Source organism: Mycobacterium sp. 1164966.3, assembly GCF_001665395.1.
GTDB lineage: Bacteria > Actinomycetota > Actinomycetes > Mycobacteriales > Mycobacteriaceae > Mycobacterium.
This window is the reverse complement of sequence record NZ_LZSG01000041.1, coordinates 1-57671: the sequence shown is the minus strand read 5'-3', so window position 1 is coordinate 57671 and position 57671 is coordinate 1. Positions and strand designations below refer to the sequence as shown.

General features: G+C 65.9%; 55 protein-coding genes. 36 read left to right on the top strand and 19 right to left on the bottom strand.

Features of this window, described 5'->3' with window-relative positions; genetic code table 11:
* Positions 1-33: 33 nt before the first annotated feature.
* The 8 genes from A9W99_RS14790 to A9W99_RS14755 all read left to right on the top strand — a co-directional run bounded on the left by A9W99_RS14790 (position 34) and on the right by A9W99_RS14755 (position 9224).
* Positions 34-1197, top strand: a complete 1164-nt coding sequence (locus A9W99_RS14790) for a cytochrome P450 (protein WP_371514964.1) — start codon at positions 34-36, stop codon at positions 1195-1197.
* Positions 1194-2411 (top strand): bifunctional 2-polyprenyl-6-hydroxyphenol methylase/3-demethylubiquinol 3-O-methyltransferase UbiG, encoded by a 1218-nt coding sequence (locus A9W99_RS14785; protein ID WP_067379014.1) that lies wholly within the window; start codon positions 1194-1196, stop codon positions 2409-2411. Before A9W99_RS14790 ends, A9W99_RS14785 begins: the two co-directional genes overlap by 4 nt.
* Positions 2412-2543: 132 nt before the next feature.
* Positions 2544-3140 (top strand): LemA family protein, encoded by a 597-nt coding sequence (locus A9W99_RS14780; protein ID WP_216639730.1) that lies wholly within the window; start codon positions 2544-2546, stop codon positions 3138-3140.
* 8 nt (positions 3141-3148) lie between these two features.
* Entirely contained in the window at positions 3149-5038 is a 1890-nt protein-coding gene (locus A9W99_RS14775) for a M48 family metallopeptidase (protein ID WP_067379011.1), read from the top strand.
* Between the two features lie 10 nt (positions 5039-5048).
* A complete protein-coding gene (locus A9W99_RS14770) occupies positions 5049-5879 on the top strand; it encodes a mycofactocin-coupled SDR family oxidoreductase (protein ID WP_067379007.1) in 831 nt (276 codons plus the stop codon).
* 77 nt (positions 5880-5956) lie between these two features.
* Positions 5957-6799 carry an alpha/beta hydrolase gene (locus A9W99_RS14765; RefSeq protein ID WP_253869874.1) on the top strand — a complete coding sequence of 281 codons (843 nt, stop codon included), beginning with the start codon at positions 5957-5959 and terminating at the stop codon, positions 6797-6799.
* A 54-nt stretch (positions 6800-6853) separates the two neighbouring features.
* Positions 6854-7615 carry a hypothetical protein gene (locus A9W99_RS14760; RefSeq protein ID WP_067379005.1) on the top strand — a complete coding sequence of 254 codons (762 nt, stop codon included), beginning with the start codon at positions 6854-6856 and terminating at the stop codon, positions 7613-7615.
* Between the two features lie 13 nt (positions 7616-7628).
* Positions 7629-9224 carry an esterase-like activity of phytase family protein gene (locus A9W99_RS14755; protein WP_253869871.1) on the top strand — a complete coding sequence of 532 codons (1596 nt, stop codon included), beginning with the start codon at positions 7629-7631 and terminating at the stop codon, positions 9222-9224.
* A gap of 17 nt (positions 9225-9241) precedes the next feature.
* On the opposite strand, the gene A9W99_RS14750 is transcribed toward A9W99_RS14755, so the two are convergent.
* Positions 9242-9676 (bottom strand): nitroreductase family deazaflavin-dependent oxidoreductase, encoded by a 435-nt coding sequence (locus tag A9W99_RS14750; RefSeq protein WP_067379004.1) that lies wholly within the window; start codon positions 9674-9676, stop codon positions 9242-9244.
* Between the two features lie 113 nt (positions 9677-9789).
* Between A9W99_RS14750 and A9W99_RS14745 the strand changes: the two genes are divergently transcribed.
* From A9W99_RS14745 to A9W99_RS14720, 6 genes are all read left to right on the top strand, one after another.
* Entirely contained in the window at positions 9790-10563 is a 774-nt protein-coding gene (locus A9W99_RS14745) for a DUF427 domain-containing protein (RefSeq protein WP_067379000.1), read from the top strand.
* A 429-nt stretch (positions 10564-10992) separates the two neighbouring features.
* A complete protein-coding gene (locus tag A9W99_RS14740) occupies positions 10993-12147 on the top strand; it encodes a YncE family protein (RefSeq protein WP_067378998.1) in 1155 nt (384 codons plus the stop codon).
* 123 nt (positions 12148-12270) lie between these two features.
* Positions 12271-13902, top strand: coding sequence for a long-chain fatty acid--CoA ligase (locus A9W99_RS14735; RefSeq protein ID WP_067378996.1), 1632 nt, complete (start codon positions 12271-12273; stop codon positions 13900-13902).
* Between the two features lie 28 nt (positions 13903-13930).
* Positions 13931-14404: an SRPBCC family protein gene (locus A9W99_RS14730; RefSeq protein ID WP_067378994.1), complete on the top strand. Its 474-nt coding sequence runs from the start codon at positions 13931-13933 to the stop codon at positions 14402-14404.
* Positions 14405-14409: 5 nt separating this feature from the next.
* A complete protein-coding gene (locus A9W99_RS14725) occupies positions 14410-15267 on the top strand; it encodes a class II glutamine amidotransferase (protein WP_067378992.1) in 858 nt (285 codons plus the stop codon).
* Positions 15268-15285: 18 nt separating this feature from the next.
* Positions 15286-16164: a patatin-like phospholipase family protein gene (locus A9W99_RS14720; protein WP_067378989.1), complete on the top strand. Its 879-nt coding sequence runs from the start codon at positions 15286-15288 to the stop codon at positions 16162-16164.
* On the opposite strand, the gene A9W99_RS14715 is transcribed toward A9W99_RS14720, so the two are convergent.
* Positions 16161-17234: a patatin-like phospholipase family protein gene (locus tag A9W99_RS14715; RefSeq protein ID WP_067378986.1), complete on the bottom strand. Its 1074-nt coding sequence runs from the start codon at positions 17232-17234 to the stop codon at positions 16161-16163. The genes A9W99_RS14720 and A9W99_RS14715 overlap by 4 nt on opposite strands.
* Positions 17235-17330: 96 nt before the next feature.
* Positions 17331-17774, bottom strand: coding sequence for a lipoprotein LpqV (locus A9W99_RS14710; protein ID WP_371514962.1), 444 nt, complete (start codon positions 17772-17774; stop codon positions 17331-17333).
* Positions 17775-17887: 113 nt separating this feature from the next.
* Here A9W99_RS14710 and A9W99_RS14705 point away from each other — a divergent pair, with 113 nt between their 5' ends.
* Positions 17888-18460, top strand: coding sequence for a cysteine dioxygenase family protein (locus A9W99_RS14705; RefSeq protein ID WP_082929998.1), 573 nt, complete (start codon positions 17888-17890; stop codon positions 18458-18460).
* The gene (locus A9W99_RS14700) at positions 18460-18900 is read left to right on the top strand and encodes a rhodanese-like domain-containing protein (RefSeq protein ID WP_067378981.1); all 441 of its coding nucleotides are present in this window, start codon (positions 18460-18462) and stop codon (positions 18898-18900) included. The genes A9W99_RS14705 and A9W99_RS14700 overlap by 1 nt, the downstream gene beginning before the upstream one ends.
* Here the strand turns inward: A9W99_RS14700 and A9W99_RS14695 are convergent.
* From A9W99_RS14695 to A9W99_RS14685, 3 genes are read right to left on the bottom strand one after another with little or no spacing between them, the layout of a single operon-like run.
* On the bottom strand, positions 18897-20627 hold the full coding sequence (locus A9W99_RS14695; protein WP_067378978.1) for an alpha/beta-hydrolase family protein: 1731 nt from the start codon (positions 20625-20627) through the stop codon (positions 18897-18899). The genes A9W99_RS14700 and A9W99_RS14695 overlap by 4 nt on opposite strands.
* A gap of 12 nt (positions 20628-20639) precedes the next feature.
* Complete coding sequence (locus tag A9W99_RS14690; protein ID WP_067378975.1) at positions 20640-21413, bottom strand: enoyl-CoA hydratase; 774 nt, start codon at positions 21411-21413, stop codon at positions 20640-20642.
* Positions 21410-22459, bottom strand: a complete 1050-nt coding sequence (locus A9W99_RS14685) for an enoyl-CoA hydratase/isomerase family protein (RefSeq protein ID WP_067379123.1) — start codon at positions 22457-22459, stop codon at positions 21410-21412. Before A9W99_RS14685 ends, A9W99_RS14690 begins: the two co-directional genes overlap by 4 nt.
* Before the next feature lie 250 nt (positions 22460-22709).
* Here A9W99_RS14685 and A9W99_RS14680 point away from each other — a divergent pair, with 250 nt between their 5' ends.
* Complete coding sequence (locus A9W99_RS14680; protein ID WP_067378972.1) at positions 22710-23552, top strand: Bax inhibitor-1/YccA family protein; 843 nt, start codon at positions 22710-22712, stop codon at positions 23550-23552.
* A gap of 221 nt (positions 23553-23773) precedes the next feature.
* Here the strand turns inward: A9W99_RS14680 and A9W99_RS14675 are convergent, their stop codons facing one another.
* Both A9W99_RS14675 and A9W99_RS14670 read right to left on the bottom strand, forming a co-directional pair.
* Positions 23774-24991 (bottom strand): acetyl-CoA C-acetyltransferase, encoded by a 1218-nt coding sequence (locus tag A9W99_RS14675; protein ID WP_067378969.1) that lies wholly within the window; start codon positions 24989-24991, stop codon positions 23774-23776.
* Between the two features lie 86 nt (positions 24992-25077).
* Positions 25078-26064: an SGNH/GDSL hydrolase family protein gene (locus A9W99_RS14670; protein ID WP_156623110.1), complete on the bottom strand. Its 987-nt coding sequence runs from the start codon at positions 26062-26064 to the stop codon at positions 25078-25080.
* Positions 26065-26309: 245 nt separating this feature from the next.
* Between A9W99_RS14670 and A9W99_RS14665 the strand changes: the two genes are divergently transcribed.
* The 4 genes from A9W99_RS14665 (at position 26310) to A9W99_RS14650 (ending at position 30741) form a co-directional block, all read left to right on the top strand.
* Positions 26310-27377, top strand: coding sequence for an alpha/beta hydrolase (locus tag A9W99_RS14665; protein WP_067378966.1), 1068 nt, complete (start codon positions 26310-26312; stop codon positions 27375-27377).
* 75 nt (positions 27378-27452) lie between these two features.
* Complete coding sequence (locus A9W99_RS14660; RefSeq protein WP_067378963.1) at positions 27453-28847, top strand: cystathionine beta-synthase; 1395 nt, start codon at positions 27453-27455, stop codon at positions 28845-28847.
* A 104-nt stretch (positions 28848-28951) separates the two neighbouring features.
* The gene (locus A9W99_RS14655; RefSeq protein WP_067378959.1) at positions 28952-29563 is read left to right on the top strand and encodes an RDD family protein; all 612 of its coding nucleotides are present in this window, start codon (positions 28952-28954) and stop codon (positions 29561-29563) included.
* Positions 29564-29571: 8 nt separating this feature from the next.
* On the top strand, positions 29572-30741 hold the full coding sequence (locus A9W99_RS14650; RefSeq protein WP_067378950.1) for a cystathionine gamma-synthase: 1170 nt from the start codon (positions 29572-29574) through the stop codon (positions 30739-30741).
* A gap of 332 nt (positions 30742-31073) precedes the next feature.
* On the opposite strand, the gene greA is transcribed toward A9W99_RS14650, so the two are convergent.
* Positions 31074-31568: a transcription elongation factor GreA gene (gene greA / locus A9W99_RS14645; protein ID WP_067378947.1), complete on the bottom strand. Its 495-nt coding sequence runs from the start codon at positions 31566-31568 to the stop codon at positions 31074-31076.
* A gap of 250 nt (positions 31569-31818) precedes the next feature.
* Positions 31819-32268, bottom strand: a complete 450-nt coding sequence (locus tag A9W99_RS14640; RefSeq protein WP_067378943.1) for a DUF4307 domain-containing protein — start codon at positions 32266-32268, stop codon at positions 31819-31821.
* 68 nt (positions 32269-32336) lie between these two features.
* Here A9W99_RS14640 and mca point away from each other — a divergent pair, with 68 nt between their 5' ends.
* The 3 genes from mca to A9W99_RS14625 are packed head-to-tail and all read left to right on the top strand — an operon-like array spanning position 32337 to position 35498.
* Positions 32337-33209, top strand: a complete 873-nt coding sequence (mca, locus tag A9W99_RS14635; RefSeq protein WP_067378940.1) for a mycothiol conjugate amidase Mca — start codon at positions 32337-32339, stop codon at positions 33207-33209.
* Positions 33206-33493: a hypothetical protein gene (locus tag A9W99_RS14630; protein WP_067378937.1), complete on the top strand. Its 288-nt coding sequence runs from the start codon at positions 33206-33208 to the stop codon at positions 33491-33493. The genes mca and A9W99_RS14630 overlap by 4 nt, the downstream gene beginning before the upstream one ends.
* Entirely contained in the window at positions 33480-35498 is a 2019-nt protein-coding gene (locus A9W99_RS14625; RefSeq protein ID WP_067378934.1) for a thioredoxin domain-containing protein, read from the top strand. The genes A9W99_RS14630 and A9W99_RS14625 overlap by 14 nt, the downstream gene beginning before the upstream one ends.
* Before the next feature lie 72 nt (positions 35499-35570).
* On the opposite strand, the gene A9W99_RS14620 is transcribed toward A9W99_RS14625, so the two are convergent.
* Positions 35571-36347 (bottom strand): hemolysin III family protein, encoded by a 777-nt coding sequence (locus tag A9W99_RS14620; RefSeq protein ID WP_067378932.1) that lies wholly within the window; start codon positions 36345-36347, stop codon positions 35571-35573.
* Between the two features lie 123 nt (positions 36348-36470).
* On the opposite strand from A9W99_RS14620, the gene A9W99_RS14615 reads away from it, so the two are divergent.
* The 4 genes from A9W99_RS14615 (at position 36471) to A9W99_RS14600 (ending at position 40427) form a co-directional block, all read left to right on the top strand.
* Complete coding sequence (locus A9W99_RS14615; RefSeq protein WP_067379116.1) at positions 36471-37259, top strand: (2Z,6E)-farnesyl diphosphate synthase; 789 nt, start codon at positions 36471-36473, stop codon at positions 37257-37259.
* Positions 37260-37352: 93 nt separating this feature from the next.
* Positions 37353-38720: a hypothetical protein gene (locus A9W99_RS14610; RefSeq protein ID WP_067378930.1), complete on the top strand. Its 1368-nt coding sequence runs from the start codon at positions 37353-37355 to the stop codon at positions 38718-38720.
* A gap of 12 nt (positions 38721-38732) precedes the next feature.
* Positions 38733-39821 carry a methyltransferase gene (locus tag A9W99_RS14605; protein WP_067378927.1) on the top strand — a complete coding sequence of 363 codons (1089 nt, stop codon included), beginning with the start codon at positions 38733-38735 and terminating at the stop codon, positions 39819-39821.
* Positions 39822-40013: 192 nt separating this feature from the next.
* Positions 40014-40427, top strand: a complete 414-nt coding sequence (locus tag A9W99_RS14600) for a hypothetical protein (RefSeq protein WP_067378925.1) — start codon at positions 40014-40016, stop codon at positions 40425-40427.
* 66 nt (positions 40428-40493) lie between these two features.
* Here the strand turns inward: A9W99_RS14600 and coaA are convergent, their stop codons facing one another.
* Positions 40494-41432: a type I pantothenate kinase gene (gene coaA, locus A9W99_RS14595; RefSeq protein WP_067378922.1), complete on the bottom strand. Its 939-nt coding sequence runs from the start codon at positions 41430-41432 to the stop codon at positions 40494-40496.
* A gap of 204 nt (positions 41433-41636) precedes the next feature.
* Between coaA and glyA the strand changes: the two genes are divergently transcribed.
* From glyA to A9W99_RS14570, 5 genes are all read left to right on the top strand, one after another.
* Positions 41637-42917 (top strand): serine hydroxymethyltransferase, encoded by a 1281-nt coding sequence (glyA, locus tag A9W99_RS14590; RefSeq protein ID WP_067378918.1) that lies wholly within the window; start codon positions 41637-41639, stop codon positions 42915-42917.
* 63 nt (positions 42918-42980) lie between these two features.
* A complete protein-coding gene (locus A9W99_RS14585; protein ID WP_067379107.1) occupies positions 42981-43808 on the top strand; it encodes an acyl-ACP desaturase in 828 nt (275 codons plus the stop codon).
* Between the two features lie 236 nt (positions 43809-44044).
* Positions 44045-45346, top strand: a complete 1302-nt coding sequence (locus tag A9W99_RS14580) for a PhoH family protein (protein WP_067378915.1) — start codon at positions 44045-44047, stop codon at positions 45344-45346.
* A 173-nt stretch (positions 45347-45519) separates the two neighbouring features.
* Complete coding sequence (locus A9W99_RS14575; RefSeq protein WP_067378912.1) at positions 45520-46395, top strand: polysaccharide deacetylase family protein; 876 nt, start codon at positions 45520-45522, stop codon at positions 46393-46395.
* Between the two features lie 187 nt (positions 46396-46582).
* Positions 46583-47980, top strand: coding sequence for an adenylate/guanylate cyclase domain-containing protein (locus tag A9W99_RS14570; RefSeq protein ID WP_082930003.1), 1398 nt, complete (start codon positions 46583-46585; stop codon positions 47978-47980).
* Positions 47981-47987: 7 nt separating this feature from the next.
* On the opposite strand, the gene A9W99_RS14565 is transcribed toward A9W99_RS14570, so the two are convergent.
* The 3 genes from A9W99_RS14565 to glpX form a co-directional block, all read right to left on the bottom strand.
* Positions 47988-48965 carry a hypothetical protein gene (locus A9W99_RS14565; RefSeq protein WP_067378908.1) on the bottom strand — a complete coding sequence of 326 codons (978 nt, stop codon included), beginning with the start codon at positions 48963-48965 and terminating at the stop codon, positions 47988-47990.
* A 114-nt stretch (positions 48966-49079) separates the two neighbouring features.
* The gene (locus A9W99_RS14560) at positions 49080-50480 is read right to left on the bottom strand and encodes a class II fumarate hydratase (RefSeq protein ID WP_067378905.1); all 1401 of its coding nucleotides are present in this window, start codon (positions 50478-50480) and stop codon (positions 49080-49082) included.
* A 17-nt stretch (positions 50481-50497) separates the two neighbouring features.
* Positions 50498-51553 (bottom strand): class II fructose-bisphosphatase, encoded by a 1056-nt coding sequence (glpX, locus tag A9W99_RS14555; protein ID WP_067378902.1) that lies wholly within the window; start codon positions 51551-51553, stop codon positions 50498-50500.
* Between the two features lie 75 nt (positions 51554-51628).
* Between glpX and A9W99_RS14550 the strand changes: the two genes are divergently transcribed.
* Both A9W99_RS14550 and A9W99_RS14545 read left to right on the top strand, forming a co-directional pair.
* Complete coding sequence (locus A9W99_RS14550; protein WP_067379099.1) at positions 51629-52315, top strand: DUF4245 domain-containing protein; 687 nt, start codon at positions 51629-51631, stop codon at positions 52313-52315.
* A 21-nt stretch (positions 52316-52336) separates the two neighbouring features.
* Positions 52337-53134, top strand: coding sequence for a dienelactone hydrolase family protein (locus A9W99_RS14545; RefSeq protein ID WP_067378899.1), 798 nt, complete (start codon positions 52337-52339; stop codon positions 53132-53134).
* Positions 53135-53164: 30 nt separating this feature from the next.
* On the opposite strand, the gene A9W99_RS14540 is transcribed toward A9W99_RS14545, so the two are convergent.
* The 4 genes from A9W99_RS14540 to A9W99_RS14525 form a co-directional block, all read right to left on the bottom strand.
* Positions 53165-54289 (bottom strand): NAD-dependent epimerase/dehydratase family protein, encoded by a 1125-nt coding sequence (locus A9W99_RS14540; protein WP_067378895.1) that lies wholly within the window; start codon positions 54287-54289, stop codon positions 53165-53167.
* Between the two features lie 63 nt (positions 54290-54352).
* Positions 54353-54601, bottom strand: a complete 249-nt coding sequence (locus A9W99_RS14535) for an exodeoxyribonuclease VII small subunit (RefSeq protein ID WP_067379090.1) — start codon at positions 54599-54601, stop codon at positions 54353-54355.
* Positions 54591-55838 (bottom strand): exodeoxyribonuclease VII large subunit, encoded by a 1248-nt coding sequence (gene xseA, locus A9W99_RS14530; protein ID WP_067378890.1) that lies wholly within the window; start codon positions 55836-55838, stop codon positions 54591-54593. The genes A9W99_RS14535 and xseA overlap by 11 nt, the downstream gene beginning before the upstream one ends.
* A complete protein-coding gene (locus tag A9W99_RS14525) occupies positions 55835-56428 on the bottom strand; it encodes a lipid droplet-associated protein (protein WP_067378885.1) in 594 nt (197 codons plus the stop codon). The genes xseA and A9W99_RS14525 overlap by 4 nt, the downstream gene beginning before the upstream one ends.
* An 89-nt stretch (positions 56429-56517) precedes the next feature.
* Between A9W99_RS14525 and A9W99_RS14520 the strand changes: the two genes are divergently transcribed.
* Positions 56518-57516: a 4-hydroxy-3-methylbut-2-enyl diphosphate reductase gene (locus A9W99_RS14520; RefSeq protein ID WP_067378883.1), complete on the top strand. Its 999-nt coding sequence runs from the start codon at positions 56518-56520 to the stop codon at positions 57514-57516.
* Positions 57517-57671 lie beyond the last annotated feature (155 nt).

Genomic DNA, 57671 nt, shown 5'->3' with positions numbered 1-57671 from the left:
GACCTTGCCGATCCGGGCACGTATCAGCGCGGCATGCCTTACGAGGCATTCCGTGAGCTTCGTCGACGAGCCCCCGTTGCCTGGCACCCGTACAAAGACGGGCCCGGTTTCCTGGCTCTGACCGGCTACGACGAGGTGCAGGCTGTCTCGCGGGACATTGCCACGTGGTCGTCGCAGGCAACAGGCGTGATGTTCGAAATCCCGCGCACCGACCTGCCCCCGGTCATGTTGCAGATGGATCCGCCTCGGCACACCGCTTTGCGCAAGTTGGTCAACAAGGGCTTCACCCCCCGGCAGGTGGCGCGGCTGAACGGTCACCTCGCGGACATGGCGCGGCAGATCGTGGATGAAGTGATCGAGCGGGGCGAATGCGATTTCGTCGACGACGTCGCGGGCGCCCTGCCGTCCTACGTCATTGCAGAACTGCTCGGCATCCCACTCGAAGACGGTCGCCGTCTCTACGAACTGACCGAAATGCTGCACACCGGCTTCGTCGGCGACGGCGCCAACGAGCGAGCGCTCATGCAGATGTTCCAATACGCAACCGAACTCGCTGCGCGCAAACGTGCAGAGCCCGGCGACGACATCGCGACGTCTTTACTCCAAGCCGAAGTCGACGGCGAGCACCTGACCGACCTGGAGTTCGACCTGTTCTTCTTACTGTTGATCGATGCCGGGGGCGATACGACCCGCAACCTGGTCGCAGCCGGCATCCTCACGTTGATGCAGCATCCCGCTGAATGGCAACGTCTTGCCGCAGATCCTTCGCTGATGCCGACCGCGATCGAGGAGATGCTGCGGTATACCTCTCCGGTGACAGTGTTCGTGCGCACCGCAACGAAGGACACCGAATTGCGCGGAGTACGCGTCAAGGCGGGCGACCGCGCGGCGATGTTCTACCCGTCTGCCAACCGCGACGAGAGCCGATTCGCCGATCCCGACCGCTTCGACATCGGCCGCGCGCCGAATCCCCACCTCGCCTTCGGTGGCGGCGGGACCCACTTCTGTCTCGGTGCGAACCTCGCGCGCGCGGAGGCGTCGGCAATCATCGCAGAGGTGATGTCCCGGATGGATGGCCTCGAACTCGCCGGCCCGGTGGAACGGTTGCGGTCAAACCTGATAAACGGCATCCGGTCGATGCCCGTCCGGTTCACACCCGCGCGGCGCCTCGCAGCCAGCGCCCCCGCGCCGAGGTGACTAACGATCCGCGGGTCGACGGTGTCTCGCGCCAATACGATCAGTGGGAGTATCCGCCTCCAGTCATGGACCTAGAGTCGTGGACCAAGAACCATTGGGACTGGTTCGATCCGTTCTGGGCTCATCGTGTCTTGTGGCCGAACCGGGAATATCGGCCGGACCTTGACATCCTCATCGCGGGTTGCGGAACCTACCAGGCGGCGGTCTATGCGTTCATGAACCGCGGCGCGAAAGTAGTGGCGATCGACGTCAGCCGTTCTGCCCTTGACCACCAGCAATATCTGAAGGACAAGCACGAGCTGGAGAACTTGGAGCTGCACCTGCTTCCGATCGAAGAGGTGTCATCGCTTGGACGCGACTTCGACCTCATTGTCTCGAGCGGGGTCCTGCATCACTTGGTCGATCCGCTGGCCGGACTCAAAGCGCTGGGCGAATGTTTGCGCACCGAAGGGGCTTTGGGTGTCATGCTCTACGCGAGGTACGGCCGGCTGGGCGTGGAGATTCTGGAATCAGTCTTTCGCGATCTGGGCCTGTCACAGGACGCAGCCTCAGTCCAATTGGTCAAAGACGCGATGGCGCTCCTGCCGGGGGAACACCCGGTCCTGACCTATCTGAAACGGGCGCGCGACTTGCTGACCGACGGCGCCCTGGTCGACACGTTTCTACACAGCCGACAGCGGAGCTACACCGTCGGGGAGTGCCTAGACCTGGTCAGCTCCGCGGGGCTCGCGTTTCAGGGCTGGTTTCACAAAACGCCGTACTATCCGAACGACCTTCTGATGCCGGCCAATGGGTTCAAATCCATGCTGGATCGGTTGCCCGACGCCGAATTGTGGTCGGTAATGGAGCGCCTGCAGACATCTAACGCCACCCACTTCTTCATCGCTTGTCGCCCCGAACGCCGGAAAGAGGATTACACGATCGATTTCTCGTCGATCGGAGCACTGGATTTCGTTCCCGTGGCACGTACGGCGTGCTTGCTACAGGGTGACGAAATCCTCTCGCCCGGAATGAGATTGAAGCTCGACCGCCATCAGCTGCCCTTCGTCCAGCACGCGGACGGACGTCGCACGATTCGCGAGATCGCCGAATGTGTGGCCACGCAGGCCAACGTGACCGAGGACGGCAAGTCCAACTTGCAGGAGTTTGGCCGCACCCTCTTCCAGTCGCTGTGGCGCCTCGACTTTCTGGCAATGGGTCTGAACACCAGTTAGTACGAGGTCCGCAATGCGCAACGGGCAGTTTGAATCTGAGGCCGAATTCCGGCGCCGAATTCTCACCCCCGAATTGCGACCATATGGGACCATGACCAGCACGGTCCCCTACCAGCAGCAAAGGCGGAACAAGTGAGCATCGCGATCATCGTCGTCGTCGTCCTCGTGGTAATCCTGGCGATCCTCGTGTTCTTCGTGATCGGCGTGTACAACGGGCTCGTCCGCGCGCGCAACGCCTTCAAGAACGCCTTCGCGCAGATCGACGTTCAACTGACCCGACGTCATGACCTGATCCCGAACCTCGTCGAAACCGCGAAGGCTTACATGGCCCACGAGCGCGGCACCCTCGAAGCGGTCATCCAGGCACGAAACGCCGCGGTCACCGCCCGGACGGCGGCGGCCGCCGACCCCGGGGACCCCGCTGCCATGGGTCAGCTGTCAGCCTCGGAAGGCGCGCTGAGCGGCGCCCTCGGCCGGTTGCTTGCGCTGCGCGAGGCATATCCGGACCTCAAAGCGAATCAGAACATGATGCAGCTCTCGGAGGAGCTGACGTCGACGGAGAACCGCGTTGCTTTCGCCCGCCAGGCCTTCAACGACTCGGTCATGTCCTACAACAACAAGCGCGAGGTGTTTCCGGCCTCCATGTTCGCGGGCATGTTCGGCTTCGCCCCGGCAGCACCGCTGGAGGCCGCTCCGCCGGAGCGCGAAGCCCCGCGCGTTCAGTTCTGACCTGGTTCATGGACTTCTTCGAGCGTCAGCGCAAGGTTCGCGCGACATCGAAATGGTTGGTGATCCTTTTCGTCTTGGCCGTTCTCGCAATAACCGCGATTGTGAATTTCGTGTTCATCGCGGCGATCGCGACCCGGGAGACGGTAACGCCCCAGCAGCTGGTCACGCTATCGATTGTCGTGAGTGGCGCAGTGCTGCTGATGATTTCGGCAGTCTCGATAGTCAGGACGCTGATGCTGCGCCATGGTGGCGGGGTCAAGGTTGCCGAGAGCCTTGGCGGGGTGCCCGTACCACCGATGCCAACGGACCCGAAGCTCAAGCGGTACCGGAACGTCGTCGAAGAAATCGCAATCGCTTCGAGCACGCCTGTGCCCGTGCTCTATTACCTGCCACACGAACCGGGTATCAACGCGTTCGCCGCCGGATACACACCGGCCGATGCGGCCGTGTGCGTGACCCAAGGCTCACTCGACCGGCTCAACCGCGACGAACTGCAGGGCGTGATCGCACACGAGTTCAGCCATGTTGTGAATGGCGATATGAGGTTGGGGATCAGGCTCATCGGCGTGCTGGCGGGAATCACCGCGTTGTCGGTGATCGGCCGGATGCTGTGGTACACGGGCGGCGGACGCAGCCGCGACCGCGATAACAGCATCCCGCTGTGGGCGGTGGGGTTGGTCGTGCTGGCGGCAGGGTGGATCGGAGTCTTCTTCGGACGGCTGATCAAAGCCGCCGTCTCCCGTCAACGGGAGTACCTCGCCGACGCCTCAGCGGTCCAATTCACCAGGCAGACCAGCGGATTGACCGGCGCGCTGAAGAAGATCGGTGGGCTGGAGGCGGGCTCCCAGCTGCACAGCCCCAAGACCGAGAACGTCAGTCACATGCTGTTCGGGCCGGGATTGAACTTCTCTGCGCTCTACGCGACCCACCCACCACTCATCAAGCGCATCCAGGTGCTCGAGCCTGACTTCACTCCCGCCAACCTCGAGCAGCTGCGCCAAGGCTGGTTCAATCGGCCGCCGGACGGCTTGGCGGAGGACTCCCGGATGGGCCTCGCGCAAGCTCCGGCTCAGCAAGCACCCCGACGTCAGCTCAATCCCCGCGAATACACAGCGGCCGTGGGGAATCCGACTGCCGCGTCATACCACGCGGGGAGGCGCATCCGCGCGGAGATTCCGCAGCAGGTAGCCGACCTTGCGCACAACGCCGCCACCGCGGTTCCGTTGATCTACGGGCTCATCTTCGACCGCAACGAGAATGTCCGCCAGGCCCAATACCAGATCGTCGCGCGGCATCACGGCAAGCAGATGGCCGATGAGGCCTGGCGATGCGCGGCCGAGCTGGTGCAGGTCGACCCGAGCTTGCGCCTGCCCGTGGCATCCATCGCGTTTCCCGCGCTGCGTGGTCGCCCCGAGACTGAGCTGCGACAGGTGCTTTCGGTGGTCGGTGAACTGATCAACGCCGACGGGCGGATCGATATCTTCGAATATTGCCTTGGCACACTGGTTTTCGTCGGCCTGAACGAGGCGTTGACGTCGGGATCGCCGTGGAAGAGCAGGCGTCAGAGCCTGGCCAGCGCCCAAAGCGCCGTCTGCTGTCTCATTGCGTCGCTGGCGCAGACCGGTAACAGCGACCCGCGGGCCGCGGCAGCGGCATTTCAGGCGGGAATCTCGGTCGCTTACCCCCAGGCACGGATTCCGTTCGTGCCGATCAAGAACGTATTCGAGCTCGAACAAGTGTGGCCGGTTATCGACGGACTCGAGGGCAACGACAAGGCCACCCTCGTCGCCGCCGTGGTCACGACCGTAATGGCCGACAGGGTAATCACTTTGGAGGAATCTGAGCTGCTGCGAACCGTCTGTGGTGTGCTGCACTGTCCGGTTCCGCCCGTCGTCTAGGGGAGGAACGATGCCGCAATTCGACGGCAAGGTTGTGTTCATCACCGGCGCCGCACGGGGCCAGGGCCGCTCGCACGCGGTCCGGTTCGCCGAAGAGGGCGCCGACATCATCGCGTTCGATCTGTGCGATCAGATCGACAGCGTCGCGTATCCGATGGCAACTCGCGAAGACCTGGATGAAACGGTGAACTTGGTGGAGAAGACCGGGCGTCGCATTGTCGCCGAGCAGGGTGACGTCCGGGATTTCGAGCGGCTGAAGGTCGTTGTCGCGCACGGGGTTTCCGAGTTGGGACGGGTCGACTTCGTCCTCGCCAACGCCGGGATCATGCCCGCCGTAGGTGACGAGCGATATGACGTCTCAGCCTATATCGACGCGGTGGACGTGTTGCTCAACGGTGTCTACTACACGATCGAGGCGGCGCTGCCCGCATTGTTGGACCACGGTGAGGGCGGGGCGATCGTCATCACCAGCTCAGCCGCCGGCCTGAACAGCGTATGCCCGGCCTTCAGCGTTCGAAGCCACGGCTTTGCCGGCTACCATGCTGCCAAACACGGCGTCGTGGGGCTGATGCGCTATTACGCAACCACGTTGGCGGAAAAGAACATTCGCGTCAATACCGTGCACCCGAGCGGGGTGGCGACACCGATGATCCTGAACGAGGCCGTGGCACGAAACGTGGTCGAACATCCCGAAGGCAACAGTGGGCTGCAAAACCTGTTACCGGTCCCAATGGTGGACTGCGCCGACGTGACCGAAGCAATGGTCTATCTGTGCCGGCAGTCCGGCCGCTACATCACCGGCATCATGCTTCCCGTCGACGCCGGATTCAACGCCAAGTAGCGTCGGCTCTCGTGGTCGACGATTTTCACCCTGATCTGCGCAGGATCGCTAGGTTCACACCCAGCCGCGGGATGACAATGACGTCTCGGACGTTGCCGATTGCCCGAACGGTGGTGGCGCTGCGCGCTTTCGGCGGCCCACGCGACGTCGAAGTGGTGTCACTGGGACCCGGCGTCGGTGTGCGTGTGCACAGACCACCGGGGCTTACGGGACCGGCGCCGGGTCTGCTGTGGATTCACGGCGGCGTCTACGTCATCGGCTGTGCCGCGCAGGACGACAGACTGTGCCGGCGGTTCGCCAGTGCGCTCGGCGCCGTCGTCGCCTCGGTCGAATACCGCGTGGCGCCCGAGCATTCGTATCCTGCTGCGTTGGACGACTGCGAGGCCGCGCTGAAGTGGCTTCTTGCTCAGCCGGATGTGGACCCGTCGCGCATCGCCATCGGCGGCGGCAGCGCTGGGGGAGGTTTGGCCGCCGCCCTGGCACTACGGCTGCGTGATCAGGGATCTGCTGCGCAGCCGGTGATCCAGTTGTTGACCTACCCGATGCTGGACGATCGGCCGGCGTTCCGCCCGGATCCCGAGCCCGAGCGCCGTCGCATGATGGATCAAGGCATGAACCGCTTCGGCTGGGAAAGCTACCTACGTGGCGCCGACCCGAACCGCGCGGTTCCGGCCCGGGCCACAGACCTCACCGGTTTGCCGCCCGCATGGATCGGCGTCGGCACCCATGATCTGCTCTTCGCCGAGAGTCTTGAATACGCCGACCGGCTCAAACAAAGCGGCGTCCCATGCGCGCTGGAGGTTGTGCAAGGCGCGTTCCACGGTTTCGACCTGCTGGCGCCGAAGAAAGGGGTGTCGCGGCAGTTCTTCGAGAGCCAGTGCGCGGCGCTCACCGCGGCACTCGGCCGCAAGTCGCGGTAAAGCCACCCTGACCGCCGTCGTCCCGGCAAACTGCGACTCATACACTGGCCCATCGTGGGCATGCTCTTTGGCTTGACGCCGTGGATCGTCTTTTGGGTGCTTGTCGGTAACGTGCCCTTCCTGGCCGCCGTACTGGTCGCACTGGCGATCGCGGTCGCCGGGTTCGCGATCGGGCGGGCCGCCCGAAAGCCGGTGACTTTGCTCGAAATAGGCTCTATCGCAACGTTTTCAGTGTTGACCCTGGTCGTAATCGTGGTCAGCGACTCGTTCGCGGCACACTGGATTCTGCCGCTCGGCACTGCGGGGCTCTTCGTCGTCGCACTAATCAGCGTGCTGGTCGGCAGGCCGTTCGCGCACGAGTTCGCCGCGGCCGAACACCCCGCCGACGTGGTCAAAACCGAGCTTTTCGGCCGGTTGACCAGGGTATTGACCTGGCTCTGGGTGGGCACGTTCGCCGGCATGACGGTGTCGTCGCTGATCCCGACGTTCGCGCACGCCGGCACTCCGCTGTCCTACGTATGCTACTGGATCATCCCCTTCGGGCTGTTCGGCGCGGCGGCCATCGCATCGCGACTGCTGCCCGAGAAGATGCTGGCCGGGATCGACGACGTCGCCCGGGAGACGTCGTTCGTCGCGTACGACGAAGCCACCATCGACGAGTTGTACTACCTCGCTCAGCAGCATGCCGATCGCGAAGTAGGGCCGGGCAAAGAGGCCTACAACGTCAAGGTCGGCGGCATGGGAACCCCGCTGACCGGCGACGAGTCCCGCAAGTCGTGGCCGTCGACCTACAAAGTGCGCGACAAGCGACACTGATCGGCAGGCGGGGTTGGCATCCGCGAAGGTTTGGCGGGCCGCGGCGGCAACGGTTTTGATGCCGTTGGCGGCGTGCTCGTCGCTGGACCCGCCCACTGAGCCTGCCCAACAGGTCGGCGGCACCCCGAGCACGAAACCCGGTGCAGTCCTGACGATTTCGCCGGGACAGTTGCTGGCCGTCACGAATGGTATGACGCCGGTGGCCTTCGGCAAACCCGCGCATGGCACCATCGCCTACGGCTCTTACGGGGCGATGGTTTACACGCCCGACGCCGGGTTCAGCGGCACGGATCAGCTCCCCGTCACCGTCAGCCGCGCCGTCCGGCTCTACGCCGAGGACCAGTCTCCGTTGACCATCGTCGGTGAGGTCGCGATACAGGCCAACGCGCATGGATCTGCCATCGCCGCGGTGCCGGGCAGCGCCGACGAGATCTATGGACTCACCGACCGTGGGCCGGCCGTTGCGGGACGTACGCCGAACGAAGTGGTGCTGCCACTACCCGACTTCCATCCGCAGATCGCCAAGTTCAAACTCGCCGGCGGCGTGGCGTCGCTGCAGCAGATCATCGTGCTGAGCGGACGCGATGGCAAGCCGTTGGTGGGCCTCATCGATCCGCAGGCGTCCACCGGCGAGACGCTGGTGGACCTCAACGGGAACCCGCTGGCACGTTCCGATCACGGTCTGGACAGCGAGGGTTTGGTCGCGATGGCCGACGGGACGTTCTGGGTGTCCGACGACTACGGCCCCTTCGTCGTCCATTTCGACGCCAAGGGTAAAGAGCTGGAACGTCTTTCGCCGTTCGACGGAACCTTGCCGCGCGAGCTGGCGCTGCGCAGCCCGAACCAGGGCATGGAGGGTCTGACGATCACTCCCGACGGCACCACGCTGGTGGGCATCATGCAGTCGGCCCTCAACGCACCGGGGCTGGCCGGCTCGGCCAAGTCCGTCCCGCTGACCCGGATCGTCACCGTCAACCTCGCCGACCGCACGAATGTGCACGAGTACCTGTATCCGCTGGCCAACCCGCAGGAAACCAGAGTGGGGGTCTCGGACATCACCGCGCTCAGCGCCACCACATTCCTGATCGACGAGCGCGACGGGGCGCCTGCGCCCACCGGCAGCAAGAAGATCTACGTGGCCGACATCTCCGGAGCCAGCGATGTCGGCCCGCGCTCGACGGTCCCCGGCACGTCCTATCGCGCTGACGCGGGCGGACTCCTGGTCAACGGCGTCGCGATCGAGACGCTTGTCGGAGTCAGCACCGACGCCGCCGCTGCTGACAAACTCAAAGCCACCGGAATCGCCGTCGCTGCAAAGACTCTCAAGCTCGACGTCGGAGAACTGGTGCGTTCGCTGTCGGCCAACGGAAACTTCTTCGGGCACGACAAGATCGAAGGCATCATCAGCCGAGACGGCGGCAAGACGCTGATGATCGCCAACGACAGCGACTTCGGGCTGGCGGGTTTGGCGTCGCAAACCCCGCCGTTCACCCTCACGCCCAAGATTCTGCCCAACGGCACTCAGGACAGCGGAGAGGTTCTGACCATCGACACAACCTTGCTGCCCGCCAAGATGGAAACGGTGCTGGTGCCGATCAAAGTTGGCTAGGCGGCGCTCGGCGTACGTCAGTCGATGGGCTTGAGGCGAAATACCCTGATCTCGCGAGGCGCGCAGCTGGCGCGGTAACTCTCATAGCCGGCGTAGAAGTCGACGGCGTTCTCCCACGCCTTGGCGCGGGCCTCGCCGGTGAGCAACTCGGCGCGGTACTTCTTCGGCGGACCCTTGAACTCGATCGTGCACTCGGGGTGCGCCTTCAGGTTGGCGCTCCACGCCGGATGGCTTTCGCGTCCATAGTTGGAGCCGATCGCCAGCAGCCCGTCGCCGTCCTCGATCAGCGCCAGCGGGTGCGTGCGCGGCTCTCCGGTCTTGGCGCCTTTACTGGTGACGAGCCCGACCTTGTCCAGACCCATCGCACTGAGCCGGCCTTTGGTCCGGGGGATCAAAACCTTGTCGATACGCGGCGCCAGATGCAGTGCGAACTGGTATCCGGCCCGGCTCATGGCGAAACGTTCGAACAGGGCTTCGTCGAGTCGGAGTCGGCGCCCTCTTCTGGGGCTTTCGCGTAGAAGTGCCACGGCTAGGACAGTACTCGCGCCGGTGGCAAGCTGAAACGATGACTGCGATCAATTCCGGCACCGACTATCCTCAAGTGGCCGCGACCCGGGGGAGGATTGAACCGGCGCCACGCCGCGTGCGGGGCTTCCTCGGCCACGAGCTGGTCTTCGACACCACCGCGGCCCGCTATGTCTGGGAAATCCCTTATTACCCGGCGTATTACATTCCTTTGCGGGACGTCCGCGCGGAGTTGCTGCGCGACGAGGACCACCCGCAGAAAGTGCAGTTCGGCCCGTCGCGGTTGCACTCACTGGTCGGGGCGGGTCAAACGCATAAGTCGGCCGCGCGAGTGTTCGACGGCGACGGCCCCGTGGCGGGGTTCGTGCGGTTTGAGTTGGCGCCGCTGCGCTGGTTCGAGGAAGACGAGCAAATCTACGGCCACCCTCGCAATCCCTATTCACGGGTCGACGCGCTGCGATCGCACCGCCACGTCTGCGTTCAGCTCGACGGCGTGTTGCTCGCCGAGACCCACTCTCCGGTGCTGCTGTTTGAAACTGGCTTGCCCACAAGGTATTACATCGATCCGACCGACGTGTTGTTCCAGCATCTGGAACCCTCCTCCACGCAGACGCTCTGTCCGTACAAGGGAACGACGTCGGGGTACTGGTCGGTGCGGGTGGGTGAGAGCGTGTATCCGGACCTCGCGTGGACCTACCACTACCCGCTGCCCGCCGTCGCGCCGATCGCGGGTCTGGTCGCGTTCTACAACGAGAAGCTCGACATCAGCGTGGACGATGCCGCGTTGCCGCGCCCGCGCACGCAGTTCAGCTAGAAGTGCGCCTACTGCGCGCGGCCAGCTGGCGTCGACACGCCCAATTGCGCGCAATGTGAGATGTGCCTCTTTTGCCCGCTAATTCTAAGAGGTTCTTATTTTTGCCATACAGCTGGCGAAACGCAAGGTCGTTAGCGACAATCTCCAAGTCTCCTGCTGGGCATGGTAATTCGTTTTGCCTGCGGACGCCTCCCGAATTATGCGACAACACAAATATAAGGTGCGCCTGAGTCAATAATGTGACGTGGGTTACACGACCGGATAGAAATTCTATTTAGCTGAAATTCACGCCGGTAAGCTTTTTATTCAAAGCAGTCGTAACAGCGCTTTATTTTGGCGCTGAATCATCAGGGCTGCCGGTGTCGCACAGGGCTTGGCGCGACGTCTACCGGCCCCTATGCACGTCCGACAAGCAAAGGCGGTGCCCACGTGAGTGATGTGAACGGCCGACAGGTCGCCCGTTATGGCCATACCGAACAGGCACTGGACTTCCAGGCTGCACGGGGCGACGCGGAGCTCGTCGAGATCCCGGTGAGCCACGGCCCGATCAGCGGCATCGCCGTCAGCCCTGACGGCCGCCGGCTGCTGGTGACTCACTTCGGCCACAACAGCGTCTCGGTCATCCACACCGGCAGCCACCGGGTAGTCCAGACCATTGACGCCATCGACGAGCCGTATGCGATCGTCGTCGGCAACCAGGACGGCGCCCGGGCGTACGTCAGCACCGCGTCGCTGTCGTTTGACTCGATCGCCGCCATCGACACGTCCACCTGCGCCGTCGTCGCGACCTATCCGCTGGCGCTCAGCATCAGCGACCTGGCCGTGAGCTCCGACGGCAGGTACGTCTACGCCGGCCGCAACGACGCTCGTGCCGCTGACGTTGCGGCGGTGGACACCGAGACGGACAAGGTCGAGGTGATCGAGATCGCGGATGCTCCCGGTACCAGCACGCAGTGCCTGCGCGTCAGCCCCGACGGGTCTCGCCTCTATGCCGGCACCAACGGGCCGACGGGCGGTCAGCTGGTCGTGATCGGCACCCGCGTCGATGACGGCCGCGCCCCAGGGCATTCGCGCTGGCGGCGGCGGAAGACCGCCAAGAGCCTGGAACACGGCTTGAGCGTCGTCGACACGGTCGAGATCGGCCTGCCCATCCGTGACGTCGCACTCAGCCCAGACGGCACCACCGCCTACGTGGCCAGTTGCGGTCCCGACGCCGGAGCCGTCCTCGATGTTGTCGACACCCGCACCAACAAGATCACCGGCACGCGCAAGATCACCGAGATCGCCGGCCTGCTCACCGGGTTGACGATCAGCGGCGACGGTGACCGCGCCTACCTGGTCAGCGATGACGGCGTCACCGTGCTGTGCACCCTCACGCACGACGTGATCGGCACAGTCCGGGTGGGTACCGAGCCGTCGTGCCTGGTGGAAAGTCCGGACGGAAAGTACCTGTACGTCGCCGGCTACGACGGCACGGTGACCGTCGCGCCGGTCGACCCGAGCATGACGAGCCTCGAGGGTGTGACGCACGAGGGCGAGTGGACCATGCCCGAGCTGATGCAGTACGAGGCGGCTCTCGTCTAACCCATGTGTGGGTAGAGCACGCTTCTCGGGGGAATCCGTTTCTGATAAGTCGATGCGGCGATACCATTTCGCCCGACCGAACATGAGGCGGTGCTGCGCCGAGGATCATAAGGCGGTACATCGATGTACAGCACGATGCAGGAGTTCCCGTTGACCCTGGCCGCCGTCATGCGGCACGGCTGTAGCGTCCACGGAGCGCGTACGGTCACCACCGACACGGGTGACGGGTACCGGAAGACCACCTACCGCGAAGTGGGTCAGCAAGCCGCCCAGCTGGCAAATGCGCTGCGCCGCATCGGCGTCAGCGGCGACCAGCGCGTCGCGACGTTCATGTGGAACAACGCCGAGCACCTGGTGGCCTACCTAGCGGTGCCCACGATGGGTGCGGTGCTGCACACCCTCAACATCCGGCTCTTCCCCGAACAGGTCACCTACGTGGCCAACGAGGCCGAGGACCAGGTGGTGCTGCTCGACATGTCGCTCGCGAAACTGCTGGCACCGATCCTGCCCACGCTGGACACCGTGCACACCGTGATCGCGGTCGGCGACGGAGATCTGGCGCCGCTGGAGGAATCGGGCAAGAACGTGCTGCGCTACACCGAGGCGATCAATGACGAGTCGACCGAATTCGATTGGCCGGAGCTCGACGAGAATTCCGCCGCGGCGATGTGCTACACGAGTGGTACCACCGGCAACCCCAAAGGTGTTGTGTACAGCCACCGTTCGAGTTTCCTGCACACGATGGCGGCTTGCACGGCCAACGGCATGGGCTTGGGATCCAGCGACAGCGTGCTGCCGATCGTGCCGATGTTCCACGCCAACGGGTGGGGTTTGCCCTACGCGGCGCTGATGGCGGGAGCGGACCTGGTGTTGCCCGACTGCCACCTGGACGCCAGATCGCTGATCGACATGGTCGAGAAATTGCGGCCCACGGTTGCGGGCGCGGTGCCGACCATCTGGAACGACGTCATGCACTACCTGGAGAAAGACCCCGACCACGACATGTCGTCGCTGCGCCTGGTGGTCTGCGGCGGTTCGGCCGTCCCGGTGTCGCTGATGCGCACCTTCGAAGAAAAACACGGGGTCGAGATCCGCCAGCTGTGGGGCATGACGGAGACGTCGCCACTGGCGACCATGGCCTGGCCGCCGCCGGGAACACCGGCGGATCAGCACTGGGCCTACCGCGGAACACAGGGCCAACCGGTCTGCGGAGTGGAAGCCAGAATCGTCGACGACGAAGGCAAGGTGCTGCCCAACGACGGCAAAGCCGTTGGCGAAGTGGAGGTTCGCGGCCCCTGGATCGCGGGCTCCTACTACCTGGGACGCGACGAGTCCAAGTTCGCGTCGGGCTGGCTGCGCACCGGCGATGTCGGCAGGGTCGACGAGCGGGGCTTCATCACGCTGACCGACCGCGCCAAAGACGTCATCAAGTCCGGCGGGGAATGGATCTCGTCGGTCGAGTTGGAGAACTGCCTCATCGCGCATCCCGACGTGCTGGAGGCGGCGGTGGTCGGTGTTCCCGACGAACGCTGGCAGGAGCGGCCACTAGCGGTCGTGGCACTCAACGAGGGCGCGTCGGTATCCGCCGCCGATCTGCGAAAGTTCCTGGCGGACAAGGTCGTTCGCTGGTGGTTGCCGGAGCGCTGGGCGTTTGCCGACGAGATTCCGCGCACCAGCGTGGGCAAATACGACAAGAAGGCCATCCGGTCGCGTTACGCAGACGACGGCTACGACGTCACCGAGGTCCGCGACTGAATACAGACGAGCAGGGTGAGGAGTATCAATGGCAAGGTCCATCGTCGTCGAGCAATCGCGGGCAATACCCGTGACCGTCGAAGACGCCTTCGCCCGAACGCTGCCCATACCCCTGACGGACATCTGTTCGCAGTGGTACGGGCTGTTCCCGCCGATCAAAGAGGTCCGCGAGCAAAGCGGTGACTGGGATGCCGCCGGCCAGACCCGCGTCATCACCATGGTCGGCGGCGGCAGCCTGCGGGAGCAGTTGACCAGCGTCGACCCCCCGCAGTCCTTCGGCTACACCCTCTCCGGCATCACCGGTCCGATGGCGCCGCTGGTCAGCAACATCGAGGGCAAGTGGAGTTTCACCCCCGCGGGCACCGGGACGAATGTCACCTGGCAATGGACCATTCATGCCAAGTCGGATCTGACCGCCCGCCTGCTGCCGGTGCTCGGCAAGATGTGGCAGGGCTACGCCCGCGTGACGCTCGAGAAGCTGTCCCGGCAGCTGGTGGGCTGAGCCGGATGTGCCGCCTCTTCGGCCTGCACGCCGGCAACACCGTCTGCACCGCGACATTCTGGCTGCTGGACGCCCCGGACAGCCTCTCCGAGCAGAGCAGACGCAACCCCGACGGCACCGGCCTCGGCATTTTCGACGAGCACGGAGAGCCACAGCTGCACAAAGAGCCGATAGCCGCTTGGCAGGACACCGACTTCGCCACCGAAGCCCACGAGCTGACCGCCACCACCTTTGTGGCACACGTCCGCTATGCCACGACCGGGTCGCTCGATGTCCGCAACACCCACCCGTTCCTGCAGGACCGACGGATCTTTGCGCACAACGGCGTGCTGGAGGGCCTCGACGTCATCGACGAGCGACTGCACGAGCTCGGCACCGACGGCCTGGTCTTGGGGCAGACCGATTCCGAGCGGGTGTTCGCCTTGATCACCGGCGCGGTCCGCGCCCAAAACGGCGACGTGACAGCCGGTTTGGTCGATGCGATGAGGTGGCTCGCGGCGAACGTGCCGATCTATGCGGTCAACATATTGCTGAGCACTGCCACCGACATGTGGGCGCTGCGTTATCCGGACACCAACGAGCTTTACCTCCTGGACCGGCCGGCGGTGCCCGAATTCGACTTGCGCACCAAGCGAATCCACGCCAGATCCGAGCATCTGTGCACCCGGCGGTCGGTGGTGTTCGCCACCGAACGCATGGACGACGACCCGGCCTGGCGGTTGATCGCGCCGGGGGAGCTGGTTCACGTGGCGCAGGCCCAAGACGGGCTGCAGATCACCCGAAGCCTGGTGCTGCCCGACCCGCCCAGACAGCTGCTGCGCCATGAAGATCTGACCCCGGCCGTTCAGCAGGCGCAACACTGAATGGCATAGTGGACCCGCGTGACAACCAAACGGGCGCTGGTACTGGCCGGCGGAGGGTTAGCGGGAATCGCCTGGGAGACAGGTATTTTGCTGGGCATCGCCGACGAGTCGCCCGTGACGGCACAGCTGTTGCTGGATTCGGACGTGCTGGTCGGGACGTCGGCCGGTTCGGCGGTTGCCGCTCAGATCAGTAGCGGCTGCTCCCTCGAGGAGTTGTACGAGCGGCAGGTCGCCGAGGCATCGGCGGAATTGGACCCGGGCGTGGACGTCGACACCATCACCGACCTCTTCCTGTCCGCGCTGCGCGAGCCGCCGCGGTCGGACGGACCACTGGACAGAACGCGACGGCGGATGCAACAAATCGGGTCGGTGGCGCTGACGACCGAGACGGTTCCCGAGCCGGTCCGCCGTCAGGTGATCGAGCAGCGCTTGCCGTCCCACGAGTGGCCGGACCGGGTGCTGCGAATCACGGCGATCGATGCCGCCAGCGGTGAACTGGTCGTCTTCGAGGGGGACAGCGGTGTGCAGCTCGTCGACGCCGTCGCGGCGAGTTGCGCGGTGCCGGGGGCGTGGCCGCCGGTGAGCATCGCGGGACGACGCTACATGGACGGCGGGGTGGCCAGTTCGGTCAACCTATGCGTGGCCGACGACTGCGACGTGGCGGTCATATTGGTGCCCTCCGGCGAGGACACCCCGTCGCCGTTCGGCGCCGGGCCGGCCGCCGAGATCGCCGAATTCCCTGGCAAGTCGTTCACCGTGTTCGCAGACGACGACTCCTTGGCGGCTTTCGGTCCGAATCCACTGGATCCAGCCTGCCGGGGCAAATCGGCGTTGGCCGGCCGTTGGCAGGGCCGCCGTGCAGCCGCCGCGATCGCGCGGTTCGTCGACACGCTTTAGCCCTCGATTGCGGGCGCACTGTCGTCCTCGGCCTCTAACGCGTCCAGGGCGCTGGTGGTCAGCGCCCGACCGACCGCGATCACCTCCACGGCCCGGTGGAACTCCAAGCTTCGGCAGGTCGAGCGGGGCACCTCGATCAGCAGATCGGGTGGGTAGGCCGCCAGCGTGTGCCGCGCCAGCGCCGACTGGGCGATGTCGATGGTCCGATTCATCACCTCGAAGCTGCCCAATTTGGGGATTTCGGGCGCCTCGTCTGGCTCGTCCCGCACTTCGGGGAGCTGCTCGTCCTCGGAGTCCGCGGACCAGGTTTCCGATTCCGGCAGCGTCGCGCCTAGTCGACCCAGCACCGCGCGGGCCGTGGGCCGGTCCAGCAGCGATTTCACCGCGCTGGTGTCCAGCAGCGCGGTGGTGCTTCGCATCATGCGGTTCAACCATTCCGCCGTGGCGCCCGGCTCTGCGTCGTGGCTGGCGCCCGGTTCACTGCCGTTGAGGCTCACCGCGACGGTCAGGTCGGCGTTGGTAGCCGCGATCGGCGCCATCGGCAGTGGGTCCAGGATGCCGCCGTCGGCCAAGAGCCGCCCGTCGACCTCGTGCGGCGCGATCACACCCGGGATGGCGATGGACGCGCGGATGGCCACATCGAGGGGCCCGCGCTGAAACCACACCGATTTGCCCGCCAGCAGGTCGGTGGCCACGGCGGTGTATGGAATCTCGAGGTCCTCGATGTCGATGGGGCCGACAATGTCGCGCACCGCGTCCAGGATCTTCTCCGCCCGCAGCACTCCGGCGGCGGTGATCGATGGGTCCAACAGCCGCAGGATCGTCCGCTGGGTCAGCGATTTCGCCCACTCGGCGAGATCGTCCAGCCGTCCGGCGGCCTGCACACCGCCGACCACCGCGCCCATCGAAGAGCCGGCGATTCCGACGATCTCGTAGCCGCGTTCTCGCAGCACCTGGAGAACCCCGATGTGGGCGTAGCCGCGGGCTCCGCCGCTCCCGAGCGCCAGTGCTACCCGAATCGGTGACGACCCGCGTGAGCGCGAAACTACAGCGGCAGTTCCCTCGGGCATTCGTTCATTTTGCGCGGCGATACCTCCGTCATCGGCCCGGGTGGCCAATTTCGTACACCCGTGATCGCAAATGCTCTGGGGCCTGCAGGCGCCACCTCATTCGCATTCGTCGTTGGCGGCAGCCTTTGCTGCGGTGATCACTGCCGCCTGCCGTGCCGGGGTCAGATCCGCCCACCTCTTGTTCCAGCTTCCCGCCGTGCCGGATGGCGATCTCTGAACCATCGCCAGGTAGGGCTCCAACGGTGACTCACCGTTCTTGGGGCGGGTCTCCATCCACTGTTTTGCGGCGTGACAGGCCTGGAAGTACTCCTCCTCGGTCGAATCCGCCGGGACGTCGACTCTGGTCGTCACACCGGCAGGCGAGACTCCGATGGCTCCCGGTGGAAGGGAACCCGCGCCGCCGGCCACCGCCGACGAGCGGGTGTGGGCCGCTGTCGGCTCCCCGCTCACGGCTTGCGAGCAACCGCCGATTGTCGCCGCCAAACCGCTCGCCAAGACCGCCATGACCCCCAGCCATGGGCGACAACGGCGACAGCGCACGTTGCCAAATCTATGCAACACTGTCGGGCGTGATGGAGCAGTTCGGATTTTGCGAGTGTTGTCGGCCCTGACGCGCCGCCGCTTGCCCGATCCGTTCACCCTGGAGCTCCCTGATGTCGTCCCCAGTTGCCACCCCAGTTGCGCTGCGCTCACTGACCACGTCGCCGCCCTCCGCGGGACCTACCCGGCTGCGCGTGCCCGACCTGCTGAACGCCACCGACCGGGCCGCCGACGACGTGCTGAGCGGACGTTGCGACCATCTGCTGCCCGCCGGCGGGGTACCCGTCGACGAGCGCTGGTTCACCCGCATCCACGGCGACGACGAATTGGACCTCTGGCTGATCAGCTGGGTTCCCGGACACTCCACCGAGCTGCATGATCACGGTGGATCGCTCGGCGCGCTGACCCTGCTGTCCGGCTCGCTCAACGAATACCGGTGGGATGGCCGGCGGCTGCGGCGCCGCCGCCTGGACGCCGGGGACCAGGCCGGGTTCCCGCTGGGATGGGTGCACGACGTGGTGTGGGCGCCGAGGCCTGTTTCGGCGCCTGCCGCGCCGCTACAGCCGACGCTGAGCGTCCATGCCTACTCGCCGCCGCTGACCGCGATGTCTTATTACCAGGTCACCGAGCGCAACACGCTGCGCCGTGAGCGCACCGAACTGACCGACCAACCGGAAGGGCCCTGATGAGTCGGATCGACCGCGTTCTCACCGCCGCCCGGCGGCGGTACCGCCGTCTCACCGCCGCCGAGGTGCCCGACGCGCTGCGGCGCGGCGCGCTGCTGGTCGACATCCGGCCGCAGGCCCAGCGATTCCGCGAGGGCGAGGTCCCCGGGGCGCTGGTGATCGAACGCAACGTTCTGGAATGGCGCTGTGACCCGACCAGCGACGCCGGCCTGCCCGAGGCCGTCGGCGACGACGTCGAGTGGGTGATCGTGTGCTCGGAGGGCTACACGTCCAGCCTGGCCGCGGCGGCGCTGCTGGATCTGGGCCTGCACCGCGCCACCGACGTCATCGGCGGCTATCACGCGCTGGCGGGTTCCGGAGTGCTGGATCAGCTGGCCGGTGGCTTGGGCGACCCACGGCACGGCGTATTGGCCGACGCCGCTGGTCGGCGGTGGATCTAGCCGTCGCCGCTGGGGTGCAGCAGCGGCCTCAACCGTTCGGTCTTGTCCGGCGTCCAGTCAGGTGGTGACAAGACCGCCGCCCACGCATCGGCGACGTCGGCCACGTACTTGTGCCCGTGGCCGTCCGGCACATCGACGGCCACCGCCATGTCGGCCGTGACCTGCAGGAACGTCACCACCGGGATCCATTGCGTCTCGGGCAGCACGTCGTAGCCCCGCTTTTCCCGCAGCCAGTCCGGTTTGGCGAACAGCAGATCCGGCGTCCACCAGGCGATGGGGTCGGAGGCATGCTGCAAATAGACCACCCTGGGTGTGCCCCAATCGGCATTCGGACGCTGCAGATCGCTTGGCCGGGCGACGAATCGGACATTGCCGCCGTTGTGGTAGATCGGCAGCCACTCGGGCGATCCGGCGTCGCGGGTGTTGGTCAGGTCGTTCCAGATGGTGTTGTTGAACGTCGGTCCGCTGAACAGTGCACCGTCGGTGCGGGCAAGGACGTTGTTGAGGCTCATGAACGGGGCCTCGCCGCCGAAGGATCCCAGGCTCTCGCCGAACACCACCAACTTGGGGCGTTGCCCTTCGGGCATCTGCCGGATCAGTTTGTCGACCGCCTCGAACAGTGCCTGGCCGGCGTGGCGGGCGTTCTCCTTGTCGACCAGGAAGGACAGCCAGCTGGGCAGGTAGGAGTACTGCATGCTCACGATCGCGGTGTTGCCGTTGTACATGTATTCCAGTGCGTCGGCTTCCGCAGCGTTGATCCAGCCGGTGCCGGTGGTAGTGGCGACGGCGACGACCGCACGCTGGAGTCCGCCGGTGCGCTGCAGCTCCTGCGCGGCCAGCTCTGCGGTGGCTGTGATGCCCGGCTCGGCCGCGGAGTCGAGTCCGGCGTACGCCCTGATCGGCGGGACGGCGGAGGCTCCGTTGAACGCGGTGAGCTGCTCGACGCTGGGGCCGGACGCGACGAAGATCCGGCCCTGATGCCCCAGCGACTTCCACGACACTTTCGATCCCGGACCACCTGAGCGCAGTTGGGTTTTGGGCGCCACGGTGTCGGGATTCGTTTCGTCGTTGACCTGCGCGAACGTCGAGTTCATCTTGCGCATTGCGTACTTGAGCACCACGCCGTTGAGCACGGTGATGGTCAGCGTCACAAGCAGGACCACCACGATGGTCGCCGAAACGCGGAACGGCGCGATCCGGTCGACCTTTCCCACCAAGAAACTGACCAGCCAGCGAGTGAACTGGCCGATTTCGACCAGGCTGAACAGCACGACCAGCGACAAGACTCCGGACAGCGGATAGTCATACCAGTGCAGGTGCTGGACACCCATCAGGTCGCGCACGCGGTCTTGCCAGACGTGGAACCAGATCGCCATCGCGACCTGGCCGATCACGCCGATACCAATGAGCGGCAGCCAGGCCCACCGCGGCGCCGGCGGGCTGGAACCCTTTGAGCGCATAAAGCGGACCAGCCAGACGAGGAAGACGCCCAGGCCGTAGCCGGTGGCACCGGAACATCCGCTGACCACTCCCTGAAACAACGGACCGCGCGGCAGCAGCGACGGCGTCAGCGAGAACCAGATGAAAATCAGCCCAACCGCGGTGCCGGTGAACGTGTAATGACGGACCCACCATGGCTTGCGGACCCGTTGCGGCTCAGGCGGTTTGGGGCTGGGCTCAGCTTCGACCGGTTCTTCCGCTGTTGCCGCGACAGGACTTTCGCTCATCGGTGGGTGACCTCATCGGTGGGTGAAGTGCGGCGGCCGCTTTTCGATGAACGCCGCCATTCCTTCGGATTGGTCGTCGGTGGCGAAGCTCGAGTGAAACAGCCTGCGCTCGTAGAGAAGTCCCTCGGACAGCGTCGATTCGAACGACCGGTTGACGGCTTCTTTGGCCATCCGGGCCGCCGAGCGCGACATCTGCGAGATGGTGGTGGCGACGGCCTTGGCCTCGGCCATCAAGTCGTCGGCGGGTACCACCCGCGAGACCAGGCCGCTACGTTCGGCTTCGGCGGCGTCGATGGTGCGCCCGGTCAGGATGAGGTCCATGGCTTTGGCTTTGCCGATGGCCCGAGTCAGCCGCTGCGAGCCGCCCATGCCGGGCAGCACGCCGAGTTTGATCTCCGGCTGGCCGAATTTCGCTGTGTCGGCAGCGATCAGCAGGTCGCACATCATCGCCAGCTCGCAGCCGCCACCAAGCGCGTGTCCGGCCACCGCGGCGATCGTCGGGGTGCGGACGGCGGCCAGCTTGCCCCACGGGGCGAAGAAGTCGGCGCCGAACGCGTCGGCGAAGCTCAGGGCGGCCATTTCCTTGATGTCGGCGCCGGCCGCGAAGGCCTTGGCAGAGCCGGTGATGATGATCGCTCCGATATCCGAATCGTTGTCCAGTTCCGTTGCGGCACTGGTTACTTCGTGCATCACCTGGCTGTTGAGCGCGTTCAGTGCCTGCGGCCGGTTCAGCGTGATGATGCCAACCCGCTGATCACGCTCCACCAGGATGGTTTCGTAACTCATTCGGTACCTTTCGGGAAAGTCAAATCGTCGTCAACGGGCGCAAAGTACTCTGCGACTCCGTTCACGGTGACTTCGGCCAGCGTCGCCGGCGACCATTTCGGTTTGCGATCCTTATCGATCAGCTGCGCGCGAATCCCTTCCACCAGATCGTGCGACCGCAGCGACGCCGAGGACACCCGGTAATCCTGGATCAGAACGTCTTCCAGCGTTTCGAGCTTGGCGGCCCGGCGGACCGCCTCCAGCGTGACCGACAACGCGATGGGTGAGCGGGTGCCGATCAGCTTGGAGGCATCCTCGGCCGGCCCGCCGTGGCCCCGCAGCGCGGCGATGATGTCTGCGACGGTGTCACCGGAAAAACATTCGTCGATCCAATCGCGTTGTGCGGCAAGGTCACTCTTGGGCGGCTCAGTCGCATAGTGGGCGACAGCGCTGGTGACGCCGTCGGCGACGATAGCTGCGCGGAAGGCTTCGAGCTCGCTGTGCGGCACGTAGTGGTCGGCGAAACCCAGTGCTATGGCGTCGGCGCCGGAAAACGGTGCCCCGGTGAGCGCGGCATACAGGCCCAGCGCCCCGGGTGCCCGGGACAGCAGGTACGCCCCGCCCACGTCGGGAATGAACCCGATACCGACTTCGGGCATCGCGATCTTCGAGGTGTCGGTCACCACGCGGACGTTCGCGTGTGCGCCGACACCGACCCCGCCGCCCATCACGATGCCGTCCATTAACGAGACGTACGGCTTCGGAAACGCGCCGACTCGCGCGTTGAGCAAGTATTCGTCTCGCCAGAACCGTCGGGCGTCGACGCCGTCCTTGCGGGCGCTGTGATAGATCGCGACCACGTCCCCGCCGGCGCACAGTCCGCGTTCGCCGGCTCCCGACAGCACCACCGCGCGCACCTCGTCATCGCGCGCCCAACGGATCAGCACCGAACTGAGCAACTCCACCATCGTCTGGTTCAGCGAGTTGATCGCCTTGGGCCGATTGAGTGTGATCAGGCCGATGCCGTTGTCGACCCTGGTCAGGACCTCGTCGGATTCGCCGGTCACGGCCTCAGTCACGCTCTAGTCTCCCCTCAAGCGGGTTGCCAAGCTGTCCGGAAATGCTGATCAAGACTTGACCAGCAATCTAGATCGTCAGCGACTCGGCAGTGCCCGGGGGTAAGGTTTTCCTGTTGCCATGGACGATCAGATTCGAAGCCGGAAATATCGGCGGCTCCGCCCGGAACCCGGGCGGATATCTGATCGTTGAGTAGTTGTTCGCACGGCTCGAGCCACAGCCCTAAGAGAGGATCCGACGGTGCGGGAGACAAGTAACCCGGTATTTCGTTCGCTGCCCAAACAGCGGGGCGGATACGCGCAGTTCGGCACTGGCCCGGCCCAGATGCAGGCGTATCAGGCCAACCCTTATGCGCCTTACCAGGAGGCCCAAGCCTCCCGACCGATGACGATCGACGACGTCGTCACCAAGACCGGCATCACGCTGGCCGTGTTGTCGTCCGTCGCCGTCGTGTCGTTCTTCATGGTGGCCTCGAATCACGCACTGGCTGCCCCGTTCGTGCTCGTCGGCGCGTTCGGCGGGCTGGCGATGGTGCTGGTGGCCACGTTCGGGCGCAAGTACAACCCGGGGATTGTGCTGACCTACGCCGCGCTTGAGGGCCTGTTCCTGGGCGCCCTTTCGTTCCTGATCACATTTCCGTTGACGATCGGCTCCAAGCATGTCAGTGCCGGGGCGCTGATCTTCCAGGCCATTGTCGGCACCATCGGCGTGTTCATCGGCATGCTCGTCGTCTACAAGACGGGGGCCATCCGCGTCACGCCGAAGTTCACCCGCATGTTGTCCGCCGCGCTTATCGGTGTGCTGATTCTGATGATTGCCAACATCGTGCTGGCCATGTTCCACGTTGGGGGCGGTGAAGGCTTGGGCTTGCGCAGTGCCGGGCCCATTGGAATCGGCTTCTCACTGCTGTGCATCGGGATTGCGGCCTTCAGCTTCTTGATCGACTTCGACGCCGCCGATCAGATGATCCGTGCGGGAGCGCCGGCGAAGGCCGCGTGGGTTACCGCGCTGGGCCTGACCGTGACGCTGGTCTGGCTGTATGTCGAGATCCTGAACCTGCTCAGCTTGCTTCAGAGCGACTAGCTCTGGCAGAAAAGCCCCCGCGACGCGCGGGGGCTTTTCTGCGTTGAGGCTCTTGTCGCCTTGACTTTGCGCTGACGGCGTGAACTACTCGCACTTCTGCGCCGAGGCTGCGCTGGTGGCGTCGAGACTGTATACAGGTCGCCGATTCGCCGAAATCTACGCCCTCACTGCAGTCTCGCTGAGCTTGTCGAACGCCGTAGACGCAAAGTCAACGCCACAAATCACGAAAGCCGTTCGAGCACCATCGCCATGCCCTGGCCGCCACCCACACACATCGTCTCCAGGCCAACCGTCTTGTCGTGGGTCTGCAGGTTGTTCAGCAGGGTGGTGGCAATGCGCGCGCCGGTCATGCCGAACGGATGGCCAAGGGCTATCGCCCCGCCCGAGACATTGAGCTTGTCCTCGTCGATACCCAGCTCGCGGGCCGAGCCCAGCACCTGCACGGCGAAGGCCTCGTTGATCTCGAACAAGTCGATGTCGGTGATCGACATGCCGGCCCGTTGCAGCGCCTGCTTGGACGCCTCGATCGGCCCCAGGCCCATGATTTCCGGCGAGAGCCCGCTGACCCCGGTCGACACGATGCGGGCCAGCGGCGTCAGCCCCAGCTCCTTGGCCTTGGTGTCGCTGGTGATCACCAGCGCGGCGGCGCCATCGTTGAGGGGGCAGGCGTTGCCGGCGGTGACGGTGCCGTTAGGCCGAAACACCGGTTTGAGCTCGCTGACCTTCTCGTAGGTGGTTCCAGGCCGTGGGCCGTCATCGGTGCTGACGGAGCTGCCGTCGGGCAGGGTGACCGGGCTGATCTCGCGCTCGAAGAACCCGCTCTTGATCGCCTCTTCGGCCCGGTTCTGGCTGCGTACCCCCCAATGGTCCTGGTCCTCGCGGCTGATACCGGTCATGATCGCCACGTTCTCGGCAGTCTGCCCCATCGCGATGTAGACGTCGGGCACATTGCCGTCCGCGCGGGGGTCGTGCCATTCGTCGGCGCCCGCAGCCGCGGCGCTCGTGCGTTCCTGAGCCGAATCGAACAGCGGATTCTTGGTGTCCGGCCAGGAGTCGGAGTTGCCCTTACCGAACCGGGACACGGTCTCGACGCCCGCGGAGATGAACGCGTCGCCCTCGCCCGCCTTGATCGCGTGGAACGCCATCCGGGTGGTCTGCAGCGACGACGAGCAGTACCGGTTGACGGTGGTACCCGGCAAGAAGTCGTAGCCGAGCGCCACCGCGACGACCCGCGCCATATTGAAGCCCTGCTCGCCGCCGGGCAGCCCGCAGCCCAGGATGAGGTCATCGATCTGATGCGGGTTCAGCGCCGGGACTTTGTCGAGCGCGGCGCGAACCATCTGTACGGCCAGGTCGTCGGGCCGCATGTTGATCAGCGACCCCTTCATGGCGCGGCCGATTGGTGAGCGGGCAGTTGAGACGATGACGGCTTCCGGCATGACGACTCCTTAATTCGGGCTGCGGGCTCACCTCGGATCGAGTGGTAGAACCACCCCGGCCCGGCTTCAGTAAGACGCAGACAAATCTAGTCGCTGCTCACCGGTTGACACGAGGACGGGGCAGCCCCGGCCGACGAAGCCGACGAAGGACGTGGCCAGAGGCGCGACATGACACTGAGACGCGTGTGCGCCTGGCCCAGCACCGGCGCGCTGGGCCGCGACGGCAGTTGAAGCGTTGGGCCGGCGCCCTTTTCATCCATCGCGAAGCCCAGCGCATCGCACAGCGCGCGCAGCAACTGTTCGGCCGCCAGCGCATACGCGGGGGCGGCGGGGTGATAACCGTCCGGGGAGAACATCACGTCCGGCCTGGCCCGGAAGTGGGGCGCCATGATCTGACCCAGTGGAACCGGCACGCCGCCGGCCGCCTTGACGGCGGTGGCCTGTGCGCGCGCCAACTGCAGACCGAGGGTGTGCGCGATCGAGCGCAGCGGCTGGGGGATGGCGGTGATGACGCCCAAGTCCGGGCAGGTGCCCACGATCACCACCGCACCACGGGCGCGCAGCTTGTGTACCGCCATGCCCAGCCGTGCCGCAGATTGGCTGATGCCGTTGAGCGCGGTGATGTCGTTCGCGCCGACCATCAGGACTGCCGCGTCCGGCGGTGGCCCGGCCACGAACATCGCATCTATCTGACCGCCAACGCCTTTCGAGGTGGCGCCGACGATGGCTTTGGTGCTCAACCGGACCCGCTTGCCGGTGCGTTCGGCCAGCGCGCGGGCGATCAACACGCCGGGCACCTGGTCGGCGCTGGTGCAGCCGTAGCCGGCGGCCGTCGAGTCGCCGAACATCATCAGGTGTAGGTCGACGGGCGTGCCGCGCTGCCAGCGCTGCACCGGCCCGCCACCCCGGGTGTACACGCCATCGGCGCGCGGCGGGACGTCCCACGACTTCGGAATGATGGTGCGCGCCTGCGTCGCCTGGCCGACCAGTAGATTGCGCGCCCCCAAGTAGGCCGTACCCGTCGAGGCAAGCGCACCCGCTGTGGCCAGAGCGATCGTCGAGCGACGCGGCACCCGTATGGTCACGGCATCAAGTTTAGGTCGTCTGCAGAGTTTGCGTGTGCCGCCGACAAACTGCGCCATCACGTTGTGGAAGAAATGTGGTATCGAATTAGCTTCTTCACATGTTGTACCCAGAAAGCGCTGTCAAGCTAAGTTTGCGGGGTAGGCCCAAAGCCTGGGGATAAGCAGTTGAACCGAAGCCCAAGCCGCTTCGTCACATGCTGTATCGGACTACAACGGCGTAGGAAGTGTTGAGCATGACCGCACCTAGTAAGGTATCCGGCTCGCCCCGCCATGCCATCCGGCCGCGCGACGTACTGCGGGCACGTAGGGCCGAAACCCGCATATTCGCCATCAGCGACGCCGCTCCCGTCGAGGTACTCGAGTCCGGGCCCAGCATCCTTGCGCGATTAGCCACGCTGGCGTCATGGCTGACAATCCGACCAGTTCTTGCCGTCGGCAGCTATGTTCCCAATCTGCCATGGCCGTGGAGTCTCGTCGATCTGACGGCCAAGATGCTGCTTCCCGCGTCCGCGACCGTCCGGGCCGAGGTGACCTTGCCCAATGCATCCGCTCAACTGGTGCGGGCCCCTGGCGTGTTGCCCGCGGATGGCACTCGACGGGTAGTTGTCTATCTGCACGGCGGCGCGTTCCTGACGTGCGGAGCAAACTCCCATGGGCGCCTCGTCGAATCGCTGTCAAAGTTTGCTGACGCGCCGGTGCTTATCGTCAACTACCGGCTGCTGCCCAAGCACTCGATCGGAATGGCCCTCGACGACTGCTACGACGGCTACCGCTGGCTGCGGTCGCGCGGTTACGAGCCGGACCAGATCGTGCTGGCCGGAGATTCCGCCGGCGGCTACCTCGCGCTGGCCCTCGCGCAGCGTCTGCAGGAGGAAGGCGAGGAGCCCGCCGGACTGGTGGCAATCTCGCCACTGCTTCAGCTAGCAAAGGAATGCAAGCAGGCGCATCCCAACATCAAGTGCGATGCGATGTTCCCGGCGAAGGCGTTCGACGCGCTTATCCAATTGGTTGCTAGCGCGGCCGCCAAGCACATTGTCGACGGCAAGCCCGAAGAGATTTACGAGCCTTTGGAGCACATCAAACCCGGCCTGCCGCGGACGCTGATCCACGTTTCCGGGTCGGAGGTGTTGTTGCACGACGCGCAGTTGGCTGCCAGTCGGCTGGCGGCAGTGGGGGTGCCCGCCGAGGTACGTGTCTGGCCTGGCCAGGTTCACGACTTCCAACTGGCTGCTCCACTGGTGCCCGAGGCGCTCCGTTCGCTGCGCCAGATCGGCGAGTACATCCGCGAGGCCACCGGGTAACGATGAGACGGTCCGGCTGTACCGGGCCGGTGGAGTGGTTGTGCGCGGCCCGAAATCGCCTGAGACGATGAATGCATGCGGATTGCGCAGCACATCAGTGACCTCATCGGCGGTACGCCACTTGTTCGCCTGAACTCCGTCGTCCCGCCCGGTGCCGGCACCGTGTTGGCAAAGGTCGAGTACCTCAATCCCGGCGGCAGCTCCAAAGACCGGATCGCGGCCAAGATGATCGACGCCGCCGAGGCCAGCGGCCAGCTCAAGCCGGGCGGCACGATCGTCGAACCCACGTCGGGCAACACCGGGGTCGGGCTGGCGCTCGTCGCCCAGCACCGCGGCTACAAATGCGTCTTCGTCTGCCCCGACAAGGTCAGCGAGGACAAGCGCAATGTGCTGCTCGCCTACGGCGCTGAAGTGGTGGTTTGCCCGACCGCGGTGCCTCCCGACGACCCTGACAGCTACTACAGCGTGTCCGACAGGCTGGTCGAGGAGATCGACGGTGCCTGGAAACCGGACCAGTACGCCAACCCCGCGGGCCCGGCCAGCCACTACGAGACCACCGGCCCGGAGGTGTGGGCCGACACCGATGGCAAGGTGACACATTTTGTCGCCGGCATCGGCACTGGCGGAACGATCACGGGTGCGGGTCGCTACCTCAAGGAGGTGTCGGGTGGTCGGGTGCGCATCGTCGGCGCCGATCCCGAGGGATCGGTTTATTCGGGCGGCGCCGGCCGGCCATATCTGGTCGAGGGGGTGGGTGAAGACTTCTGGCCGGCCGCGTACGACCCGACCGTGCCCGACCAGATCATCGCGGTGTCGGACTCCGACTCCTTCAACATGACCCGGCGGTTGGCGCGCGAAGAGGCGATGCTGGTGGGTGGGTCATGCGGCATGGCGGTGGTGGCCGCGCTGAAGGTTGCCGCCGAGGCCGGGCCGGAGGCGCTGGTCGTCGTGCTGCTGCCCGACGGCGGCCGCGGCTACATGTCGAAGATCTTCAACGACGCGTGGATGTCGTCTTACGGGTTCCTGCGCAGCCGCCTCGACGGGTCGACCGACGAGTTCACTGTCGGCGACGTGCTGCGCCGGAAATCCGGCGAGCTGCCCGACCTGGTGCACACCCACCCGTCGGAAACCGTGCGCGACGCGATCGGCATCCTGCGCGAGTACGGGGTATCCCAGATGCCCGTCGTCGGCGCTGAGCCGCCGGTGATGGCCGGCGAGGTCGCCGGCAGTGTCTCCGAACGCGAACTGCTCTCCGCCGTATTCGAGGGACGGGCCAACTTGGCCGACGCGGTGGCCGAGCACATGAGTCCACCGCTGCGGATGATCGGCGCCGGTGAACTGATCAGCGTGGCAGGCAAGGCTTTGCGTGACTTCGACGCGCTCATGGTGGTGGAACAAGGCAAACCGGTCGGCGTCATCACCCGGTACGACTTGTTGGGCTTCCTCTCCGAAGGGCCGCGGCGACGGTAGCCGAAGGTCCCCGACGACACTGCCGCATCAAGGCGCTCAGGTACGGTAATGCGGCCTAGTTCAACTTCTTCCCTGGTTTGTGTCTTCCGAGTGGAAGGTTGCCCATGACCGAACATCCGCCTCCTGGCGAGATCTCCCCACCGCCCCCGCCACCTCCGCTGCCCGGCGGCATGTCCTATCCGCCGCCGCCCCCGCCATCGGGTGCCGTTGCGCCGCCACCACCGGGGCCGGCGGTGCGGGCTCAGCCGACGGAGAACTACACGCCGTGGACCACCCGGGCGCTGGCGGGGCTCATCGACTACGGCCCGGTCTACCTTGTGATCGGCATCGGCGCAGTGCTCAACGCCGTGCTCAGCTCGGGCTCGTGCGTCAGCAATGTCTCGGGGTACACCGCAACCACGCAGTGCTCCGAGCCCTCGGTCATCGGCGCAGTGTTGTTGGTCGTGCTGCTGTCGGCCGGGTTCGGCTACATGTTGTGGAATAACGGCTACCGCCAGGGCACCACCGGGTCGAGCATCGGCAAGTCGCTCATGAAGTTCAAGGTGGTCAGCGAAATCACCGGGCAGCCGCTCGGTTTCGGGATGTCCGTCTTGCGCCAACTCGCGCACACGGCCGACGCGGCTATCTGTTATATCGGTTTTCTGCTGCCGCTGTGGGACGGGAAGCGTCAAACCCTGGCGGACAAGATCATGACGACGGTTTGTCTGCCGATCTGAAGACGCCGATGACCGAAAACTCCGAAGCGTTTACCGGACTGGCTACCAAAGCCATCCACGCCGGATACCGCCCCGACCCTTCGACGGGCGCGGTGAACACCCCGATTTACGCGAGCAGCACATTCGCCCAGGATGGTGTCGGCGGTCTGCGTGGCGGATTCGAATACGCGCGCACCGGCAACCCGACGCGGGCCGCATTGGAAGCTGCGCTGGCCGCGGTGGAAGACGGTTCTTGTGGACGGGCCTTCGGTTCCGGGATGGCGGCGACCGATTGTGCGCTGCGGGCGATGCTGCGACCCGGGGATCATGTGGTCATCCCGAACGACGCCTACGGCGGCACATTTCGCTTGATCGACAAGGTGTTCACGCAGTGGGGTATCGAGTACACCCCGGTGTCGCTGGCCGACCTGGACGCTGTCGCTGCGGCGCTCAAACCCCGGACCCGGGTGATCTGGGTGGAAACACCGACCAACCCGCTGCTTTCCATCGCCGATATCGCGGCAATCGCCGGGCTGGCTGCCCGACACACCGCCGACAAGCCGGTAAAAGTGTTGGTGGACAACACGTTTGCCTCACCTGCGCTACAGCAGCCGTTGACACTAGGCGCCGATGTGGTGCTGCATTCGACCACCAAGTACATCGGGGGCCACTCCGATGTGGTGGGCGGCGCGTTGGTCACCAACGACGAAGAGCTGGACGCCGCTTTCGCCTTTCTGCAGAACGGGGCCGGCGCGGTGCCGGGCCCGTTCGACGCCTACCTGACGATGCGCGGCTTGAAGACTCTGGTGCTTCGGATGCAGCGGCACAGCGAAAACGCCTTTGCCGTAGCGGAATTCCTGGCTGGGCATCCGTCGGTGAGCGACGTGTTGTATCCGGGTCTGCCGACCCATCCGGGGCACGAGATCGCCGCGCGGCAGATGTCGGGCTTCGGCGGGATGGTGTCGGTGCGGATGCGGGCCGGGCGTCGGGCCGCGGAGGATCTGTGCGCGCGCACGCGGGTGTTCATCCTGGCGGAGTCGCTGGGTGGGGTGGAGTCGCTGATCGAACATCCCAGCGCGATGACGCACGCGTCGACGGCCGGTTCGCAGTTGGAAGTACCCGACGACTTGGTGCGGCTGTCGGTCGGCATCGAGGACGTCGCCGACCTGTTGGCCGATCTGGAACAGGCCCTCGGCTAAGCACCGCGAGCAGCGTCAAGTTTTTGCACCCCAAACAATTTGCTGCGGGTGGACAGAAGACTCGTGTCGAGGTGCCCGCGGCCACATTCATAGTTCTGGTTGTGGGAGTGAATCCTTGGTTTTGGGTGTGAATTGGCGGCTTTCGGTGTGCAGCCAGGGCGGAAATAAGCGCCGATCCCCGCCCTGCATTCGCACCCAAAGCCGTCAGTACACACCGAAAGCCGTCAGTTCACAACGAAAGCCGTCAGTCACAACCAAAGCCGACACCGAAAGCCCGTTCAGGGATTGCACTGAAATGCGGGGGCTGGCGATCGCCCATCTCGCGACAGAGGCTACGAGTGGTAGGGCTCCGCGCTGACGAGTGTGACCTCGACGGTGTTGCCGTTGGGCACGGTGTAGCTGCGCGTCTCGCCCACCTTGGCGTCGATCAGGGCGCCGCCCAGCGGTGAGTTCGGCGAGAACACTTCGAGTTTGCCGTCGTTGACGCCCTCTTGGCGGGTAGCGATCAGGAACGTCTCGGTGTCCGACTCGTCGCCGTTGTAGTAGACCTTCACCACCGAACCCGGCAGCGCCACACCCGACTGCTTGGGCGCCTCGCCGACCTTGGCGTTGTTCAGCAGGTCCTGCAACTGTCGGATGCGGGCCTCCTGCTGGCCCTGCTCCTCGCGGGCGGCGTGATACCCGCCGTTCTCGCGCAGGTCGCCCTCCTCACGGCGGTCGTTGATTTCCGCGGCGATGACCGGACGGTTCGCAATCAGCTGATCGAGCTCGGCCTTGAGTCGGTCATGTGACTCTTGGGTCAACCAGGTGACCTGAGTATCCGTCATCTCGTCGCGCTCCTTGTGTTCTCGATTCCGCGTATCCGCGCAAGCTTTCGATCCAGGCTGACCGGACCGCGCCTGAGTTCCCAACCCGTCTGGGCCCCCGACCCGTCGTGCTGCCGCCCCGTTCTGCTTACGGCCACTAATGCAGCAATACACGGCCCCAGCCGGAACCGTGCATTCATCTATGTTACCACTGCGGAAACAATCGATGTGGGCATTTGTGCCTATCACGAGCCCAGACGCGCGGTGGCCGTCAGCGTAGATAGCTCGGTACGTTGGTGCCGCAACCGTAGATGTCCGCCATCACCGGCGGCTTGCTGGATTTCAGCGTCGTCGTCACCTGCACCGTGCCCTGGCTGGACGGCGGCACCAGCACTTCCCGTCGGCCCGTTTCGCTGCCGTCTTTGGCGCGGACCCGCACGATGCAGTCCACCGGCCGCGACGGGTCCGAGCGCGTCACGCTGATCGTCACCGATGCCGTCTCGTCGTCGATCAATTGATAGCCGGCCAGCGTGCCCGACACAGCGCTGGTGCCCAGCCGTCGGTAGCCGATGATGGCGATGACAACGCCGGCCACCAGCACCAGCAAAGTAAGCGCGATGGCGACACGGCGACGTGACCTTCTGGACAGCCGCGCACGTCCATAGCGCGCTTCGGGACGTGACACGTCCGTGCCGGGGTCGGGCGAACAGGATGCAGCCATCGGAATTTGGAATTATAGGGTCAGCTGAAGACCCCAAGGGGCGATCAGGCGGACCGACGAGGGGACACGTGAGCGAGCTGCGGTTGATGGCGGTGCACGCCCACCCCGACGACGAGTCCAGCAAGGGTGCCGCCACCCTTGCCCGCTACGCCGAAGAGGGGCACCGCGTTCTGGTGGTGACGCTGACGGGCGGCGAACGTGGCGAGATCCTCAACCCCGCCATGGACCTGCCCGACGTGCACGGGCACATCGCCGAGATCCGGCGCGACGAGATGGCAAAGGCGGCCGAGATCCTCGGGGTGGAGCACACCTGGCTGGGTTTCGTCGACTCCGGGCTGCCCAAAGGCGACCTTCCGCCGCCGTTGCCCGACGGCTGTTTCGCGCTGGTTCCGCTGGAAGTGTCCACCGCTGCCTTGGTCCGGGTGGTCCGCGAGTTCCGGCCGCACGTGATGCTCACCTACGACGAGAACGGCGGTTACCCGCATCCCGACCACATCCGCTGCCACCAGGTGTCGGTGGCAGCCTACGAGGCGGCCGGGGACTACTGCCGCTTCAAGGACGCCGGAGACCCCTGGACGGTTTCCAAGCTGTATTACATTCACGGTTTCCTGCGCCAGCGGATGCAGGTACTGCAGGACGAATTCGTCAGGCACGGGCAAGAGGGGCCGTTCAAGAAATGGCTCGAGCTTTGGGACGCCAGCCATGACGTGTTCGCCGACCGGGTGACCACCCGCGTCGAGTGCTCGGGATATTTCAGCCGGCGCGACGACGCGCTGCGGGCGCACGCCACCCAGATCGACCCGAACGCCGAATTCTTCGCCGCGCCGATCGCGTGGCAACAGCGGCTGTGGCCGACGGAGGAATACGAGTTGGCCCGCTCGCGGGTGCCCGTCGCCCTGCCCGAGAGCGACCTGTTCGCCGGAATCGAGTCGGACGGGTGAATCAGCTGTTGTTCGCGACGAGCGCCCGGTTGCTCGCTGAAGGGACCCCGCACAACACCGGTCCCGATTTCGGCAAGGCCAGCCCGTTCGGGCTGCTGGTGATCGTGCTGCTGGTGATCGCGACACTGTTCCTGCTGCGTTCGATGAACCGGCAACTCAAGAAGGTCCCCAAGTCGTTCGACCGCGACAACCCTGAGCTCGACCAGGCGGCGGACGAGGGCACCGACACCGTGGGCGGGGCCGGGCACGAGCCCCGCCCGGGACCGGGCGATGAGCCCGGCTGACGCCTCGCAGACCAACACCCTCGGGCTGGCCACGAGCCCGTATTTGCGCCAGCACGCCGACAATCCGGTGCATTGGCAGCAGTGGACGGCGCAGGCGCTGGCCGACGCCGCCGAGCGCGACGTGCCGATCCTGTTGTCCATCGGTTATGCGGCCTGCCACTGGTGTCATGTGATGGCTCACGAATCGTTCGAGGACGCCGACGTGGCTGCCGTCATGAACGAGGGGTTCGTCTGCGTCAAAGTCGACCGGGAGGAACGGCCCGACATCGACGCGGTCTACATGAATGCCACCGTAGCGCTCACCGGGCAGGGCGGTTGGCCGATGACCTGTTTCCTCACGCCCGACGGCCGGCCCTTCTTCTGCGGCACCTACTATCCGAAAGCGGGCTTCCTGCAATTACTTTCAGCTGTGTCCGAGACCTGGCGGAGGCGTCGCGACGAGGTCGAGGAAGCCTCCGACCGGATCGCCGGCGAATTGCGCTCCATGGCTGCGGCATTCCCGGGGGCCGCTGGCACGGATGTGGCGCCGGCACTGTGCGACCACGCCGTCGCGGCGGTGCTGCGCGATCAGGACACGGTTCACGGCGGCTTCGGCGGAGCGCCCAAGTTCCCGCCGTCGGCATTGCTGGAGGCGCTGCTGCGGAACTACGAACGCACCGGTTCGCCCGCAGCGCTGGAGGCTGTCTCACGCACCGGCAATGCGATGGCACGCGGTGGGATTTACGATCAACTGGCCGGCGGCTTCGCCCGCTACAGCGTCGACAACGCTTGGGTGGTACCGCATTTCGAGAAGATGCTGTACGACAACGCATTACTGTTGCGGGTGTATGCGCACTGGGCACGGCGCACCGAAAATCCCTTGGCGCGCAGGGTCGCCGCGCAGACCGCACGGTTTCTGCTGGACGACCTAGCTGTCGACGACATGTTCACGTCCTCGCTGGACGCCGACGCTGACGGCCGCGAGGGCTCGACGTATGTCTGGACGCCCACCCAGCTCACGGAGGTACTCGGCGCCGACGACGGCCGTTGGGCGGCAGAGCTTTTCGCGGTCACCCCGGCCGGCACCTTCGAACACGGGGCCTCGGTGCTGCAGTTGCCGACCGATCCGGACGATCCGCAACGCGGCGAACGGATTCGCACCGCGCTGCTCGCGGCGCGACTTAACCGGGTCCAGCCCGGACGCGACGACAAGGTCGTCACCTCGTGGAACGGGCTGGCGATTACGGCGTTGGCCGAAGCCAGTGTCGCGCTAGCCGAACCCGAGTTGGCGCAAGCCGCGCAGCGATGCGCGGCCAAGCTGCTGAACCTGCATGTCGTCGACGGTCGGCTGCGCCGGGCCAGCCTCGGTGGCGTGGTGGGCGACAGCGCCGGAATCCTCGAGGACCACGCGATGCTGGCCACCGGGCTGCTGGCGCTATACCAGCTCACCGCCGACGACGGCTGGCTGACGGCGGCCACCGATTTGCTGGATACTGCGTTGCGGCACTTCGCTGACCCGCAGCAGCCCGGCCGCTGGTTCGACACGGCCGACGACGCCGAGCAGCTGGTGGTCCGGCCGGCCGACCCGCTGGACGGCGCGACTCCGGCGGGCGCGTCGTCGATCACGGAGGCGTTGTTGACCGCCGCGCATCTCGTCGACGGCGAACGGGCCGAGCGTTATCTGCGGGCGGCGGCCGACGCGCTGCGCACGAGTGCGGTCCTGCTGGCGCGGGCGCCGCGCTCGGCCGGGCATTGGCTGGCCGTCGCCGAAGCCGCGGTGCGCGGACCGCTGCAGATCGCGGTGGCGTGCGACCCGTCGACGTCGTCTCTGCTGGGGGAGGCCCGTCGGCTGGCACCAGGCGGGTCGATAGTCGTCGGCGGTGAGCGGGATTCGACGGCCCTGTTGATCGGCCGGGACCGCGTTGGTGGCGCCGACTCCGCTTATGTGTGCCGCGGCAGGACATGCGACCTACCGGTCACCGGAGCCGCGCAGCTCGCGGATAATTTGGGCGTGCCCGGGGCTTAGCCCGAGCGTGCAAAATGACGGTCCACGCGGCGTGTCGCTGTACCGACACGCACGTTCGCGAGCCGATGCAGGTTAGAACACCACGAACCACATGGCGATGTAATGGCAGATCGCCGCTACCGCGGTGCAGGCGTGGAAGAACTCGTGGTATCCGAATGTCGTCGGCCACGGGTCGGGCCAGCGCAGGCCGTAGAGAATGCCGCCGATGCTGTACAGGGCGCCGCCGACGAACAGCAGCACCATCGCGGCCACTCCGGCGTTGTGCAGGATCGTGCCGGTAAACCACACCGCAACCCAGCCCAGCATCAGGTACAGCGGCACGCCCACCCAGCGCGGTGACGACGGCCAGCACATCTTCAGCAGGACGCCGGCCAGAGCGCCGCCCCACACGATCCACAGCACCAGACGGCCCTGATCCCGGGGCAGCGCCAGCAACGCAAACGGCGTGTAGCTGCCGGCGATGAACACGAAGATCATCGAGTGGTCCAGCCGCTTCATCCAAGTTCGGGCGGTCGCGGACTTCCATTGGACGCGGTGATAGGTGGCGCTGACGGTGAACATCAAGATCGTCGCCGCGGTATAGCCCAGCGTCGCCAGGCCGGCGCGGGTGGATGCCAGCGCCCACGAGACTGCGACCAGCGATGCACCGGCGAACACCGCGATCCCTGCGGCGTACACGTGAATCCAGCCGCGGAAACGTGGCCTGGTCAGTACCCGGGCTACGCCTTCGACCAGTTGCTCGGCGACGGTGCCGGAATTGGCGTCTGCGGTTGAGGCCCCGGAATCGGGCTCCGCGTTCGTGACCGTGCTCACCTGGGGCCGGGTCCCTTCTGCTGATCGCCTCGCCATTGCGGTGGTCGTTATTGATCATCAACACTAGCGTCGACGGCCGTCCGACGCTGTTCGGCGAAACGTGATGTCGGCGGAAATGTGGGCCGGGAATGGTTGCCCGTCACAGTAGTCTGGATCTTCGTGGAGATCATCCCGCCGCGGCTCAAGGAACCGTTGTATCGCGTCTACGAGCTGCGGCTGAAGCAGGGTCTGGCCGCCTCGAAATCCGAGCTGCCCCGGCACATCGCGGTGCTGTGTGACGGCAATCGGCGATGGGCGCGCAGCGCGGGCTACGACGACGTCAGCTACGGCTACCGGATGGGCGCCGCCAAGATCGCCGAGATGCTCAGGTGGTGCCAGGAAGCCGGCATCGAGATGACGACGGTGTACCTGTTGTCGACCGAAAACCTGCAGCGCGATCCGGACGAGCTTGCCGCACTCATCGAGATCATCACCGACGTCGTCGAGGAGATCTGCGCGCCGGCGAATCACTGGAGTGTGCGCACTGTCGGGGATCTGGAGCTGCTCGGTGAGGAGCCGGCCCGCCGGCTGCGGGGCGCGGTGGAGTCGACTCCGGGCATCGCGCCTTTCCACGTGAACGTCGCCGTGGGCTACGGCGGTCGCCGGGAGATCGTCGACGCTGTGCGCGCATTGTTGAGCAAGGAACTTGCCAACGGTGCCACAGCCGAGGAGCTCGTCGACGCCGTGACCGTCGAAGCGATCTCCGAAAACCTTTACACCTCTGGGCAACCCGATCCCGATCTGGTGATTCGCACCTCCGGGGAGCAACGCCTGTCGGGGTTCCTGCTGTGGCAGAGCGCGTATTCGGAGATGTGGTTCACCGAGGCGCATTGGCCGGCATTTCGCCGGGTCGACTTCCTGCGCGCGCTGCGCGACTACAGCCAGCGGCATCGCCGGTACGGCAAGTAGCGAAGCGGGTCGTCAACCCGTGCCGATCGCGAGCGCGGCGAAGCCGGGCGAAGCGGGTCGGCGCCAAACTAATCCCGTGCCACACTGGTTTGCATGGCTGCGCTGTCGGCGGTGGTGTTCACGCTGAGCGGATGGCTCGGTTTGTACCTGCTGGCCCGCGATCCGCGCAAACCGGTACTCGTGTTGGCCGCAGTCGGACTGTGTGGTTTCGCGCTGGTGGTGGCGCTGGACGCGGTGCGCAACACGGCTAGTCAACAGCACATCCATTTGCTCAGTCAGCTCGAGATCTACCTGGCCGCGGTGCCCAGCGTGGCTTGGTTTGCGGTGCTCGTCGAGCTGTCCCGGCCGTGCGAAAGCTGGCGGGCGCGTACTGGCGAGTTGTTGCTCGTCGCCGGCGTCGGCGCGCTGACCCTACTCGGGGCGACGATGGCGGGCAGCGTCGAAGGTCCGCTGCGGCCGGGCCATCTGATGATGTTCGCGGTGATCTCGATTTCCACCCTGGGCGCCATGGTCGCAGCGGTGCGGCGGACCGCGCAGCCCGTCGCGGGGGTAGTGGTACTGGCGACGCTGTTCTTCGCGCTGTCCAATGCCATCCTGGTCATTCCGCTGGGTCTGCTGCCCAGCTGGCTGGCCTTGGCGTCGACCGGTGTGGACGTACTGCTGCTCGGTGTCGCGGTGGCCCGGTGGGACGCATTCGACGAGGGTCAGGCGCTGTGGGCCGACATGCAGCGCTCGTTTGCCGGCTCGGTGGCGATCGCCGTGTTGTTCGGCGGCCAGGCGCTGATCGGCCTAGCGCTGACCAGCAATGTGCCCACCGCGCAGATCGCGCTGACCATCCTGCTGTTCACCAGCCTGGCGATCGCGATAACAGTGCAGGTGCTGGCCGATCCGCTGGCCGGGATCTTGGACCGGCTGGCGTTCTCCAAGTCGCCGGCGCTGCGCGCCGACCGGGCCGCGCTCCGGCACACCGGGGCGGCGTTGCCGCTGCGCTCCGAAGATCCGCTCATCGATGTCGACGACGACACCTTCGTCCGCCTCACCCGTCGGGCGCTGGGCCACTACGCCGACCTGACCAAGCTCGTCGCCAGCCCACTGACCGCATTGCCGGTGATCGATCAGCGGCTGGCCGCCCGCGGCGCACCCGACCACCCGCTGGAGCGGGCCAACGAGCTCAAAGCCGTCCTCGCCGACGGTATCGGGCGGCTCAAGCCGCGCGACGCCGGCGATTTCGGCACCACCGAGGAGTGGCGTTACTACAACTCGCTCTATTTCCCGTATGTCGTCGGCGTGCGCGCCTACGCGCAGAACGCCACCGCGGCCGGGCTCGACCCGACGGCCCGGCAGGCCTGGCAGTGGCTGGTCACCGAAGTCCCGCAGCGCTCACTGCACAACTGGCAAAACGCCGCGGCGAGGCTCATCGCCGCCGATCTGCGGGGGCGCATCGCGGTTCCCAGCGATTAGGCTGACCAACCCATGACTACTTCGAAGGTTCCGCCGGCCAAGCTGGTGCGGACGATTGACACAGTTCGTCATCAACTTGCCCGGCTGCACCGACGCATGGTCCCGCCGCCGGTCGCGATGATGGAAATGGTCGTCAACACATGGGTGGCTCAAGCGATCACCGCCGCCGCTGAGCTTGGCATCGCCGACGCGCTCGCCAAGGGGCCGTTGTCGGCCGACGAGTTGGCAACCGCGGTCAATGCCGACGCCGACGCGGTGAGCCGACTTCTCCGCGCGTTGATCACCCGCGGCATTTTCCGGCAGCGCCGTGATGGCCGTTTCGACCTCACCCCGCTGGCGGACACTCTCCGACGAGACTCAGAGGTACCGATTGCCGGCTGGGCTCGATGGCTGGGTTCACCCCAACATCGCGAGCATTGGAGCCACCTCGCAGATGCCATTCGTACCGGCCGGTCCGTCATCCCCCGTCTGCGCGGCAAACCAATGTTCGAGTACCTGGCGTCCGAGCCTGAGCTCGGCCAGATTTTCAACGAGGCCATGACGGGTGGATCCGCACTCTCGATCGGGCCAGTGATCGCCGCATACGACTTCAGCTCCTTCGCCACCATCGTCGACGTCGGTGGCGGCCACGGCCGGCTGCTGGCCGAGATCCTTGCTGCCACGCCCGCGGCGCGGGGTGTGCTGTTCGACCAACCTCAAGTCGTCGCGGGGGCTCCGGCCGTGCTCGCGGAGCTCGGGGTGCAAGACCGGATCCGTATCGACGAAGGGTCGTTCTTCGAGTCGGTACCCGCCGGCGGTGACGCCTACGTTCTCAAGAGCGTGATTCATGATTGGCCTGACGACGACGCCATCCGGATCTTGCGCAACGTGCGGAGTGCGGCAGCGGCCGGCAGTTACGTTCTGCTCGTCGAGTTTGTGGTTCCCGATCACCACCGCGAATACATGGGTAACTGGTTGGACTTGGAAATGCTGCTCGCGCTGGATGCTCGTGAGCGTTCCTCCGCTGAGTTCGAGCGACTTTTCAGCCGCGCCGGATTTCGGATGACGCGGGTGGTGGCCACCGCCTCGCCGTTCAGCGTGCTCGAAGCACAGGCGGTTTAGGCCCAACGTTCGCCCGCTGGCCGAGACCTGGCTCACATTATTTTCGCCAATCCGGGAATAGCCGGTTGAACTAGCTGGTCTTTGTACTCGTGGCAGTAAGTGGCAGTGCCACGAGTCGATATGGCAGTGCTCTGACGGCACTCTCAAACATGTTCGACCCATCCCCTCGTGGAGCCTGAAGGAGTAAATGACATGACCGCTGTAACCAATTTGACTACGCGGCCCCTATACGACTCGACCGACTCGCTGCTGCGGTTCGCCATGCGGGCCGACGCCACCCTGACGGGACTTTTGGGTCTGTCCGTCGCCTTCATCGCCGACCCGTTGTCGTCGCTCACTGGTTTGACGTCCCTCCAGGAATACAGCATGGGTGCCTTCTTCGTGCTGTACGGGCTCGTGGTGTTCAGCATCGCGGCGTCGCCCGACCTGCGCCGCGCCGGGATCGGCGTCGTGGTGGCCAACATCGTGTACACGTTCGGTGCGATCGTTGCCGCTGAGCTGGTGCCGATGACGGGCATCGGGGTGGCCCTGACGCTGGCCAGCGGTGTGTACACCGCGATATTCGCGGGGCTGCAGTACCTGGGAGTGCGCCGACTCGTCGTGTGAGTCCCGACCGGCGGGGCGCCACCGCGGCCCGGGCGGGGCGCGCCCCGCTCCGGTGTTTACGGCCCCTCAGAGCTTGCGCAGACGAAGCCGGTTGATGGAGTGGTCGGCGTCCTTGCGCAGCACCAGGGTTGCACGCGGACGGGTCGGCAGAATGTTCTCGACCAGATTGGGCCGGTTGATCGACCGCCAGATCTCCCGCGCCGCCACGACGGCCTGCGGGTCGGACAGCGCCGCATAGTGGTGGAAGTGCGATTCGGGGTCGGCGAACGCGGTGCCCCGCATGGCCAGGAATCGCGACACGTACCACTGCTCGATGTCTTCGATCCGGGCGTCCACGTAGAGCGAGAAGTCGAATAGGTCCGACACCATCAGGGTCGGCCCGGTCTGCAATACGTTGAGCCCTTCCAGAATGAGGATGTCGGGGTGGCGGACCACGTGCTTGGCCCCCGGAATGATGTCGTATTTCAGATGTGAATACACCGGCGCGCACGCATAGTCGGACCCGGATTTCACCGAGGTCACGAACCGCAGCAGGGCCCGGCGGTTGTAACTCTCGGGAAAACCCTTGCGGTGCATCAGGTTTCGCCGATCCAGCTCGGAGTTGGGATACAGAAAGCCGTCGGTGGTGACCAGGTCCACCCGCGGGTGGTGATCCCAGCGGGCCAGCAGCGCTTGGAGCACACGGGCGGTGGTCGACTTGCCGACGGCCACGCTGCCGGCCACGCCGATGATGAACGGCACCGGCCGGTCCGGGTTTTGCTGCGGCTCGCCGAGGAACTCCGCGGTCGCCGCGAACAGCCGTTGGCGGGCGGCGACCTGCAGATGAATCAACCGGGCCAGCGGCAAATAGACCTCTTCGACCTCCAGTAGGTCGATCTGCTCACCCAAGCCGCGCAAGCCGATCAATTCCTCTTCGGTGAGGGCCAGCGGCGTCGACATGCGAAGCGCACGCCACTGCTTTCGGTCGAACTCCACGTAGGGGCTCGGCTCGCTAAGCCGCGGCATAGGTCTCAGTGTTGCAGGGGTGGCGCGAGCAGACGCAAAAGCCCCCTGCTTCGGCCCTAAGCCGGGGCTTTTGCGTCTTGTCGCGACCAGCTGATCGCGCGCTGCCGGCGCAGGCAGCTCAGTTGGACAGTGCCGCTGGATAGACTGGCCCCCGTGACTGCCGCACCTGACGCCCGCACTGCTACTGCTCAAAACGCGTCCGTGATGTCTGCCCCGCTCGCCGAGGTCGATCCGGACATCGCCGAGCTGCTGGGCAAAGAACTGGGCCGCCAGCGCGACACCCTGGAGATGATCGCGTCGGAGAACTTCGTACCGCGTGCGGTGCTGCAGGCCCAGGGCAGTGTGCTGACCAACAAGTACGCCGAGGGCCTGCCCGGCCGGCGCTATTACGGCGGATGCGAGCACGTAGACGTCGTCGAAAACATTGCCCGTGACCGCGCCAAGGCATTGTTCGGCGCGGACTTCGCCAACGTGCAGCCGCATTCCGGTGCCCAGGCCAACGCCGCCGTGCTGGCCGCACTGATGACACCGGGGGAGCGGCTGTTGGGCCTCGACCTGGCAAACGGCGGGCACCTCACCCACGGCATGCGGCTGAACTTCTCCGGCAAGCTCTACGAAAACGGCTTCTACGGCGTCGACCCGATCACGCACCTGATCGACATGGATGCGCTGCGGGCGCAGGCGCTCGAGTTCCGCCCGAAGGTGATCATCGCCGGCTGGTCGGCCTATCCGCGGATCCTCGACTTTGCCGCATTCCGGTCCATCGCCGACGAGGTCGGCGCCAAGCTCTGGGTCGACATGGCCCATTTCGCGGGGCTGGTCGCCGCGGGATTGCATCCGTCGCCGGTGCCGCACGCAGAGGTGGTGTCCACCACCATCCACAAGACCCTCGGCGGTGGACGTTCCGGGATGATCCTGGGCAAGCAGGAGTACGCCAAGGCCGTCAACTCCGCGGTTTTCCCCGGCCAGCAGGGCGGCCCGCTGATGCATGTGATCGCCGGCAAGGCGGTTGCGCTGAAGATCGCGGCCACCCCCGAATTCGCCGAACGGCAGCAACGCACCCTCTCGGGCGCGCGCATCCTCGCCGATCGACTGCTGGCCGACGACGTCGCCAAGGCCGGCGTGTCGGTGGTCAGCGGTGGCACCGACGTCCATCTGGTGCTGGTAGACCTGCGCAACTCGCCGCTCGACGGCCAGGCCGCTGAGGACCTGCTGCACGAGGTCGGCATCACGGTCAACCGCAACGCGGTTCCCAACGACCCTCGGCCGCCGATGGTGACCTCGGGCTTGCGGATCGGGACCCCGGCACTGGCCACCAGAGGCTTCGGCGACGCCGAGTTCGCTGAGGTCGCCGACATCATCGCGACGGCCCTTGCCGGCGGCAGCGGTGCCGATATTGCCGGCCTGCGGCAGCGGACGACCCGGCTGGCCAGGGAATTCCCCCTCTACGAGGGTCTCGAAGACTGGAGTCTGGCCGGCGGCTAGCGCCGCACGACACGCCACATCGGCAATTTGAGGGAACCTGTGTACGCGGGTTACAGTTACCGCATGGCACAGAAACCTGTCCCTAACGCGCTGATCCTCGAGCTGGAGCCCGTGGTGGAAGCCGAAATGGACCGCCACCTCAACACCGAGGAGCTCTGGTTCGCACACGACTACGTGCCGTTCGACCGCGGCGAGAACTTCGCCTTCCTCGGCGGCCGCGATTGGGATCCTTCCCAGGCGACACTGCCCCGAACTCTCACGGACGCCTGCGAGATCTTGCTGATCCTCAAGGACAACCTGGCCAGCCATCACCGCGAGCTCGTCGAGCACTTCATTCTCGAGGAGTGGTGGGGCCGCTGGCTCGGCAGATGGACCGCCGAGGAGCATCTGCACGCCATCGCACTGCGCGAATACCTGGTAGTTACCCGTGAGGTCGACCCGACCGCCAACGAGGAGGTTCGGGTCCAGTACGTGATGAAGGGCTATCGCGCCGACAAGCTCTCACAGGTCGAACTCCTGGTTCAGATGGCGCTGTCGGAGCGCTGCTACGCCGTCTTCTGCCGCAACCTAGCGGCGCAGCTCGAGGAGCCGGTCTTGGCCGGGCTCATCGACCGGATCGCCCGCGACGAACAGCGACACGAGCAGTTGTTCGCCAAGCTCGTCGCGCACTGCCTCGAGTACACGCGCGACGAGACCATCGCCGCGATTGCTTCCCGTGCCGCCGACCTGCAGGTGCTCGGCGCTGACATCGACGCCTACCAAGACAAGGTGCGCAACGTCGCCCAGGCCGGCATCTTCGACGATGCGCAGTTGCGCCTGGCGATCTCCGACCGCATCACCGAATGGGGCGTGGCCGGCGAGCCGCAATTGAAGCAATTCGTCACCGGCTAAGGAGAATTCCCGACGTCGGCGCGCCTGCCCTGCAGGCATGTCGCCACCGGAGTAGCGTCGCATCCGATGGCCAGCGACATTCCCAGCTGCCAGGGCGGCACTCCCGGTTACTGCTCCGGTTTTCGTGAAGGCAGGACCGGCCCCGGTCCTGGTGCCGCGGCCCCCGCCGACATGCCCGTGTGGGTCCGCGCGGGCGACTGGGCCTTTTGAAGCCCATAAGCCCATAGGAGCGCTCCGTGACCGATACCCGGACGTATGTGCTCGACACCTCCGTGCTGCTGTCCGATCCGTGGGCGTGCAGCCGGTTCGCCGAACACGACGTAGTGGTCCCCCTGGTGGTAATCAGCGAGCTGGAGGCCAAACGCCACCATCACGAACTCGGCTGGTTCGCTCGCCAGGCGCTGCGCTTGTTCGACGACCTTCGACTCGAGCACGGAAGGCTTGATCAGCCTATTCCGGTTGGCACACAAGGCGGTTCGTTGCGTGTCGAGCTCAATCACACCGATCCGGCGGTGCTACCCGCCGGCTTCCGGACGGACAGCAACGACTCCCGGATCCTGTGCTGCGCGGCCAATCTGGCGGCGGAGGGTCAGCGAGTCACCTTGGTCAGCAAGGACATTCCGCTTCGGGTGAAGGCCGCCGCCGTCGGCCTTGCCGCCGACGAATATCACGCTCAGGACGTCGTGGTATCGGGGTGGTCTGGAATGCGTGAAATCGAGACTGCGCCCCAGGACATCGACGCACTGTTCGCCGACGGCGAGATCGACTTGGCCGAAGCTCGGGACCTGCCCTGCCACACCGGAATTCGGTTGCTGGGCGGCAGCTCGCACGCGCTTGGCCGGGTAACGCCTGCCAAGCGCGTCCAGCTGGTGCGCGGTGACCGCGAGGTGTTCGGGCTGCGCGGGCGTTCGGCCGAGCAGCGGGTGGCGCTGGATCTGCTGCTCGACGAATCGGTGGGCATCGTGTCGCTGGGTGGTAAGGCCGGCACCGGAAAGTCGGCGCTGGCGCTGTGCGCCGGCCTGGAGGCAGTACTGGAGCGACGCACCCACCGCAAGGTGGTGGTGTTCCGCCCGCTGTATGCGGTGGGCGGCCAGGAACTCGGCTATCTACCCGGCAGCGAGAGCGAGAAGATGGGCCCGTGGGCGCAGGCGGTATTCGACACCCTCGAAGGCCTGGCCAGCCCAGCGGTGCTCGACGAGGTGCTCTCCCGGGGCATGCTCGAGGTCCTGCCGCTCACCCACATCCGCGGCCGCTCGTTGCACGACTCGTTCGTGATCGTCGACGAGGCGCAGTCGCTGGAGCGCAATGTCCTGCTCACCGTGTTGTCCAGGCTCGGCACGGGTTCTCGGGTGGTGTTGACCCATGACATCGCCCAGCGGGACAATTTGCGGGTCGGCCGCCACGACGGCGTGGCAGCGGTGATCGAGAAGCTCAAAGGGCACCCATTGTTCGCCCACATCACGCTGCTCCGCAGCGAACGATCGCCGATCGCCGCCCTGGTGACTGAGATGCTCGAGGAGATCACCGGTCCGCACTGAGTGTGCGTGCAGGGCGTTGCCAGTGAACGCAGGGTTTTCGTCGTGAATCGTGGGCTTTGCGCGTGAAGCCACGGCGGGAACTCGGCAATTTTTCCGCCCGGGATTCACCCGCAAAGCCCAGGATGCACACTCGACGCCCAGGCTTCACACTCGACGCCCGGTAGGCTGCCATCGTGCCGAAAAGACCTGACACCCAGGCCTGGCGCTACTGGCGGACCGTCATCGGCGTCGTAGCGGCCGGGGCAGTGCTGGTCATCGGCGGTCTCACCGGACACTTGACGCGCGCGGACAACCAAAATTGCGCGGTGGTGAAGTGCGTTGCGCTGACGTTCGACGACGGGCCGAGCCCGTACACCGACCGACTGCTGCAAGTACTGAAGAACAGCGACTCCAAGGCAACCTTCTTCCTGATCGGCAACAAAGTGGCCGCCAACCCGGGTGGAGCCAAGCGCATCGCGGACGCTGGAATGGAGATCGGTAGCCACACCTGGGAACACCCCAACATGACGACAATCCCCGCCGAGGACATCGCCGCCCAGTTCGCCAAGGCCAACGATGCGATAACTGCTGCAACCGGTCGCACGCCCGCGCTTTTTCGGCCCGCGGGCGGGCTTTCCAACGATGCGGTGCGCCAGACCGCCGGCCGCTTCGGCTTGGCCGAAATACTCTGGGACGTCATCCCTTTCGACTGGGCCAACGACTCGAACACGGCCGCGACCCGGTCGGTGCTGATGCGGCAGATCAAGCCGGGCTCTGTGGTGTTGTTCCATGACACCTATTCGAGCACCGTCGACCTGGTATACCAGTTCATCCCGGTGCTCAAGGCCAACGGATACCACCTGGTGACGGTCAGCGAGCTGCTCGGCCCGCGTGCCCCGGGCAGCAGCTACGGCGGCCGCGAAAACGGCCCCCCCGTCAACGAACTGCATGACATTCCAGCCGGCGAAATTCCGGCGCTGCCCAACACGCCGTCGCCCAAGCCGATGCCCAACTTCCCGATCACCGACATTCCGGGGCAGAACTCCGGGGGGCCGAACAACGGCGCCTAGAAGTGCAGCCCGCTACCTTGATTGGGTGGCGAAAGCGGGCTGGCTCCAAACTTGGGGTGCGCGACGACCGCGTGATCCGGCACCCGCCGGCGTGGAATTCCGAAAGCGCTCCCGCCAGTTGTTGATTCAGTACGCCGGGGAGCTTGCGCTGTCCTATGTCTGTGCCGTCACGGGCGCCGCAGCAATCATGATCCCGCTCAGAAGTCGCACCTCGGGCGCGTTGAACGTCGACTTCGCGCGCAACAACACGCCATTGGTGCTGGTGCTGATCGTGCTCGGGCTCACCATCGTGGCAGTGGCCGGAATGGTGAACTTGGCACCCACCCTGCGGTGGTACGTCAGCGGCGATCAGCCGGATTCGCGCCAACGGGCAACCGCCATGAAACTGGCCGGTCGGCAGTCGGCGATCCTGTTGGCGACCTGGGCGGGGTGCGGGGCAGTGCTGATGCTGGTGAACCACAACGGCGGCGCTTCGCTTCTGCTGCCCATCCTGCTGGGTGTGGTGCTCGGCGGCATTGCTGCCGCGGGCACGGGACTATTGCTGGCACAACGCACCCTGCGTCCGATCATGGTCGCGGCCACGCGCGACTGCGAACCTCGGCTGTCGACACCGGGCGTGCTCGCGCGCCTGGTGTTGATGTGGTTCTTGTGCACTGCGCTCCCCGTCGCGATCATCGCGATCCTGATAATTCTTCGCTCGAACGGCTGGATCATTCCGAAAGACGCATCGGTGGATGTGCCCGTCTTGGTCGTAGTGCTGGCCGCGGTGGTGTTGGGGCTACCGATCATGATTCTGACCTCCCGGTCCATTGCCGATCCGGTCAGCGAGGTCGTCGACGCGATGGCCGAAGTCGAACACGGCAACATCGAGACTTCCGTCGGTGCTTACGAGCGGTCCCAAATCGGGCGTCTGCAAACGGGTTTCAATCGAATGGTTGCCGGCCTCGCCGAACGCGACAGGCTGCGCGACCTTTTCGGGCGCCACGTCGGCACGGACGTCGTCCAGCGCGCCCTCGAGGAGGGCGCGTCGTTGTCGGGCGACGTGGTAGAGGCGGCCGTGCTGTTCATCGACTTGGTGGGCTCGACAAGGTTGGCGGAAAGCCGTCCGCCGCAAGAGGTTGCCGAGGTGCTCAACGACTTCTTCCGGATAGTGGTCGAGGCCGTCGATGAACACAGCGGGCTGATCAACAAATTCGAAGGCGATGCAGCACTGGCCATCTTCGGGGCGCCGCTGAAGATGGCCGATCCGGCATCCGCAGCGTTGGCGGCCGCCCGCACGCTGGCCACCGAACTGCGCCGGCTGCCCGTGGTCGACTTCGGCATCGGCGTGTCGGCGGGCCGAGTATTCGCAGGCAACATTGGAGCCGAAAACCGTTACGAATACACGGTTATCGGTGACGCGGTCAACGAGGCCGCGCGGCTGGCCGATCTCGCCAAAACGTCCGACCGGCGGATCCTGTGCGCCGCCGCGGCCATCGAACGAGCCGACGACGGTGAGCGCGAACGCTGGACGGAATGCTATTCCACCGTGCTGCGCGGACGCTCCGAAGCCACTCAGGTCTCGACGCCGACGGGCCCGGCGTAGGGCGCTATCAGCTCTTGGCGACCTTCAGTGCCGCGATGACGCCGTTGATGACCCCGGCCGAAGCCGCATCGCCGATCGGTGTGGCGCCCATGAATATGGTCACCGGCTTGGTCGCGACCGCGACGATGGTGACGGTGTCCCCCTTGACGTTGCGGGCGGTGTCACCGATCGAGATGTCGGCCTCGAGTCGTTCTGCCGTGACCCCGTCGACCTTGATGGACGACGACTTCGTCGGGCCGAGGCTCGGCGCGGCGTTGGCGTAGCCCGGGCCGGCGGCGATGCACTGCATCAACTTCGACGCCTGCGCAGAAACATTCATGCTGGGCACGAAGTTGGTGACACCGACCTCGGCCTGCATGATCCACTGGCTGGCTCCGGGCACCTCCGCGCTAAGACCCACTGCGCCAATGAGATTCGGGGTCTGGTCGTCCGCGAACGGTTCCCACCCGGGTGCAGCACTGGCCGGGAAGGACAGCTTGCCCGCGCTGATCATGTCGCCGGTGGGCTTGTCGCCGGGGGAGACATTCGGCGTGCAGTCCGTTGCGGTCTGCTCGGTATTGGGCGGCTCCGACGTCGCGGGGCTGGGCCCGGCAGTCGTCGTCGCGGCGTTGGTCGACTTGTTGTCCTTGCCGCCGGCGAACACCAAGATCAACACCAGCGCGATGACGCCCAGCACTGCGATGCCGGCGATGATCAACCACGGTAGCTTCGAGCGATTCGGTGGGGGACCCGGCGGATAAGACCCGGTGGACCAGCCCGGAGGAGCCTGCTGACCGGGTTGCGGGTACTGCTGGGGCGAGTAGCCGGGCGCGCCCGGCTGGTTGACACCACCTTGCGGGTAGGGATAGGTCCCGCCCTGCTGGTAGGGATCGCCCTGCGGGTACGGGTAGCCCTGCGGCTGACCTCCCCACTGTGTTGGGTCCTGCCCATACGGATTCGCTCCGTAGGGATCCTGGCCGTAGGGACCACCCGGAGGAGCCGTCATCGCCGAATCACCCTTACTCACCCTTCGCTCTAAAGACCACCTCCCTTGAGGTGATCACGCGACCGCGTCACGCAATTATGTGCGCAACCTCGCCGTCGCGCTCATCTGACCGACTTACGTCTGGTCCTGGGCCACCTTAGCCATCGCCAGCACGTCGAGCCGGCGGTCCAATTCCTCGATCGAGAGCTTGTCGCCGATCAGGCCGCGGTCGATGACGGTCTGGCGGATGGTTTTGCGTTCCTTGAGCGCTTGTTTGGCCACCGCGGCGGCCTCCTCGTAGCCGATGGCCGAGTTCAACGGGGTCACGATGGACGGCGACGACTCGGCCAGCTCGCGCAGGTGCTCGACGTTGGCTTTCAGCCCGACGATGCAGCGCTGCGCGAACAGCCTCGACACGTTGGTCAGCAGCTTGAACGACTCCAGGATGTTGCGAGCCATCATCGGGATGTAGACGTTGAGTTCGAACGCGCCGTTCGCCCCTCCCCAAGCGACCGCGGCATCGTTGCCGATCACCTGGGCGGCGACCTGTGTCACCGCTTCGGGCAGAACGGGGTTCACCTTGCCCGGCATGATCGAGCTACCCGGCTGCAGGTCTGGCAGCTGGATTTCGGCCAGGCCGGTCAGCGGGCCGGATCCCATCCAGCGAATGTCGTTGGCGATCTTGGTCAGTGACACGGCGATCGTGCGCAGCGCGCCCGACGCCTCCACCAACCCGTCGCGGGCGGCTTGGGCTTCGAAAGAGTTTTCCGCCGTGCGCAATTCGGTGAGGCCAGTCTCGGAGACCAGCGTCTGCACCACCTTGGCCCCGAAGCCGTCCGGCGCATTGACGCCGGTACCCACCGCGGTACCACCGATCGCCAGTTCACCCAGCCGAGGCAGCGTGGCCCGTACCCGCTCGGCACCGGCCTGGATCTGGCGGGCATACCCGCTGAACTCCTGGCCGAGCGTCACCGGCACCGCGTCCATCAGGTGGGTGCGGCCCGACTTGACCACGGTGTGCCACTCGCGGGCCTTGGCCGCCAGCGCCTCGTGCAGTTCTTCGAGCGCCGGAACGAGGTAGCGCACCGCGGCTTCGGTGGCGGCGATGTGGGTGGCGGTCGGGAAGGTGTCGTTGGACGACTGCGACATGTTGACGTCGTCATTGGGATGCACTTGAACGCCGTTGGCGGCCGCGATGGACGCGATCACCTCGTTGGTGTTCATGTTCGAGCTGGTGCCTGAGCCGGTTTGGAAGACGTCGATGGGGAACTGGTCGTCGTGTTGACCGTCGGCGATCTCAGCGGCCGCGGCGATGATCGCGTCGGCTTTTTCCGGTGCCAGCAACCCGAGTTCTTTGTTCACTTGCGCGCAAGCACCCTTCAGCAGGCCCAACGCGCGGATCTGAGTGCGCTCCAAGCCGCGGCCCGAGATCGGGAAGTTCTCCACCGCACGCTGGGTTTGGGCGCGCCACAACGCTTTTGCCGGCACCCGCACCTCGCCCATGGTGTCGTGCTCGATGCGGTATTCGTCAGACATGCGGATCCTTGATTCGGTTAGGGAAGCGGATACTGGGCGTTGGAGTCGCCGGTGAAGTCGATGGCGGAGTACTCATTGAGCTTCGAAAGCCGGTGGTAGGCCTCGATCATCCGCACGGTGCCGGATTTGGAACGCATGACGATCGATTGGGTAGTGCACCCGCCGGGGTAGTAGCGCACACCCTTGAGCAGGTCGCCGTCGGTGACACCGGTGGCGCAGAAGAAGACGTTCTCACCGGAAACCAGGTCTTCGGTGGTCAGCACCCTGTCTAGGTCGTAGCCGGCGTCCAGTGCCTTGTCGCGTTCCGCGTCGTCCTTGGGGGCCAGCTGCGCCTGGATCGCCCCGCCCATGCAGCGGATGGCGGCCGCGGTGATGATGCCCTCCGGGGTACCCCCGATGCCGGCCAGCATGTCGGTGCCCGAGCCCGGCCGGCACGCGGAGATCGCGCCGGCGACGTCGCCATCGGTGATCAGCCGGATCCGGGCACCGGTGGCGCGGACGTCGTCGATCAGCTGCGCATGCCGGGGCCTGTCCAGGATGCACACGGTCATGTCGCGCACCGACAGGTCTTTGACCTTGGCGACTGCGCGAATGTTGTCGGCGATTGGCGCCGTGATGTCCAGCACGTGCGCGGCTTCGGGGCCGACGGCGATCTTGTTCATGTAGAACACCGCCGACGGGTCGAACATCGCGCCGCGGTCGGCCACCGCCAGTACCGAGATGGCGTTGGGCATGCCCTTGCTCATCAGCGTGGTGCCATCGATCGGGTCCACCGCGAAGTCGCAGTCCGGGCCGTCGCCGTTGCCGACCTCCTCGCCGTTGTAGAGCATCGGCGCGTGATCCTTCTCGCCCTCGCCGATGACGACCACGCCGCGCATCGAGACGGTGTTGACCAGTTCACGCATGGCGTCAACCGCCGCGCCGTCGCCGCCCTCTTTGTCGCCGCGGCCGACCCAGCGGCCCGCGGCCATCGCGCCAGCCTCGGTGACCCGCACGAGTTCGAGGGCCAGGTTGCGATCGGGGGCTTCACCGCGCGGCCGTGGCTGCGACGAGCGGTCGCCCTCAGCTGTCATGGTTGTTGATTGTCCCAGAAGCAGATCGGTCGCCTGGATCTGGGCTGTTACCGTTCGGCTGGGATACTCGACGACGTGACCGCGGACCCGACGCCGAACGCCCCGGATACGGCGGCACCCGGGCCCGCACAGGGGCCAGTTCCTAAGCCGGCCAAACCGAGGTTGCTGCAGGACGGCCGGGACATGTTCTGGTCGCTCGCGCCGCTGGTGATCGGGTGCATTCTGTTGGCGGCGCTGGTCGGGATGTGTTCGTTCCAGCCAGGACGCACCCACGAGGGACGCATCCCGTCCTACGACGCGGCGGCGGCGTTGCGGGCCGACGCCGCCACGCTGGGCTTTCCGATCCGCATGCCGCAGTTGCCGACGGGCTGGCGGTCCAACTCCGGCAGCCGCGGCGGTATCGAGAACGGGCGAACCGACCCGTCGACCGGTCAGCGGCTGAACGCGGCGACCTCGACCGTCGGATACATCACCCCTACTGGACGGTATCTGAGCCTGACGCAGAGCAACGCCGACGAGGACAAACTGGTCGGCTCGATTCACCGGTCCGCGTATCCGACCGGTGCCGTCGACGTCGCCGGCACCAATTGGGTGGTCTACCAGAGCAGCGGGCAAGGGGTCGACTCCGAGCCGGTGTGGACGACCGCGCTCACCGGTCCTGGCGGCCGCACTCAGGTCGCGATCACCGGTGCCGGCAGCACCGAGCAATTCCGTACGCTGGCGTCCGCGACGCAATCGCAGCCGCCGTTACCGGCCCGATAGCGCCTCCGAGGAGGGACACCAGTGACTGCACCCGAAGCAGATTTGTCCGGATGGTCGGCGGCACCGTTCAGCGGTGGCGGCTACACCCACGATGTCTATCGCAAAGGTGCCGGCCCCGGGGTGGTGCTGATTCCGGAGATCCCGGGAATCCATCCCGGAGTGCTGGGGCTCGGTAATCACCTGGTGGACAACGGATTCACCGTCGCGATCCCGTCGCTGTTCGGTCAGCCGGGCAAGCCGAAGACGGTCGGCTACACCGCCGCAGTCATCGCGCGGGCTTGTGTGGCAAGGGAATTCGCAGCGTTCGCGCTGAACAAGCAGCGGCCGGTGTCGTCGTTCCTGCGTGCGCTGGCTCGCGACCTGAATGCCTCGACACCGGGCAAGGGCGTCGGGGTGATCGGCCAGTGCTTCACCGGCGGCTTCGCGCTGGCCGCCGCCGTCGACGACAGCGTGCTGGCTCCGGTGCTCAGTCAGCCGTCGGTTCCGATTGCGCTGGCCGCGGCGCATCGCCGTGACCCCGGGCTGAGCGAATCCGAGCTGACCAGCGTTGCCGAGCGGTGCGCCAACGACGGCTTGTGCGCCATGGGGTTGCGGTTCAGCGCGGACAAGATGGCCCCGGGCGAACGGTTCACGGTGCTCAAGGAGCGGCTCGGTGATGCTTTCGAGGTGATCGAGATCGATTCCGGCCCCGGCAACGAAGGCGGTTTCGGCAAGATGGCGCACTCGGTGCTTACCGACGAGGTCCGCGAGGTCGAGGGCCAAGCGGCCTACGAGGCCCGCAAACGGGTGGTCGAATTCCTGACGCAGCGGCTTACCTAGTTGCACTTTCGCGGTCGCAGCCGCCGGAGGCTACTCCGGCGGGGGCGCGGTGACGACGGACGCCAGGTGGGGCTTGGACGCCGCCCTGACCTGTTCGAAAAGGTCGACGTAGTAAGGCAGGCACTCGTCCATGGCCTGCTTGGTGGTGAACAGCGGACGGTAGCCCAGATCGCGCTGGGCCTTCGCGATGGAAAAGTAATTGTCGAGGTAAAGCCGTTCCACCGCAAGGGGTTCCAGCGGCGGCTTGGGTAGCCCGAACTTGAAGTGCAGCCACTGCCACACCTTCATCACATCGCGCACCAGCCGGCCCGATACCCGCATCTTCGGCCACGGCTGCCCGCACGCCGTGACGACCGGCCGCGCGAACTCGAACATGTTGATCGGCTCACCGTCGTTGATGAAGTAGGCCTGCCCGGGGGCGGTGCCGCCCTCCACCAAGTGCTCGGCGGCCAGGATGAAACCGTGAATCAGGTTGTGCACGTAAGAGTTATCCAGCTTGGCGTTCTTGCCGCCGACTAGGACCTTGACGTGGCCGGCGACCACACTTTCGAATAGCTTCCGGAACATGGTCTGATCGCCGCGGCCCCAGATGCCGCTGGGCCGAATGGAACAGGTGAGCAAGCCGTCGACGCCATTCTGGGACAGCACGAACTTCTCTGCGACCACTTTGGTTTCGGTGTAGAGGTCGGCGAACCGGTCGGTGTAGGGCATTGTCTCGTCTCCGCCGGAGATCCGCTTGCCGCCCATCACCACACTGTTCGATGCGGTGTAGACGAACCGCTTAACGCCGGCCTTTTGCCCCTCGTGCACCAGGTTTTTGGTACCGCCCACGTTCACCGAGTAGCTGCGATTGCGGTATTCCTCGGTCACCGAGGAACCGCCCATCAGCTCGATGATCGCCGCGGTGTGGAAGATCGTGTCGATGCCGTCCACCGCCGCGGCGCAGACGGCGACATCGGTGATGTCACCCTCCAGCACCTCCAATTTCGGATGCTGGGGTAGCGGCGACGGCGCGCGATCGAAGGAACGTACCTGGTGTCCGCGATCCAGCAGTGTGGTCACCAGGTTGGCCCCGACGAAACCGGAGCCGCCGGTGACCAGGACTTTGCCGAGGTCGGTTGTCAGCGATGCATCACCCATAGTGTCGCGAAGCATAGCCGAAAATAACTGAAACGTGTTCCAGTTTGGTCGGGAAATTCTCTGCCTCGACGGCTCGGATCACCCTTGCTCGGACTGGCCGCCGCCGAGCGCGTCGGTTATCCGCTGACGGGCGCCGGCCAGATGCTCTTCGCACCTTTTGGCTAGTTGCTCGCCTCTTTCCCACAGTTTCAGCGACGCATCCAGATCTAGCCCACCCTGTTCCAGCAGGCGCACGACTTCGATCAGCTCGTCCCGGCAATCTTCATAGCCAAGCTGACTAATAGGCGTAACCGAAGCGGGCTGAACGCCTTCTTCGTCAGGAACCATCGGTGCGCCCTTCACTGACCGCCGCCACCGCGCCGTCGGCAACCCGAACCCGCAGCCGAGTACCGGCCGGGGCGTCGTCGACCGACCGCAACACCCGCGTCGGCTCGCCGGGCACGGCCGTCTGCACCACGGCATACCCGCGCGCCAACGTAGCCGCCGGACCCAGCGTCGCCAGCCGCGCGGAGAGGTGACCGACACGCTCGGTCTCTGCAGCGACCAACCTGGTGATGTCGCGGCGAATCGCCGACCGGGCCCGGTGGATCTCGTCGGCGCGGGTGGTGATCGCCGTCAGGGGCGCCGCCAACACCGGGCGGCTGCGCAATTGGGCCAGTGTGCGTTGCTCTCGGGACACCCAGTTGCGCAGCGCCTGGGCACTGCGCCGGCGCAGCTCGTCGACGAGCTGTTGCTCGGCGGCGGTGTCAGGGACGACTTTCTTGGCCGCGTCGGTCGGGGTGGCGGCCCGCAAATCGGCGACCAGATCGCACAGCGGATTGTCGGGCTCGTGGCCGACCGCACTGATCACCGGGGTGCGGCAGGCCGCGATCGCACGGCAGAGCGTCTCGTCGGAAAACGGCAGCAAATCCTCCACGCTGCCGCCGCCACGAGCCAGCACGATCACGTCGACGTGCTGGTCTTGATCGAGTTCACGCAGCGCCTCGACGATCTGGGGAACGGCGTTGGGGCCCTGCACGGCGGTGTTGCGGACGGCGAAATGTACCGCCGGCCAGCGGGCGGCGGCCACCGTGGTCACGTCGCGCTCGGCCGCACTCGCGCGGCCGGTGATCAGACCGATCATGTTGGGCAGGAATGGAATTGGCCGCTTGAGCCGCGGGTCGAACAGACCTTCGGCGTCCAGCAGCCGGCGCAGCCGATCGATGCGGGCCAGCAGCTCGCCCACACCCACAGCGCGAATCTCGCTGAGCCGCAACGAAAATGTCCCTCGGCCGGTGTAGAAGGACGGCTTGCCGCACACCACCACCTGGGTGCCCTCGGCCAACTTCACCGGTGCGCTCAGCAGCAGGTCGCGCGAGCAGGTCACGGTCAGTGACATGTCGGCAGCCGGGTCACGCAAAACCATGAACACCGTATTGCTGTTGGGCCGCATCGTGATCTGCGCCAACTGTCCCTCGACCCACACGATGCCCAGTTTGTCGATCCAGCCCGCGACCCGAATGGCCACGGCGCGAACCGGGAACGGATTCTCGGCGGAATTCGGCACCGAATCCAATCGCGTCACTTCGCGTTCGCGCGGGTGATCCTGTTGGCGAGCAGCGTCTGGAACGGGGCGCGGGCCTTGGTGGCCTGTTCGTAGGCCAGCAGGGCTTCGAGTTCGTCGACATGCAGCGATTGCAGCCTGGCCCGCAACTGAGCCAGCGTCAGCGCCGGGTAGTCGAGCTCGGTCGCCACCGCCGGCACCGGAACCGTCGCCTTGGGCCCTGACCTCTTCGACTGCTTGGCGGATATCGGCTCGGTCGGCGGGTCTGACGTGTCGGAAACCGAGTACAACGCGAACCGGCCCTCCGCGCGGCGATCGCCCTCGCCGGCGTCGGGCAGCGCAGTCACAGTCCGGTCGCCTTCGAGCAGATCTTCGTCGAACGTCGCCCACTCCGGCTGCTCGTCCTTTGGCGGGAAAATCGCCTCGAGGGTGCTGTCGCCCTTGATCACCAGGTCAGCCAAGTTTTGCTGAAAACGCATCACCAGGTGCGCGGCCTGACTGGCCAGCGTCATCGGGTACATGAGGATGGTTCGCGGCAGTTTCTTCGTCTCCTCGACGGCGACCGTCGCCGCGCCGACCAATAGCCGAAGCCCATACGGTGCAGTAGCCATGGCCCCAAGCCTGCCTCAAGCGGCCGCTAACGCCAAGCTGAGGGCCGTGACCTGGCCGGCCTGTGCCGGCAGTCAGTACCCTGAATGTCATGCCACCCACTGTCGACATGGGGATTCCCGGTGCGAGCAGCTCCGTTGTCGACGGTCCGGTCCGTAAACGGGTGTTGCTGGCCGAGCCGCGCGGCTACTGCGCCGGGGTGGATCGAGCCGTCGAGACGGTCGAGCGCGCGCTGGAGAAGTACGGGCCGCCGGTCTACGTGCGCCACGAGATCGTGCACAACCGGCACGTGGTCGACACGCTGGCCAAGGCCGGTGCGGTGTTCGTCGAAGAGCCCGACCAGGTTCCCGAGGGTGCCATCGTGGTGTTCTCCGCGCACGGTGTCGCGCCGACGGTCTATGCGGCCGCCGCCGAGCGGAACCTGCAGACCATCGACGCCACCTGTCCGCTGGTCACCAAGGTGCACAACGAGGCCAGGCGCTTCGCGCGCGACGACTACGACATCCTGCTGATCGGCCACGAGGGCCACGAGGAGGTCGTCGGTACGGCGGGGGAGGCGCCCGATCACGTGCAGCTCGTCGACGGCGTCGAAGCCGTGGCCGACGTGACGGTGCGCGACGAGGACAAGGTCGTTTGGTTGTCGCAGACCACGTTGTCGGTGGACGAGACGATGGAGATCGTCGAGCGCTTGCGTGAGCGGTTCCCCAAGTTGCAGGACCCGCCCAGTGACGACATCTGCTATGCGACCCAGAACCGTCAGGTCGCGGTCAAGGCGATGGCGCCCGAGTGTGAGCTGGTGATTGTGGTCGGTTCGCGCAATTCGTCGAACTCGGTGCGCCTGGTCGAGGTGGCGCTGGGTGGCGGATCGCGTGCCGCCCATCTGGTCGACTGGGCCGACGACATCGACCCGGCGTGGCTGGAGGGCGTGACCACGGTGGGCGTCACCTCGGGTGCGTCGGTTCCCGAGGTGCTGGTGCGTGGGGTGCTGGAACGGCTGGCCGACTGCGGTTTCGACGTGGTGCAGCCGGTGACGACGGCCAACGAGACGCTGGTGTTCGCCCTGCCCCGGGAAATCCGGAAAGTGCTCTGAGCCGGCTTAGAAGTCGTACTCCCAGGATTCGGCCTGGTGTCGGCGTGGGCCGCGGGGCCGGCCCCGGCGCGCGGCCCGCGGGGCGGCCGGCCGGTCGTCCCGCGATCCGCGGGAGCGGGCCGGCGGGATCGGGGGGTGGGGCGGGGGGGGGCCCG

Coding starts and splice junctions, on each gene's coding strand:
- A9W99_RS14790 (WP_371514964.1), top strand. CDS start 34: ATGCCTTACGAGGCATTCCGTGAGCTTCGTCGACGAGCCCCCGTTGCC.
- A9W99_RS14775 (WP_067379011.1), top strand. CDS start 3,149: ATGGACTTCTTCGAGCGTCAGCGCAAGGTTCGCGCGACATCGAAATGG.
- A9W99_RS14770 (WP_067379007.1), top strand. CDS start 5,049: ATGCCGCAATTCGACGGCAAGGTTGTGTTCATCACCGGCGCCGCACGG.
- A9W99_RS14765 (WP_253869874.1), top strand. CDS start 5,957: ATGACGTCTCGGACGTTGCCGATTGCCCGAACGGTGGTGGCGCTGCGC.
- A9W99_RS14750 (WP_067379004.1), bottom strand. CDS start 9,676: ATGAGCCGGGCCGGATACCAGTTCGCACTGCATCTGGCGCCGCGTATC.
- A9W99_RS14745 (WP_067379000.1), top strand. CDS start 9,790: ATGACTGCGATCAATTCCGGCACCGACTATCCTCAAGTGGCCGCGACC.
- A9W99_RS14735 (WP_067378996.1), top strand. CDS start 12,271: ATGTACAGCACGATGCAGGAGTTCCCGTTGACCCTGGCCGCCGTCATG.
- A9W99_RS14730 (WP_067378994.1), top strand. CDS start 13,931: ATGGCAAGGTCCATCGTCGTCGAGCAATCGCGGGCAATACCCGTGACC.
- A9W99_RS14725 (WP_067378992.1), top strand. CDS start 14,410: ATGTGCCGCCTCTTCGGCCTGCACGCCGGCAACACCGTCTGCACCGCG.
- A9W99_RS14715 (WP_067378986.1), bottom strand. CDS start 17,234: ATGCCCGAGGGAACTGCCGCTGTAGTTTCGCGCTCACGCGGGTCGTCA.
- A9W99_RS14705 (WP_082929998.1), top strand. CDS start 17,888: ATGTCGTCCCCAGTTGCCACCCCAGTTGCGCTGCGCTCACTGACCACG.
- A9W99_RS14700 (WP_067378981.1), top strand. CDS start 18,460: ATGAGTCGGATCGACCGCGTTCTCACCGCCGCCCGGCGGCGGTACCGC.
- A9W99_RS14695 (WP_067378978.1), bottom strand. CDS start 20,627: ATGAGCGAAAGTCCTGTCGCGGCAACAGCGGAAGAACCGGTCGAAGCT.
- A9W99_RS14690 (WP_067378975.1), bottom strand. CDS start 21,413: ATGAGTTACGAAACCATCCTGGTGGAGCGTGATCAGCGGGTTGGCATC.
- A9W99_RS14675 (WP_067378969.1), bottom strand. CDS start 24,991: ATGCCGGAAGCCGTCATCGTCTCAACTGCCCGCTCACCAATCGGCCGC.
- A9W99_RS14665 (WP_067378966.1), top strand. CDS start 26,310: ATGACCGCACCTAGTAAGGTATCCGGCTCGCCCCGCCATGCCATCCGG.
- A9W99_RS14660 (WP_067378963.1), top strand. CDS start 27,453: ATGCGGATTGCGCAGCACATCAGTGACCTCATCGGCGGTACGCCACTT.
- A9W99_RS14655 (WP_067378959.1), top strand. CDS start 28,952: ATGACCGAACATCCGCCTCCTGGCGAGATCTCCCCACCGCCCCCGCCA.
- A9W99_RS14650 (WP_067378950.1), top strand. CDS start 29,572: ATGACCGAAAACTCCGAAGCGTTTACCGGACTGGCTACCAAAGCCATC.
- greA (WP_067378947.1), bottom strand. CDS start 31,568: ATGACGGATACTCAGGTCACCTGGTTGACCCAAGAGTCACATGACCGA.
- A9W99_RS14640 (WP_067378943.1), bottom strand. CDS start 32,268: ATGGCTGCATCCTGTTCGCCCGACCCCGGCACGGACGTGTCACGTCCC.
- A9W99_RS14625 (WP_067378934.1), top strand. CDS start 33,480: ATGAGCCCGGCTGACGCCTCGCAGACCAACACCCTCGGGCTGGCCACG.
- A9W99_RS14620 (WP_067378932.1), bottom strand. CDS start 36,347: ATGGCGAGGCGATCAGCAGAAGGGACCCGGCCCCAGGTGAGCACGGTC.
- A9W99_RS14610 (WP_067378930.1), top strand. CDS start 37,353: ATGGCTGCGCTGTCGGCGGTGGTGTTCACGCTGAGCGGATGGCTCGGT.
- A9W99_RS14605 (WP_067378927.1), top strand. CDS start 38,733: ATGACTACTTCGAAGGTTCCGCCGGCCAAGCTGGTGCGGACGATTGAC.
- A9W99_RS14600 (WP_067378925.1), top strand. CDS start 40,014: ATGACCGCTGTAACCAATTTGACTACGCGGCCCCTATACGACTCGACC.
- coaA (WP_067378922.1), bottom strand. CDS start 41,432: ATGCCGCGGCTTAGCGAGCCGAGCCCCTACGTGGAGTTCGACCGAAAG.
- glyA (WP_067378918.1), top strand. CDS start 41,637: ATGTCTGCCCCGCTCGCCGAGGTCGATCCGGACATCGCCGAGCTGCTG.
- A9W99_RS14585 (WP_067379107.1), top strand. CDS start 42,981: ATGGCACAGAAACCTGTCCCTAACGCGCTGATCCTCGAGCTGGAGCCC.
- A9W99_RS14570 (WP_082930003.1), top strand. CDS start 46,583: ATGATCCCGCTCAGAAGTCGCACCTCGGGCGCGTTGAACGTCGACTTC.
- A9W99_RS14565 (WP_067378908.1), bottom strand. CDS start 48,965: ATGACGGCTCCTCCGGGTGGTCCCTACGGCCAGGATCCCTACGGAGCG.
- A9W99_RS14560 (WP_067378905.1), bottom strand. CDS start 50,480: ATGTCTGACGAATACCGCATCGAGCACGACACCATGGGCGAGGTGCGG.
- glpX (WP_067378902.1), bottom strand. CDS start 51,553: ATGACAGCTGAGGGCGACCGCTCGTCGCAGCCACGGCCGCGCGGTGAA.
- A9W99_RS14540 (WP_067378895.1), bottom strand. CDS start 54,289: ATGCTTCGCGACACTATGGGTGATGCATCGCTGACAACCGACCTCGGC.
- A9W99_RS14535 (WP_067379090.1), bottom strand. CDS start 54,601: ATGGTTCCTGACGAAGAAGGCGTTCAGCCCGCTTCGGTTACGCCTATT.
- A9W99_RS14525 (WP_067378885.1), bottom strand. CDS start 56,428: ATGGCTACTGCACCGTATGGGCTTCGGCTATTGGTCGGCGCGGCGACG.
- A9W99_RS14520 (WP_067378883.1), top strand. CDS start 56,518: ATGCCACCCACTGTCGACATGGGGATTCCCGGTGCGAGCAGCTCCGTT.